At 45.9% G+C, this 57671-nt stretch carries 47 protein-coding genes (1 of these 47 running past the window's edge); 24 read left to right on the forward strand and 23 right to left on the reverse strand.

The features are described 5' to 3' along the window. Positions 1–198 precede the first annotated feature (198 nt). The gene (locus ACFS25_RS06220; RefSeq protein ID WP_381497659.1) at positions 199–2169 is read left to right on the forward strand and encodes a CotH kinase family protein; all 1971 of its coding nucleotides are present in this window, start codon (positions 199–201) and stop codon (positions 2167–2169) included. A gap of 238 nt (positions 2170–2407) precedes the next feature. Here the strand turns inward: ACFS25_RS06220 and ACFS25_RS06225 are convergent, their stop codons facing one another. The 3 genes from ACFS25_RS06225 to ACFS25_RS06235 form a co-directional block, all read right to left on the reverse strand. Then, the gene (locus ACFS25_RS06225) at positions 2408–2956 is read right to left on the reverse strand and encodes a DUF4468 domain-containing protein (protein WP_381497660.1); all 549 of its coding nucleotides are present in this window, start codon (positions 2954–2956) and stop codon (positions 2408–2410) included. Between the two features lie 179 nt (positions 2957–3135). After that, positions 3136–4458: a DEAD/DEAH box helicase gene (locus tag ACFS25_RS06230; protein ID WP_381497662.1), complete on the reverse strand. Its 1323-nt coding sequence runs from the start codon at positions 4456–4458 to the stop codon at positions 3136–3138. Positions 4459–4530: 72 nt separating this feature from the next. Beyond that, positions 4531–6318 (reverse strand): outer membrane protein assembly factor BamB family protein, encoded by a 1788-nt coding sequence (locus tag ACFS25_RS06235; RefSeq protein ID WP_381497664.1) that lies wholly within the window; start codon positions 6316–6318, stop codon positions 4531–4533. 334 nt (positions 6319–6652) lie between these two features. On the opposite strand from ACFS25_RS06235, the gene ACFS25_RS06240 reads away from it, so the two are divergent. Continuing rightward, a complete protein-coding gene (locus ACFS25_RS06240) occupies positions 6653–7993 on the forward strand; it encodes a DEAD/DEAH box helicase (RefSeq protein ID WP_381497666.1) in 1341 nt (446 codons plus the stop codon). A 438-nt stretch (positions 7994–8431) separates the two neighbouring features. Here the strand turns inward: ACFS25_RS06240 and ACFS25_RS06245 are convergent, their stop codons facing one another. From ACFS25_RS06245 to ACFS25_RS06255, 3 genes are all read right to left on the reverse strand, one after another. Continuing rightward, positions 8432–8872 carry a hypothetical protein gene (locus ACFS25_RS06245; protein ID WP_381497668.1) on the reverse strand — a complete coding sequence of 147 codons (441 nt, stop codon included), beginning with the start codon at positions 8870–8872 and terminating at the stop codon, positions 8432–8434. Positions 8873–9112: 240 nt separating this feature from the next. Further along, complete coding sequence (pth, locus tag ACFS25_RS06250; protein WP_381497670.1) at positions 9113–9673, reverse strand: aminoacyl-tRNA hydrolase; 561 nt, start codon at positions 9671–9673, stop codon at positions 9113–9115. A 6-nt stretch (positions 9674–9679) separates the two neighbouring features. Continuing rightward, on the reverse strand, positions 9680–11542 hold the full coding sequence (locus ACFS25_RS06255) for a T9SS type B sorting domain-containing protein (protein ID WP_381497672.1): 1863 nt from the start codon (positions 11540–11542) through the stop codon (positions 9680–9682). A gap of 105 nt (positions 11543–11647) precedes the next feature. On the opposite strand from ACFS25_RS06255, the gene pyrR reads away from it, so the two are divergent. The 3 genes from pyrR to fdhD all read left to right on the forward strand — a co-directional run bounded on the left by pyrR (position 11648) and on the right by fdhD (position 15907). Further along, a complete protein-coding gene (gene pyrR / locus ACFS25_RS06260; RefSeq protein ID WP_381497675.1) occupies positions 11648–12187 on the forward strand; it encodes a bifunctional pyr operon transcriptional regulator/uracil phosphoribosyltransferase PyrR in 540 nt (179 codons plus the stop codon). A 221-nt stretch (positions 12188–12408) separates the two neighbouring features. Continuing rightward, positions 12409–14982: a DUF5686 and carboxypeptidase-like regulatory domain-containing protein gene (locus ACFS25_RS06265; protein ID WP_381497677.1), complete on the forward strand. Its 2574-nt coding sequence runs from the start codon at positions 12409–12411 to the stop codon at positions 14980–14982. A gap of 67 nt (positions 14983–15049) precedes the next feature. Then, complete coding sequence (fdhD, locus tag ACFS25_RS06270; RefSeq protein WP_381497679.1) at positions 15050–15907, forward strand: formate dehydrogenase accessory sulfurtransferase FdhD; 858 nt, start codon at positions 15050–15052, stop codon at positions 15905–15907. Positions 15908–15941: 34 nt separating this feature from the next. Here fdhD and ACFS25_RS06275 read toward each other — a convergent pair whose 3' ends face one another. Next, entirely contained in the window at positions 15942–16811 is an 870-nt protein-coding gene (locus ACFS25_RS06275) for a diacylglycerol/lipid kinase family protein (protein ID WP_381497681.1), read from the reverse strand. 48 nt (positions 16812–16859) lie between these two features. On the opposite strand from ACFS25_RS06275, the gene ACFS25_RS06280 reads away from it, so the two are divergent. Next, the gene (locus tag ACFS25_RS06280; protein WP_381497683.1) at positions 16860–17933 is read left to right on the forward strand and encodes an App1 family protein; all 1074 of its coding nucleotides are present in this window, start codon (positions 16860–16862) and stop codon (positions 17931–17933) included. A gap of 60 nt (positions 17934–17993) precedes the next feature. On the opposite strand, the gene ACFS25_RS06285 is transcribed toward ACFS25_RS06280, so the two are convergent. Beyond that, on the reverse strand, positions 17994–18761 hold the full coding sequence (locus tag ACFS25_RS06285; protein WP_381497685.1) for a class I SAM-dependent methyltransferase: 768 nt from the start codon (positions 18759–18761) through the stop codon (positions 17994–17996). A gap of 182 nt (positions 18762–18943) precedes the next feature. Between ACFS25_RS06285 and ACFS25_RS06290 the strand changes: the two genes are divergently transcribed. Both ACFS25_RS06290 and rlmB read left to right on the forward strand, forming a co-directional pair. Beyond that, positions 18944–20410, forward strand: coding sequence for a GWxTD domain-containing protein (locus ACFS25_RS06290; RefSeq protein ID WP_381497687.1), 1467 nt, complete (start codon positions 18944–18946; stop codon positions 20408–20410). Next, the gene (gene rlmB / locus ACFS25_RS06295; protein ID WP_381497689.1) at positions 20383–21207 is read left to right on the forward strand and encodes a 23S rRNA (guanosine(2251)-2'-O)-methyltransferase RlmB; all 825 of its coding nucleotides are present in this window, start codon (positions 20383–20385) and stop codon (positions 21205–21207) included. Before ACFS25_RS06290 ends, rlmB begins: the two co-directional genes overlap by 28 nt. A gap of 93 nt (positions 21208–21300) precedes the next feature. Here rlmB and ACFS25_RS06300 read toward each other — a convergent pair whose 3' ends face one another. Further along, positions 21301–22083, reverse strand: a complete 783-nt coding sequence (locus tag ACFS25_RS06300) for a class I SAM-dependent methyltransferase (RefSeq protein ID WP_381497691.1) — start codon at positions 22081–22083, stop codon at positions 21301–21303. A gap of 225 nt (positions 22084–22308) precedes the next feature. Here ACFS25_RS06300 and ACFS25_RS06305 point away from each other — a divergent pair, with 225 nt between their 5' ends. Next, the gene (locus ACFS25_RS06305) at positions 22309–23322 is read left to right on the forward strand and encodes a sterol desaturase family protein (RefSeq protein ID WP_381497694.1); all 1014 of its coding nucleotides are present in this window, start codon (positions 22309–22311) and stop codon (positions 23320–23322) included. Positions 23323–23391: 69 nt separating this feature from the next. Here ACFS25_RS06305 and ACFS25_RS06310 read toward each other — a convergent pair whose 3' ends face one another. Beyond that, a complete protein-coding gene (locus ACFS25_RS06310) occupies positions 23392–23802 on the reverse strand; it encodes a c-type cytochrome (RefSeq protein ID WP_381497696.1) in 411 nt (136 codons plus the stop codon). A 174-nt stretch (positions 23803–23976) separates the two neighbouring features. Here ACFS25_RS06310 and ACFS25_RS06315 point away from each other — a divergent pair, with 174 nt between their 5' ends. Beyond that, positions 23977–24729 carry a class I SAM-dependent methyltransferase gene (locus ACFS25_RS06315; protein WP_381497698.1) on the forward strand — a complete coding sequence of 251 codons (753 nt, stop codon included), beginning with the start codon at positions 23977–23979 and terminating at the stop codon, positions 24727–24729. A 122-nt stretch (positions 24730–24851) separates the two neighbouring features. Here the strand turns inward: ACFS25_RS06315 and ACFS25_RS06320 are convergent, their stop codons facing one another. The 3 genes from ACFS25_RS06320 to ACFS25_RS06330 form a co-directional block, all read right to left on the reverse strand. Beyond that, positions 24852–25448: a hypothetical protein gene (locus ACFS25_RS06320; RefSeq protein WP_381497699.1), complete on the reverse strand. Its 597-nt coding sequence runs from the start codon at positions 25446–25448 to the stop codon at positions 24852–24854. Further along, complete coding sequence (locus ACFS25_RS06325) at positions 25435–25950, reverse strand: RNA polymerase sigma factor (RefSeq protein WP_381497702.1); 516 nt, start codon at positions 25948–25950, stop codon at positions 25435–25437. The genes ACFS25_RS06320 and ACFS25_RS06325 overlap by 14 nt, the downstream gene beginning before the upstream one ends. A gap of 213 nt (positions 25951–26163) precedes the next feature. Beyond that, positions 26164–27852, reverse strand: a complete 1689-nt coding sequence (locus ACFS25_RS06330; protein WP_381497704.1) for a VRR-NUC domain-containing protein — start codon at positions 27850–27852, stop codon at positions 26164–26166. Between the two features lie 31 nt (positions 27853–27883). Between ACFS25_RS06330 and ACFS25_RS06335 the strand changes: the two genes are divergently transcribed. The 5 genes from ACFS25_RS06335 (at position 27884) to ACFS25_RS06355 (ending at position 31753) form a co-directional block, all read left to right on the forward strand. Further along, on the forward strand, positions 27884–28900 hold the full coding sequence (locus tag ACFS25_RS06335) for a DUF2157 domain-containing protein (protein ID WP_381497707.1): 1017 nt from the start codon (positions 27884–27886) through the stop codon (positions 28898–28900). Next, entirely contained in the window at positions 28887–30080 is a 1194-nt protein-coding gene (locus ACFS25_RS06340; RefSeq protein ID WP_381497709.1) for a DUF1129 domain-containing protein, read from the forward strand. Before ACFS25_RS06335 ends, ACFS25_RS06340 begins: the two co-directional genes overlap by 14 nt. 44 nt (positions 30081–30124) lie before the next feature. Continuing rightward, a complete protein-coding gene (locus ACFS25_RS06345) occupies positions 30125–30235 on the forward strand; it encodes a type II toxin-antitoxin system VapB family antitoxin (RefSeq protein ID WP_381497711.1) in 111 nt (36 codons plus the stop codon). 93 nt (positions 30236–30328) lie between these two features. Then, a complete protein-coding gene (locus ACFS25_RS06350) occupies positions 30329–30484 on the forward strand; it encodes a PIN domain-containing protein (RefSeq protein ID WP_381497713.1) in 156 nt (51 codons plus the stop codon). 81 nt (positions 30485–30565) lie between these two features. Further along, positions 30566–31753 (forward strand): phosphoglycerate kinase, encoded by a 1188-nt coding sequence (locus tag ACFS25_RS06355; protein WP_381497715.1) that lies wholly within the window; start codon positions 30566–30568, stop codon positions 31751–31753. A 57-nt stretch (positions 31754–31810) separates the two neighbouring features. Here the strand turns inward: ACFS25_RS06355 and ACFS25_RS06360 are convergent, their stop codons facing one another. The 3 genes from ACFS25_RS06360 to ACFS25_RS06370 all read right to left on the reverse strand — a co-directional run bounded on the left by ACFS25_RS06360 (position 31811) and on the right by ACFS25_RS06370 (position 35291). Then, a complete protein-coding gene (locus tag ACFS25_RS06360; protein WP_381497717.1) occupies positions 31811–33304 on the reverse strand; it encodes a tetratricopeptide repeat protein in 1494 nt (497 codons plus the stop codon). Positions 33305–33414: 110 nt separating this feature from the next. After that, a complete protein-coding gene (locus tag ACFS25_RS06365; RefSeq protein WP_381497719.1) occupies positions 33415–34173 on the reverse strand; it encodes a zinc ribbon domain-containing protein in 759 nt (252 codons plus the stop codon). A gap of 17 nt (positions 34174–34190) precedes the next feature. Beyond that, a complete protein-coding gene (locus tag ACFS25_RS06370; RefSeq protein WP_381497721.1) occupies positions 34191–35291 on the reverse strand; it encodes a Nif3-like dinuclear metal center hexameric protein in 1101 nt (366 codons plus the stop codon). A 340-nt stretch (positions 35292–35631) separates the two neighbouring features. Here ACFS25_RS06370 and ACFS25_RS06375 point away from each other — a divergent pair, with 340 nt between their 5' ends. Beyond that, complete coding sequence (locus tag ACFS25_RS06375) at positions 35632–36552, forward strand: RluA family pseudouridine synthase (RefSeq protein ID WP_381497723.1); 921 nt, start codon at positions 35632–35634, stop codon at positions 36550–36552. A gap of 67 nt (positions 36553–36619) precedes the next feature. Here ACFS25_RS06375 and ACFS25_RS06380 read toward each other — a convergent pair whose 3' ends face one another. Continuing rightward, complete coding sequence (locus ACFS25_RS06380) at positions 36620–37303, reverse strand: glycosyltransferase family 2 protein (RefSeq protein WP_381497726.1); 684 nt, start codon at positions 37301–37303, stop codon at positions 36620–36622. Positions 37304–37344: 41 nt separating this feature from the next. Next, positions 37345–38808, reverse strand: a complete 1464-nt coding sequence (locus ACFS25_RS06385; protein WP_381497728.1) for a hypothetical protein — start codon at positions 38806–38808, stop codon at positions 37345–37347. Between the two features lie 274 nt (positions 38809–39082). On the opposite strand from ACFS25_RS06385, the gene ACFS25_RS06390 reads away from it, so the two are divergent. From ACFS25_RS06390 to ACFS25_RS06400, 3 genes are all read left to right on the forward strand, one after another. Next, positions 39083–41887: a TonB-dependent receptor domain-containing protein gene (locus tag ACFS25_RS06390; RefSeq protein ID WP_381497731.1), complete on the forward strand. Its 2805-nt coding sequence runs from the start codon at positions 39083–39085 to the stop codon at positions 41885–41887. Positions 41888–42167: 280 nt separating this feature from the next. Beyond that, positions 42168–42884: a DUF4405 domain-containing protein gene (locus ACFS25_RS06395; RefSeq protein ID WP_381497734.1), complete on the forward strand. Its 717-nt coding sequence runs from the start codon at positions 42168–42170 to the stop codon at positions 42882–42884. Positions 42885–43234: 350 nt separating this feature from the next. Further along, positions 43235–45766, forward strand: coding sequence for a DUF5686 family protein (locus tag ACFS25_RS06400; protein ID WP_381497736.1), 2532 nt, complete (start codon positions 43235–43237; stop codon positions 45764–45766). A gap of 22 nt (positions 45767–45788) precedes the next feature. On the opposite strand, the gene ACFS25_RS06405 is transcribed toward ACFS25_RS06400, so the two are convergent. The 4 genes from ACFS25_RS06405 to ACFS25_RS06420 all read right to left on the reverse strand — a co-directional run bounded on the left by ACFS25_RS06405 (position 45789) and on the right by ACFS25_RS06420 (position 50845). Continuing rightward, positions 45789–46442 (reverse strand): carbonic anhydrase, encoded by a 654-nt coding sequence (locus ACFS25_RS06405; RefSeq protein WP_381497738.1) that lies wholly within the window; start codon positions 46440–46442, stop codon positions 45789–45791. Continuing rightward, positions 46429–48021, reverse strand: a complete 1593-nt coding sequence (locus ACFS25_RS06410) for a SulP family inorganic anion transporter (RefSeq protein WP_381497740.1) — start codon at positions 48019–48021, stop codon at positions 46429–46431. The genes ACFS25_RS06405 and ACFS25_RS06410 overlap by 14 nt, the downstream gene beginning before the upstream one ends. A 162-nt stretch (positions 48022–48183) precedes the next feature. After that, positions 48184–48837, reverse strand: a complete 654-nt coding sequence (gene pgmB / locus ACFS25_RS06415; protein ID WP_381497742.1) for a beta-phosphoglucomutase — start codon at positions 48835–48837, stop codon at positions 48184–48186. A gap of 139 nt (positions 48838–48976) precedes the next feature. Further along, positions 48977–50845 carry an alpha-amylase family glycosyl hydrolase gene (locus tag ACFS25_RS06420; protein WP_381497744.1) on the reverse strand — a complete coding sequence of 623 codons (1869 nt, stop codon included), beginning with the start codon at positions 50843–50845 and terminating at the stop codon, positions 48977–48979. A gap of 151 nt (positions 50846–50996) precedes the next feature. Between ACFS25_RS06420 and ACFS25_RS06425 the strand changes: the two genes are divergently transcribed. The 3 genes from ACFS25_RS06425 (at position 50997) to ACFS25_RS06435 (ending at position 55609) form a co-directional block, all read left to right on the forward strand. Then, positions 50997–52712 (forward strand): alpha-amylase family protein, encoded by a 1716-nt coding sequence (locus tag ACFS25_RS06425; protein ID WP_381497746.1) that lies wholly within the window; start codon positions 50997–50999, stop codon positions 52710–52712. A gap of 63 nt (positions 52713–52775) precedes the next feature. Then, entirely contained in the window at positions 52776–53651 is an 876-nt protein-coding gene (locus tag ACFS25_RS06430) for an N-acetylmuramoyl-L-alanine amidase-like domain-containing protein (RefSeq protein WP_381497748.1), read from the forward strand. Positions 53652–54466: 815 nt separating this feature from the next. Beyond that, positions 54467–55609: a DEAD/DEAH box helicase gene (locus ACFS25_RS06435; protein WP_381497750.1), complete on the forward strand. Its 1143-nt coding sequence runs from the start codon at positions 54467–54469 to the stop codon at positions 55607–55609. A 201-nt stretch (positions 55610–55810) separates the two neighbouring features. Here ACFS25_RS06435 and ACFS25_RS06440 read toward each other — a convergent pair whose 3' ends face one another. Then, positions 55811–56308 carry a DinB family protein gene (locus ACFS25_RS06440; protein ID WP_381497752.1) on the reverse strand — a complete coding sequence of 166 codons (498 nt, stop codon included), beginning with the start codon at positions 56306–56308 and terminating at the stop codon, positions 55811–55813. Positions 56309–56671: 363 nt separating this feature from the next. Between ACFS25_RS06440 and ACFS25_RS06445 the strand changes: the two genes are divergently transcribed. Together ACFS25_RS06445 and ACFS25_RS06450 are read left to right on the forward strand one after the other, a co-directional pair. Then, on the forward strand, positions 56672–57355 hold the full coding sequence (locus ACFS25_RS06445) for a YMGG-like glycine zipper-containing protein (RefSeq protein WP_381497754.1): 684 nt from the start codon (positions 56672–56674) through the stop codon (positions 57353–57355). 100 nt (positions 57356–57455) lie between these two features. Further along, positions 57456–57671, forward strand: the start of a protein-coding gene (locus tag ACFS25_RS06450; protein ID WP_381497756.1) for a YybH family protein. Its footprint extends 240 nt past the window's final position; the window shows 216 of its 456 coding nt (coding positions 1–216); its start codon is at positions 57456–57458; its stop codon lies beyond the right edge, outside the window.

Genomic DNA, 57671 nt, shown 5'->3' on the forward strand with positions numbered 1-57671 from the left:
ATGTTGGTAGAGCACAAACTATTAACCGTATTAGATCGGTGTTTATATACGCTGAATTTACTGTTTCATCTAAATAAGTGGTTGACATTCAGATAGTTACTTTAGGGGCCAATAATTGCTGTCGTAAATGCAACAATTAACTCGCACAAAGCGTATCTGCTTAGTAAAAACGTAAATACCTCTTGGATAAACTAGACTATGCTGCTTATCACTTGTAATTTACGCAAAGCAATATTACTTATTGTTACTATTTTTGTAGAATTATTAACAGCAAGAGCTCAGTTAGTTTTTGAGGCTGGCCAATATCATGTTGATGAAAAGCTTCATTTAATTATTTGCAATAGAATTCCGGCTACTATAGAGTCTGGAACTTCATCTGTCTTTTTCGATAAAAGCTATGTTTTTTCTTCTCCTATAAATACGATTCAAGTTGGTTTGCCTTATAGTGTTTCTTTCAATGAGGATACATACAAACTCTATTTTACTCGTCTGCCGATAGTAACGCTTAATGAGAAAGACAGCATACAGCAGGACATTTATGCCAGTGGTTTGCTTAATATAGATGATACAACAGGAGCGGTATATAAATCAAGTATAGGAATTAAAATTAGAGGGGCTTACTCAAGCACGTTTCCTAAAAAATCGTATCACCTTCAACTCTGGACGGACAGTACCGGCAACACTACTCAGGATGAATCGATCTTCGGAATGCGTAGTGATAAAACATGGTTATTATTGGCAATGTATAATGAAAAATTACGCCTTAATAATAAATTATCACACGATCTATGGTTGAAAATACATAAGCTTTATTACGCTGATTTAGAGTCGGATGCTCATTCTACAATTCGCTCACGATACGTTGAAGTAATTTTAAATGGCGACTATCAGGGAGTCTATCTGTTTACAGAGGATATGGATCGAAAACAGTTGAAATTGAAGAAGCAGACAAATGCAGATAACGGAGGTGAATTATATAAAGGAGACTCATGGGATATTGGCACTTTATTTACCGGTGTGCCAACTCTTCCCAGTGTATCGACAGAGTTATGGGGAGGTTGGGAATTGAGCTACCCAGATACAACTAACTGGAAAAATCTTTACGATTTTACCAACTTTGCTGTAACCTCCTCCGACAGTACGTTTAAACAAAAAATTTCGACGAAAATTAGACAAGATAATTTTGCTGATTATTTTATTTTCTTGAATCTATTACGAGCTGAGGATAATACGGGTAAAAATCTATTCCTGGCTCGAGATAATGTTAATGAGCCTTACTTTATAGCCCCATGGGATTTAGATGGGACATGGGGGTATTATTGGGATGGAAGCCAAAAAAATACTACAAACGATGTGCTATCCAATAGTTTATTTAACCGGCTCCTCACTACTCAATCATTTAAAAATCAACTCACTACACGTTGGTTTTCGCTACGAAAGACGACTTTGTCGATAGATAGTTTATATGGGTCAATTAATGCTAATTATGAATTTTTATCCAAAAATGGTGTCTATGAAAGAGAAAATATGAAGTGGGCTGGAGATTTACTTTCGTATGGAAATGATGAACATGCATATATTCAAAATTGGGTGAGCGAGCGGGTAAATTGGTTAGATACTTACTTCAAAAGCATAAATAATGAGCCTACTGTTTATGCTTTCGATGCAACTATTGCTGGAACATCTGTATTGCTGGAATGGAGCGCAAACTGTTCAGACATTTATTCGTTTGATATAGAGCGTAGTACCGATAGTTTAAACTGGAATTTACTTAATACCTATCCTATTATTTCCAACGACTCTACTACCTGCCAATATACGTTTACAGATATTAATCCCAGCGTAGGGAAAGCATACTACCGTTTAAAAGTTGCCGACAAGGAAAGCGCTATTTCTTACAGTTCCGTTCAACAAGTAAAAATTGACTTAACAGCCTTAAAATCCAATGCTGTTCAGGTATTTCCAAATCCAGTTTCAACTACATTGCAGGTGTTGGGAAGTGTAGAAAAAATAAATGTTTATTCCGCTCTGGGAATGGCAATCTATGAATCAGATAGTTTGACGCCTAATACGGTAGACGTAAAGAAATTTCCAACTGGCCTATATCTGGTGCGAGTTACTCAGAAAAATGGTGTTATAAATACGTATAAAGTGTTGGTAAATAGATGATAATAATAATTTTGTTGCGCCTTAATTTAACGTAGTGAGAGGCCAATTCTGGTTAACCACCAGCTCTGACTTCCTGGTGCCCAAAATAAGGGGACAAAAGCGAACATGACCCCAATGGCGGGCAGATATAGATTTAGAAAGATAAGTTTCCCGTGACCCAACCCTATAAGCGGTTGGTTGAGAGCAACGATAAAGCTCGCCACTGAGAGCAGTAGTATCCAAGCCAATTCAGGCCCCATCAAAAAGGTTTGTAATTTTTTACATTTTCCTGAAGCGAAGCCAGCTTACTCTTAAGTTGTAAATCAAGTTCTGAATAGACAGCCTGAAGATCGGTTGGGTTTTTCTGGCAGTATAGTTCGATTGGTATAGATTTGGTGCCGTTATCCTGCACGTCGATCTGTGTAATAGTCGCCCGGTATTTACGGTTGGTGCATTCAATGACAAAACTGTAATGAAATGTATAAACGCCACCGGCTGAACTCTCCGAGCGCGGTACCGTAATCTCCTGCGAAACTCGCCCGACTAAGTCACCGGTTTCTTTGTCACTTAGCGAGAATGTATCGTTAGCTGAATGACACGACTGGACTACCGATAGCCGAGCTCTTCTGAACAGATCAGCCTGCGAAACACTACCACAGTCGGCTATGTCTGTGTAGGTCACTTTTTGGAAAACTACAGGTAGAATACCGTGTAGTTTTCCGTTCGTAATAACTGGTGGGCAACCAGCCAACTCGTAGCTTACGCTTGATAGACAGGTCATTAATAGGCCAAGAGCAACAGTGTACATGATTTATGAAGTTGAATAAGGTGGGAAAAAGCGGAAAGCAATTGTGTAAACCTGCTCAAATGTAGATAAGAGGGTAAGGTCATGTCCAGCCAGACTTGATAACCAGTTGACCTGGGTAAACAACTGGCAGAAAAAGCACTGTAGTTCGCTTTAAATCACTCTAATCAGCTTATCACTCCTCAACGAGCCACCTCAATCTTATACTTCTTCCCTTTCATTTTCTCCTGACTGATCTCTGCCAAAAGATCCTTAACCTTCTCCTGTTTAACAGCGGCAAATGAGATAAAATCCTTAACTTCAATAAGACCTAAATCACCTTTGTCGAGTTTCCCTTTTTGGGAGAAAAAACCAACGATGTCGACTTTGTTGAGTTTGTTTTTTTTGCCACCACTCACATATAGCGTCACAAAATCGGGTGGCTTGGGCAATTGGTTTTTAGTTGAGAGAAACAACTCATCAAGCGATTTATCGAGGTAGGCCGGAGGAGATTCATCATTAGACAAAATTACGTACGCTGTTCCCGCTGTGTGCATCCGGGCTGTCCGACCGTTGCGATGCGTAAACTCGTGTTCCTGCAACGGCAAATGATAATGGATAACGTGTTTCATTTCGGGAATGTCCAATCCCCTAGCCGCTAAGTCAGTCGTTACCAGATACCTGGTACTACCATTTCTGAATTGAATTAATGCTCGTTCGCGGTCGGCCTGTTCCATCCCGCCATGATATACGAGCGAATGAATACCGCGTTCTTCCAGTAATTCGCTGGTACGTTCGGCAGCTTCCCGATGGTTACAGAAGATCAATGCAGATTCCGAATTCAGGGAGCAAAGCAGCAGAAATAACGTGTCAATTTTATCCTTCGACTCCGAGTAGACCACTTTTGTTGTTAACCCCGCCTGTTCATTGGCTTCAGCAGTAAACGTTAGAGTCGTTGGTGATTTGAGCCGGATAAAATCAGGAATAGTGATTCCCGAGGTAGCTGAAACCAGAACGCGTTTTCGGAGATTTCGCAAACCATTGATAATAAAGTCCATTTCATCGTGAAATCCCAACGCCAGCGACTTGTCGAATTCGTCTAGTACCAGTGTATGGATGCCTTCCAGCGAGAAAGATCGGCGGGTAATATGGTCAGAAATTCGGCCGGGTGTGCCAATCAGAACGGCTGGTGGATTGCTCAGATTCTTGATTTCGGTCTCGACTGAATGACCACCGTAGCACACATTTACTTTGTAGCCCGTCGCCATCTTTTTCCACACTTGCTCAATTTGCATCGCTAACTCGCGCGAAGGAGATAGAATAAGGCATTGTACGCTTGTCTGGTCAGGCTTGAGCAAATTGAGAATGGGCAACAGAAAGCCTACGGTCTTTCCGGAACCAGTGGGCGCAATTAAAAACGTATCGTTATCTTGTCGGATCGCTTTTTGAGCAGCTTCCTGCATTGGGTTTAAGGCCGCAATACCCAGGTTTTCCAAGATTTGTGCTTGTTGCTGAGGGGTTATCATACTGTAAAAGTAACCCAAAATACCGGGCTCTCGCTGTGGAGTCTATCAATGATCTGCCACAGTGAGCCTACTTTATTTGTCAATCTCAAATGCAAGCAACACGTTTCCAGGGAGTTCGCCAAATAACCCGTAGCCAGAATTGACAAACACCATACCATCGGCTACCACCGGCGATGGACCATCCAGCGAGCCACCTTGCCCCTTAATACCGTTAACCGTTTCGAACTCCCGCAGCGTATCGTAATCCCAGAGAATTTTTCCGTCTACCGTTGAATAAGCCCGAATATGACCGTCTAATGCTCCGGCGAATACAACACCCGGTATTACTGTCGGCGCGGCTGAGTTGGCTTCGATGCACTGTTTCCGTTCGCCACAGGACGGTGAAGCAGCTTTCCAGATTATCTTACCCGTAGCGACTTCCAGCGCATAAAGTCCTGGGGCCGGTCGATGTAGCGAGTCTGTCTTTCCGAACAGCGCATACTTATTATCAGCATTGGCCGCGTACACGTATTGGCCATCGGTTGCCATACCCCAGTGAATGCCACCCAGCGCGCTGCCTAGGCCAATGGATGTTTTCCAGAGGAGTTTTCCATCATCGGGCGCTAATCCGTAGACCATCGCAGATTTTTGACCGACAACCAGTATGTCTTTGCCGGAAGGCTGTTTCACTAAAATAGGGGCCATGCCAAAATCAAAGTCACTTCCTGGTTTTTCGGGACAGTTTGGACCACCGGGACAGCCCATGTTCCAGGCATCATTCTGGGTTGCCTGAAATGTCCAGGCTAATTTGCCTGTTTTTAGATTCAAGGCCTGAATGGCATCGCTGGTATTGGTCGGTGGGTTGGTATAGTTTTCGCCGGTACCAATGTAAAGTAATCCCCGTTTCGTATCGACGGTTGGACTGCACCAGACGATGGCACCCGCCGGTCCGTAAGATGGCTCTCCATCTTTCTTCTTTCCGGTAATTTTAGCCTCTTCCGCGATAACCCGATGACGCCATACTTCCTCGCCTGAACGAGCCTTCAGCGCGACCACTTCGCCCGACGATGAACAGCAGGGATAGGAGGGGAGCAGGACAGAGACTACTTCCAGTGAAGTAAGGGGTACATAAACGATGTCGTCAAATACCACCACCGAACCCGTGTTAGCGGATTGCGCATGTTGACCAATTCGTTTTTCCCACAAAAGCTTTCCTGTCTTTACATCAAGCGCATAAACATTAGTGCTGTTATCGGCAAAAAATGCCTGTAATCCATTCGCGTTCTGAACGACGCTGATGGCTCCCCGAATGGCTGATTTGGCTGCAAAGTGCCAGCCTATCTTCCCGGTTTGTTTATTCAGACAGTACACATCGCCAAATTGGGTACCTATAATCAGCCAGTCGCCAACGATAGCTGGTTTACTCCTGACCTGATTAACATCTGGAAAAGCAAACGCCCATTTAAGCTTAAGGGAGCCTACTGTAGCCGCAGATATACCCGCCTGCTTAGCTGTGCGATAGCCGGTCCCTTCGAGATCACCACCCCAGCCGGAGTGGAGTACGGCTACTTTTTTCTGAGTCGGTAGAGAAAATTCGGTGTATGCTTCCTTCGGTATAGGTGTTTCTGTCAGCGCTTTATTCGTTAACCACTGCGCAACGGATTTTCGTTGTTCAGGTGTAAGGTCCTGGGCTTGCACGCGCATTTTTCCCGATTCCAAAGCCGCCAGAATCGCTCGGGGTGGCATCTGGCTAAGAATAAAATGGCCTGGTGCTTTCAAGGATGCTTCGGCTTTATGACAGCTGTTGCAGGTCGTCATGTAAACCTGCTGGCCTACTTTCATTACTGCCTGATCTAGTGCCTGTCCTAGACAGGTCGCCATCCAAACAAAGGAAATAACTATAAACAGCCAAAAACGCCTTCTGACAGATTGTTTCGTAGTGTCCATAGCAGGTAAGAAGTTCAGTATCAGCAATCCTGTACACTCGCAAAGAACAACCGATGATACATAAAAGTAGGAGACACCGACAAAGGGGAAAGTCTTTTATGACGAATGGTTATTTAGTTTGGATAAACCTGGGTTAATGTGGAGTGGATTAACCGCTGATAAAAAGAAAGCCTCACTTTTTACAGCGGTTACCGTGTCATAAGTCAGACCAGACTAACAGGCGTGTCAGGGATAAAGCTTACCTTCGTTATCTGTAGATGACACAACTATGACTTTCGACGAACTGAATCTGAATAAACCCCTTCTGAATGCTTTAGATGATTTGGGTTACACAACGCCCACCACTATTCAACAAAAGGTATTCTCGGTCGTGATGTCCGGTCAGGATGTGTGTGGAATAGCGCAAACAGGAACGGGCAAGACATTTGCTTATCTGTTGCCCTGTCTTCGGCAATTTCAATTTTCAAAAGAGAAACTCCCCCAATTATTAATCATCGTTCCTACGCGTGAACTGGTCGTACAGGTAGCCGAAGCGGCTAGAAAGCTAACCACCTACATGAACCTGACGGTGGTAGGCGTATATGGTGGCGTTAATATGAAGGCGCAGCTGGCGGAGGTACAACAAGGGCTGGACATATTGGTCGCTACTCCAGGCCGACTGGCTGACTTGCTGTTGAATGGGGCGTTAAAGACGAAAGCTATCAAAAAACTTGTCATTGATGAATTCGACGAAATGCTGAATCTTGGGTTTCGTACCCAGCTGAAAATAATTCTGGATTTGTTGCCTCATAAACGGCAAAATCTCTTGTTCTCAGCTACACTCACAGACGATGTAGAACAACTAATCAATGCGTATTTCAATAAGCCGGTTCGCGTAGAAGCGGCACCTACGGGCACGCCTTTAGAAAACATTGAACAGACGGCTTATCTGGTTCCTAACTTTTATACGAAGATAAATTTGCTGACGCTTTTGCTGAACCGAAATTCAGTAATGACCAAAGTGCTGGTGTTTGTTGCGACTAAGCAACTGGCAGACCAATTGTATGATCACCTGGAAACGGAGTTCCCCGATCAGCTAAGTGTTATTCACTCAAATAAAGCGCAGAATCAGCGATTTGAGGCTGTCAATAAATTTAAGGATGGCACTTACCGTATCCTGATCGCTACTGATATTATAGCCAGAGGTATTGACGTAGCCGACGTATCGCACGTGGTTAATTTCGATTTGCCGGATGTACCCGAAAACTATATTCACCGAATTGGGCGAACCGGACGAGCTGATAAAACAGGAATAGCCATCTCGTTCATTACGGAGAGCGCAAAAGAACAGCAGGCGGCCATCGAGAAATTGATGAATCAACCGATTCCCCTGCTTCCTTTACCGGAAAGCCTTGTTATTTCAGACGAACTAACCGACGATGAGAAGCCTAAGGTATACATGAAAACCGTTGAGGTCAAAATACCAAAACGGGAAGAAGTGGGTCCGGCTTTTCATGAGAAAAGTGACAAGAATAAAAAGGTAAATGTCCGGCGCGATATTGCCGCTGAAAAAATGCTGAAATACGGCAGACCAATTAAGCGGGTTGGTGGGAAGAAAAAGAGAGAGTAGGTGATTTAATCAATGCCATTTTAGGCCGGTAAATCCGCAACGGATTTTTCCGTTCGATAGACAATCGTCGGGGTATAGTCGGGGTATAATGGGGTTCCAGAATGTTCGTCCGGCTGGTCCTCGCCATTATCTTGGGAAATTACAACGACAAAGACGGCGCAGTTTTTCGTAAACTGCGCCGTCTTTGTCGTTGTTCATTTGCTACGTTTGTAAAAATTAGTCTTTGGCAGGATAAACGCGCCCTGAATCTCAGTATCAAATGTGAGTCAATCGGCTCATTACTGAACCCTAAATACCCCTAAAAAAAGATAAGGTTCCCCGATCTATGCGGAGAACCTTATACTGACTATTCCTAAACCCTTAACCTTTTCTACATGAAAAACTAACTTTTAGTCTTTTCTGTTCCAAATTCCAAATTAAATCGGTACTTGGTTTATCTTACTGAATGTCAGTTGCTTCGGCAACGGGCTGATTGGCATTCCAGAGGAAATTAATCATCCGGGTTGTGTGGTCAGCCTGGTTCATCCAGCGAATGGCGTTTGCATCTTTTTGCTTGGCCAATTTATTTGTTAGTTGAGTAGCTGCTTCGTTGAATTTAGCACGATCGTCGGTGCTGAGAGTCACCACGGCGGATGGACTCTGGTTGTACAACGAGACAACACTCATAAAGTTTTGCCAGTTGGTAGTCTGCGCAAACTTGGCAATGTTTTGTCCGATATATGCAGCAAACTGCATTTGTGAACCATTGACAAGCATAGCACTTGCCGGCTTGTTGGCTGCCGGGCTATCATCAGTGTTGGTGGTGGTAGCCGCGTCTGCCTGAGTAGTAGCTAATCCTAATCCAAGAATTAACGATGCAAAGATAATACGCGATTTCATTGTTTTGTTCTATTTCGTTTTCAATTAGATAACACACAAAGGTCTATTGAAAGTTTGAAAGTGCAAGAGCACTATGTGTCCTGTTCGGAATTTTATTCCGATTTTTATCTTGAATGACCTCGATAATTATTTATAATAATGCGATATATTCAATAAAACGGAATAAAATTTTGCTTAACATGTATATAACTATACTAATATATGCTTCTTGAAAAATGAAAACTTCTTTAAAAAGTTATATCATTGGTTGTAATTATTCATAGCTATTTGTATGCCCATAGTACAAAACGTGAGCGCAGCATTGCTTACCCGGTCTAAATAGTCCGGTAATTGGATCAATTCATCTTCTGGAAATTGCCCCAGCACGAAATCAATTTGTCGGCCTTTCGAGAAATTGTTGCCTATTCCCACCCGAAGCCGCGCATATTCCTGCGTATTTAATACCTCATCAATACTTTTTAAGCCATTATGACCACCCGGTGAGCCTTTAGGTTTCAGACGCAGCTTGCCAAATGGCAAATCCTTGTCGTCCGTAATAATGAGTATGTTTTCGACCGGTATATTCTCTTGCTTCATATAATAAAATACGGCCCGGCCACTAAGGTTCATATAGGTTGTGGGCTTTACAAAGAATAATTGCTTGCCTTTGTGCTGCCACTTGGCTGTGTAAGCCAGACGAGTCATCGAGAAATCAAAAGCATACTGGGCAGCCATTCGGTCGAGGACCATAAAACCAGCATTGTGGCGGGTAAGCGCATATTCGGGGCCGATATTGCCCAGACCAACGATCAGAAATTTCATAAACAATCAATATAGAAGGGCTACCGACTGGCGATAAGTCAGTTGAGTTCCGTCAGGAAATTGACAGTCCAATCGGTAGGCATACATACCTGCCGGTACTGACTGACCATTAATCTGACCATCCCAGAGCGGTTCGCCACTTGAGATGGCAAAATTAGCACGATTATACAGGACTGCACCCCAGCGATCATAAACAATGAATGTAACAACCTTGATGGATGGAAACGCAAAATGAACAGTAAGCGCATCGTTCCGCATGTCTTGGTTAGGCGAGAAAGCCGTCGGTAAATGAATGCGATCAGCACAGTCTAAGGGAATACTAACCGATTGGGTGGTAACGCAGTTCTTGTCGTCTTTTAGGGTCAGGGTATAGGTGCCTGCTTTTAGTCCTGAAAAATTACTGCTTCGTTGAAACGACTGGCCGTCAATGGAGAAATCTACATTCGTTGCAACTGCGCTGGTTGGAATGACAATTGCCCCATTTTCTTCGCCACAGCTTGATGCTATTGTCTGAATGTTAGCCGCTTGCGGTCCGCTGCTGGCTGCTATACTTACCGACTGACTAATTGTACAACCAGTACTATCTTTTGCCAGTAGAGTGTACACACCGGCCTGTAAGCCAGTAAACAGAGTATTAGCCTGAAATTGGCGGTTGTCAAGGCTATAGCGTACGGGGTTTTGGCCACCGGCCACTGTCATGGTAATCTGCCCGTTACTTTGTCCGCAGGTGGTGGGCACGGTAGTTGCGCTTATAATCTCCATTGGCTTGAAGGAAGGCAGACTAATGACTTTGTTAACCTCGCACCCGTTGGCATCGCGTACGCGAAGGGTGTAAGCTCCACCGGGTAGCCGCCCAAAAATCGGGCTGGATTGGAAGCTTACACCATAATCAATTGAGTAGGTTAGTGGTGCCTTACCGCCCGCGGCTATTACGGTCACTTCGCCATTGGCGGTTGCACACATCGGCGGAGTACTTTGCAGGCTACTGATTGTTGGAGCGGCATCAGTTGTAATTGTAACTGGTTGTTCGGCCTGACAGCCAGCAGCATCTTTAGCCACAACTGTGTAGGAGCCAGGGCTAAGACTGGTGAATAAAGGGCTTTTCTGAAACGCCCCGCCATTTAATTTATATTGCCAGCCGGTTGTATCCGAAGCGGCTATCTCAATCGAGCCATTGGCTTTATCACAACCTGTGTTGGTAGATGTTGCTTTGAACGTTGGTGAGGTAACCTCAATCGTAATGGGAACTGCCGGACTTTCGTTTTTATAAAGCGTTTGCGTGATGTAGAAGGTAGTCGTCTGGGTGATTTTGGGACTATACGTATTTCCTATTGCTAGCCTGCTGGTTTTTGCCGCCGATGAATACCAACGGACATTTTTTCCTGTAACAACCAGATTAATTGGCTTGCCTGCGCAGTAAGTTGCACCAGACTTAAGAACAATCCGGTATAACTCAACTTTTCCGCCCGATGCGTCGGTGCAAGTGGTGCCATTTGTGATGCTTTCATAGGTGCCAATCAAGCTTTCGTCAACGGGATTATAGGTCATTGTTCCGCGCCAGAAACAAATATCTTTGACAGTTGTATTACCATTTTTGTCTGATTCATTAAACGTCACCGTCGATGAGTTAACCTGCCCCGAAATATAAGCTAACCCACCAAATGGCACATCCGGGTTGGCCGTCTGCGCTGTACCGGCTAGCGCATTGCCAGTCTGCGTAAGTGTCATTGTATAATTGAAAACGTCTTGTGTCGGCTTGGATGGGTAGGTAACGCCTAACCATAACCCGGCTACGTTCTGCGCCTTGCTTATTGTGGTGGAACTGATGCTAAGTAATAAGAGTAGTCCAATGAAAATGCGGATGACCATGCCCGATAGATTTTATATTCTTACATAAAGCTATAAAGAATGACAGTACTACATTTGTTTGACTTATAAACCGGTGACTGACTGACTTACTCCTATTTTTACCCTATGAATCAACAACGCCTGATCCTATCCAGCCCTTTACTGGAAATTGTTGTGAGCCGACTTGCACAACAACTAATTGAAAATTACCAAAATTTTGCTGACACTGTTATACTGGGTATGCAGCCACGAGGAATTTATTTTGCTGAACGCGTCGCACACGAATTAAAACGTGCGCTGGGCCATGAAGTACCGCTTGGCTATCTGGATGCAACCTTCTATCGTGACGATTTCCGACGGCGCGATACGCCCCTACGTCCTAATACGACTCATGTGCCGTTTATTATTGAAAATAAGCGCGTGATTCTTGTTGACGATGTGCTGGCAACGGGCCGGATGGTACGGGCGGCCCTTGATGCAATGACGGCTTTCGGACGTCCCCGGAAAGTGGAGTTGCTGGTGCTGATTGATCGCCGTTACAACCGCGACCTACCTATCAAACCTGATTATACCGGTAAGCGGGTGAACACACTTGAATCGCAGCAGGTGCTGGTAGAATGGACCGAACAGGGGGCTGAGGCCGACCGGATTTGGTTAGTTGGCTAACGATGGTGGTAGTTGGCAAGGGGTATGTGATAGTGAAAAATACTCAATTGATAACCCAATAGTTACGTATAATAAATAATGGGTGTGTGATAACGGTTGAATCAGGAGTTTTGACAGTTGTATGTCTTATACTGTTATTTGGTGGCATCTAATTGACCATAACCGCCTGCATTAGTGTTATATTCGCCGTGCGTAACAGAATAACAAGTACCATAGAACAGTTGAAGACACAGATACCTTCCCTATTATTTTTTCTGTGGTTATTACTTATTGGGTCGGCAACTGCTGCTCGGGGACAAACTACTTATACGGTGACCGGCCTGGTTACGGATGCAAACACAGGAGAACCCATACCCTTTGCCAGTATTGCGCTGGTGGGTCGCCGAAGTGGAACCGTAACGGACGAAAAAGGTCGTTATACGTTGGTTGTTAAAATTTTAACGGACTCTATAGCCGTTAGTTCACTAAGCTACAAACCTTTACGTCGGGCTGTCGATCCCGAAAGAAGCACACAAGCTATTGATTTTAAGCTCGAATCAGCAGGAAATGCCTTGCAGGAAGTAACTGTCAAAGCGGGTGAAAACCCAGCTTGGCGTGTGCTGCGGCAAGTACGTAAAAATCGCTCGATCAATGATCGCAGACGGCTGTCAGCCTATGAATACGATAGTTATGTAAAGACGGATATTGCCCTTAGCCACGTCTCAGATCGTATGCGGAAGAATCCGCTTATCAAGCGTATCAACGAGGCTATGAGCAAGCATGACTCGATTATTGACAAAGAAGGCCACCGGCTGCTGCCGCTTTTAGCCTCGGAGTCGGTGTCGCGGTATTACTTTAAAGCCAATCCCGAACGTAAACGGGAAGACATCCGCAAAATGCGCATTAAGGGCGTGGCGGTTGACGATGCTGGTCTGAGTTCGCAGTTGCTGGGTGGGACTAATCTGGTGAGCCAGAATTTTTATGATAACTACATTCCTATTCTGGGAAAAGATTTTGCCTCACCTGTTGGCGATAACTGGAAAAACTGGTATGAGTTTTTTCTGGCTGATACCATTCAACTTGGTGACCACATTTGTTATGAAATCCAGTTCGAACCCAAGCGGACCGAAGATCTTGCTTTTATGGGCAAAGCCTGGATTGATACGACATCATTTGCGCTCTGTCAGATTGAAGCCCGGATTGGTAACGGAGCTAACCTGAACTATGTGCATGAATTAACCATTGAGCAGGAATTAGAAGCAACTATCGACTCAACGTCCAGCACATCAGTTACGGCTGGTTGGCTGCCCGTGAGTATTCATCTCAAAGCCGACCTGACCGGTGTTGGCAAACAATCGCTCGGATTGCGGGCGCAGGTTACCCTTCGCAACAGTAACATTGTGGTGAACCGCCCGCGTCCGGCTTCCTTTTATGAACAACCTATTGAACCAAGCGATACGGTGGCAACCAACAACGAGGCCTTTTGGCATACCGTACAAGGTACGCTTGCCGGAGCCGATTCGCTGAATAAAGATGATCAGAAAACCCGCCAGGTAATTGAAAAATTACGGACAGTTCCGGCGGTGAAAATGGCCGAAGCCGTAGGGCAGGTTGCCGTTACGGGGTTTTACAAGCTCGGTGGTTTTGACCTCGGACCTTATCCATACTTGTTGGCTGTCAACAGTGTAGAAGGGTTACGGGTACGGGTTGGTTTCCGTACCAACGAGCAATTCAGCCGAAACTGGATTCTACGTGGCTACATGGCTTATGGTACTTTAGATAAGCAAGTGAAATACGGGGGAGAAATAAATTACCTGTTCTCGCGGCAGCATTGGACCATATTGGGGGTTCGGATAGCTAATGATCTGGATCGGCTTGGACTGACGCCCGAACTAATTGGGGGGAACCGAATCTTTTACGCCCTAAGTCGATTTGGGCGCTATCGGGGTGGCTACCAGAGTTACCAGAAAGAAGCTTTTTTTAAGACGGAGCCGGTTAAAGGAGTTCTTCTAACAGCTACGTTGGGTAGTCGTACATTCGATCCGCTTTTTCCCTTCCATTATCGAACAGAACCCGAACTGGGTGATCAGTCAGCGTTGAAGTCCGATATCTTTGATGCCTACTGGTCGATAGAAGCACGGCTGGCCCGGAAAGAAAAATATATAATGGATGGTAATGACCGTGTTACCCTCGGTACTAAACGGGCCCCCGTCCTGACCATTCGGTATACGCATGGGTCTAAGTCGTTAGGTGGACAGTATGACTATGACCGTTTTACACTGCGGGCACAGCAATCGTTTCGGCTTGGTCCGCTTGGCCGGATGACCTATTTGCTGTCAGCAGGTTACACACCCTCAACATTGCCTGCCCCTTTGCTATTTCCGCACATTGGCAATCCAACTCCGCTGTTGACGGTCAATACCTTCAACCGAATGCAATTTTATGAGTTTGTTAGTGACCGCTTCGTTGCTGTTCACGTTCAGCACCGGTTTGAAGGACTGCTGTTCAATCGAATACCAGGCATTCGGAAATTAAACTGGCGGTTAGTGGCCAATATAGACGCTCTTTGGGGTGCTCAGACCAAAGCCAATGAAGCTGTTCAGTCTATTAAGCCTTTGCCAGGTGGAACGAGGCCTATTTATTTTGGGTCACTCAACGGCGATAAACCGTACATGGAAGTAGGATATGGCATTGACAACATCTTCAAAATAATCCGTATTCAGGCCATTCACCGACTGAACTATCTGGAAGGTGGCCCTAATGGTATCGCGCTTGACTCGTTTGCACTCAAGGCATCGGCATCGTTCAGCTTTTAACCACATTTGTTAATCATTTAAGGGCACAAGTAGTTATTGGTTTGACTAAATAGCCAGTTGATTGCCCATGCCACTTGTCGCCCCTGTTACCGTTCATAAAATTTCTGGTGAAACCCTCACGGAGGTACCTGATTTGCTAGCCGTTGAAGAGCCGCTAGAAATTCGATTGGGTTTTGGTCCTATAACAGACCGGCAGCAGCGGTCAGTATCGGTTACCATGCGGACGCCCGGCCATGATGAAGAACTGGCAATCGGTTTTTTATTTAGTGAAAGCATCGTGCAAAAGCCAACCGATATTATTTCGTGTCGCCATTGTGTACAGGATTCACAAAAAGAAGGTAATGTACTGCGCGTAGAACTGCACCCTGATGTAGTGATGGATTGGTCGCGGTTGGAACGAAATACATTTACATCATCAAGCTGTGGACTATGCGGCAAAACAACAATAGATGCTGTTATGGCGCTTACCCCCGGCCCACTCTCAGCCGACTTCTCTATAGAACCAGCCGTATTGCATGCCCTGCCAGAGCGGGTTCGGCAAACCCAACGGGCATTTGCTTACACGGGAGGTATCCACGCAGCTGCTTTGTTCGACGTCGATGGGAAACTGTTACTGGTTCGGGAAGACATTGGCCGACATAATGCCCTGGATAAACTCATCGGGGCTGCTTTCTGGCAAAACTGGTTACCACTGAGCCAGTTCGGAGTCTTTCTGAGTGGTCGGATTGGTGTTGAACTTGTTCAAAAAAGCTGGCGGGCGGGCGTTCCAATGCTGGCGGCTGTAGGCGCACCATCGAGCCTTGCTGTTCAGATGGCAAAAGAAGCCCAGATGACGTTAGCGGGTTTTGTGCGCGATAATCGATTTAATCTGTACAGCGAACCAGATCGGGTAATTATTGGTCAGGTAATGGCGTTTAAAGCCTGACAACGCTCATCCACTATTCCCTGACGCAACCCAACTAAGCAGCCGGAACCAGCATGAGTAAAGCGCCCGGCTTAATAACAGCTTTTAAGGTTGTAATACGCCCCCGGTATTCGCCATCTACCTGGAAATAGGCTCGCCGGTGCGTTTCAATGGTAACCGATGTTGCCGGAAAAATCTCGATTTTCTTTGGGTCGAATGGTTTATATAGCCAGAAGAGTTTCAGAATTTCCCAAAATGATAATCGGCGGAAGATAACAACTTCAAAATGCCCGTCGCAGGGGTCGCCATCGGGATTAATAACTGCCCCAGTTCCATACATTCGGGCGTTAGCTAGTACAATCATAAAGGCGGCCCGCTGTACACATTCGTCGCCAACCGTGATTGACACGCGCAATAACCGCCTTTTTTGAAGTACATTAATTACACCCCGGAGGTAGCCAAATTTGCCCCGTAGATTATTCTGCTCATAATGTTTGACCAATTGCGCGTTCAGGCCAATATCACTCAGGTGCAGGCAAACGTCGCCATCATTAACTGATAGGATGTCGGTTGCTTTGGGAACACCATTAACCAGCAGAGCTAAACTGCCGTCAACATCGGGTGGGATTCCCAATTCGCGGGCCATTCCGTTAGCCGAACCGGCAGGCAATACCCCCAATGGAATGCCGGTATTGAGGAGTGCCGTCGCCACAATCTTAATAGTGCCGTCGCCCCCAACGGCCACTACACGGTCGGGTTTGTGTTGAGCAATTTGCTGGCGGAGCGTTTCATCGTCGGTTTTACCATCGAAGTAGAACTGATGAACAGTATGAGGTAAATTGGCGAAGTAATTATGGATACCTTCTTCCCAAACAGCTTTGTCGCTTCCACCCGAAACCGGGTTAATTGCAAATAAAAAGATCAACTTCTGAGCAGATTATAAGTTATAAAAGGCAAGTATTGACGTAACGTTATGGAAACTGTGCAACGCCCGCTCATTAATAAACAAAAAATAAGCCTGAAGGGTAAGATAAAACGCTATTTCTTAACATTGCTGCGGCTGACTGACCAGCCCATGGTGAAAGTTTATCGCGGTTTTGGCAATGATAAACGACTAACAATTTATGGCCATGTATTTCGGCAGAGCGCTTTGCCCCGGAAGAAATACCGCGATATTAATTTAGTTAACCTCCTGGCTGTGTTGCGGTTATTTTTGGTTCAGCCCTATCCACACGCTATGGTTCGGGTTCGTTTTGGGAAACAACTCGTTCAGGTTCAGACTGATGTTGATGGATATTTTCAACTCGATTTGCCCTTAACTCAGCCTTTGTCGCCCGGCTGGCATCCGGTGCAGGCGCAACTCGTATCTCAAACAATGACGCCTGAAACAGTACTCGCCGAGGGCGAGGGACAGGTATTAATACCACATCCGACTCGTTTTATTTGCCTTTCGGATATTGACGATACGTTCCTGGTTTCGCATTCGGCCACCATTGCAAAACGATTGTTGGTGCTGTTGACCGAAAACGCCCATAGCCGAAGGCCGTTTGATGGTGTAGTAGCCCATTATCAACTACTTGCCGAAGCTGATAGCGGCATTAGTGCCTCCAACCCGTTCTTCTATGTGTCGAGTAGTGAATGGAATTTGTACGACTATATTCTGGAATTCTCTCGAAAAAACGGCTTGCCCGACGGCATTTATCGCCTTAGTCCCCTTAAACGATTATCTCAATTGCTGAAAACGGGCAAGGGTAAACACCTTACTAAAGTTGATCGGATCGTTCAGATTATTAACATGTATCCGAACCAGCAGTTTATTTTGTTGGGCGACGATTCACAGCAAGACCCCATAATTTATGAGTCTATTGTTCAGCGGTTTCCAAACCAAATTCGGTGTGTTTATATCCGGCAAGTGCATGCTGAACATAAAGCTCGGACAGAAAGTCTGATGGCAAAAATAGAAGCAATCGGCGTAGCTAGCTGTTATTTCGCCCACAGTGCCGATGCCAGACAGCATTCCGTTGATATTGGTCTGGTAGCCACATAGCACACTTTCTAGTCTATAATGGCTCGAATGCAAAAGCAGGATTGACTGATAGACAAGCAATTACTTCGTAGCGATATAAAAGAAATCCAAACTTCCGGCGGGGTCTTTGCTGACAAGATAATCTGTATAATTAATTTCGGCGGCAAGACCGTCAGCTTGCAGGAGCCGGTTGCGGTTCAGGCGGTTCATCAGATCATAGGGAACCTGGAGCAATCGGCGGGGAAGTCGGTATTGCAGATTAAAAATATCGAAGCGGGTCAGTTTCTTGACCGATTCTTTATTCTGCTCGTAATACGTCATCACCTTGTTGTTTCCATGAATACCGCGCGTTTCAACGGCTGGGAAATACCTGGCCATCAGCGACTTTAGCCCATCGGCGTAGTACTCCCGAACGTGCCACGGATTGCGCGTAAGCGAGAATGTTTTATTAACGGTTGTCAGCAATAGTTTACCACCCGGCTTTAACACACGGTGAGCTTCCTTGATAAATAAATCGTCGTTTTCGATGTGTTCAATCACCTGAAACGTCACGATATAATCGAAAGAATTATCCGCTAAACCACTAAGTGGTGGGATATTAGCGGCAATGAATGTCGAGGTTGGATACTCAGCGCCAAGTCCTGTAATTAGCTCCTCATTCTTGTCGATACCCGTATAGTGATTGGCTGCTTTGGTCAGCAGTTCCAGCCCCCGTCCCCAGCCGCATCCAATCTCAAGTACCTGTCCACTTACTATAGCAGCAGCTTCGACATACGGGAACAGCAGTCGTTGGTGAACAGGGTTATCCGATGCGATTTCGGCGGAGGTAATTTCAGTGGTCTTATACATACGTTTGTAATTCAATGCACAAAATTACTCTTTTGCATAAGTAAAGAAAAATGAACGGCTCCGGTAACCGAAAAGAGATGTTTTTTTCGTTATAAATACACATTTCCAACCAGACCTATAAGGCAAGCGCATAGAAAGCCCCATGCGTCCCGGCTTATAGCTTTTATATTGCCTCATCATTTATGCGTACCCTATCTGCTTTACTCCTTATTTGTTTCGTCACGGCCTGTTCGACCGCTAAAAAAACGCAACAGGCCCGCGCTAATGAGGCCTATGATGCCCGCACAGAAGCGCAGCGAAATCAGGTTAGCCGCCCGACTGTGCGTCCTGCTGATGCGCAACGTGACGACGCCGGGCGTAGTGAGCGTCGGAGTGATTCACGTCCAGCCACAGCTCAGACGCCCGCTCCGGTTAAAGTTATGGCTGATGGGCCTGCTTTAGGAACTACCCCCTCAGTATCGACCAAAACGGCTGGTGAGTGGATGGTAACATCCATTAAAGGGAAATTTTTGGCAACCGATACATCCAGCGTCCGAGTGTATATGGACCTAACGGCTAAGTCGCCTACGGGTGAGACGGTGCTTAATCCAACTGATTTTACGGAGCATTTTCTGATTGCCTATGTCATGTATCCTGACTACAACAACCGCGAACGGTTGGGTTACGGAACGGTGCCGCTCAATGCCCAGAACGTACGTGTTCAGGGCGACCACTTAACACTGACATTTGATGTAAAACGTCCCCCGTCGACGGATAAAAAAGATGGCTCTACGGCTGTTCTTCTGACCGAAATAACTGAAGTTAACTCAGGCACGAAAGCACGTAATGACCTGACACTACGCTTTAAAGCCGCAAAATTGAGTGACCGATTTACGCTGTTCGATAAAAACGGAAAGCAACCGCAACTACGCAATTACGTGAACGTGGGCGATACGGTCGTCATACGGGATGTGAATGGGACAAGCAAGCAACTTTTTGGGGTTCGCTACCGCCACGATTTCGAAGCAGCTTCGTCACCGATGAATACCGCGCCCCGTCCGGCGTCCAAATCGTTAGCCCAGGATTCTACCCTAAGCATAACTACGAATCAGCCATTTGTCATTTCTCATGAGGGCCTATATTACTTTGTAGAAGATACGACTGATGCATCTGGTATTGGCCTGGTGGTGACTGATAAACGGTTTCCGAAATTAACTCGTCCTGAGAAACTTATCAAGCCCGTATTGTACATGAGTACCAGTACCGAAATCGGGGAGATGAATCAGGCGAAGGATACCAAGAAGGCATTTGACCGCTATTGGCTGAGTCTGATGTCTGGTAACGAGGAAGTAGCGCGAAAAACGTTGAAAGCTTATTTCGACCGTGTTGAAGAAGCCAACCGCTTATTTACGAGCTATAAAGAGGGTTGGAAAACCGATAAGGGCATGATTTACATCGTACTGGGTGCCCCCGACCGTGTACAACGGAACCGGGAACGCGAAGTGTGGGTTTATAATCGCCGGGCCAATGTCTCGGAGGTTAATTTTACGTTTACCAAAAAACCGAATCAATTTGTCGAGGATCATTACGAACTGGTACGCTATATTGAGTATCAGCCGATTTGGTACCCGATTGTCGAAGCATGGAGAACCGGCGCAATCCGCGAGTAAATCGCCCGAATACCAATAAAAGTTCAACGTCCCGCCCCCAATTTCGCCCCGAACCAGACGAGATGGTGTTTGGTATTCAGTCCGTTATCGAGACGCTTAAGTCCGACCAGCAGATTGATAAACTGTACATGGAGAAGGAGTTGAGTAACCCTGATATCCAGACGCTGGCCTTTCAGAAACGAGTCACGATTCAGCGTGTACCCGTCGAACGGCTTGATCGGTTCACCCGAAAAAATCATCAGGGGGTTGTCTGCCTGATCGCTCAGGTACAATACGTTAAGCTTTCTAACGTGATCGCCGATGTGTTTGAGCGGGGTGAAACGCCTTTTTTCCTTCTTCTGGACCGCATTACAGACGTACGTAACTTCGGTGCTATTGCCCGAACGGCTGAGTGTACGGGGGTGCAATGTATCGTTATTCCGGGTCGGGGTGCGGCTGCTATCAACTCCGACGCCATGAAAACTTCGTCGGGTGCCCTGAATCATATTTCGGTTTGCCGGGAACCTGACTTGACCGAAACTGTAAAATATTTGCAGGCGTCGGGTATCACGGTTGTTGCCTGTACCGAAAAATCGAGCCGTGACCTCTATGAGCGTACGACTGATCTGACTGGCCCGATGGCTATCATTGTCGGATCGGAAGAAGACGGCATCTCGCCCGAACTGCTCCGTATGGTCGATACACACGTTAAAATTCCGCTGCTCGGCGCAGTTGGCTCGCTGAATGTATCGGTGGCTACGGGCGTAGTGTTGTATGAAGCTGTACGCCAGCGTAGTTTGATCATTAATGTAGAGTAAATTTTATCTGAGTGGGGATTCGGCAACGGGTTCCCATCTTTAGGCAGACTTGTTTTCACAGCAGAAAATGGCGAACAGAGTGTTGTTCCGTTCTCATTTTTCGCAGACTAGATAATAAAACTCGTTCTCTAGTTTATAGCCCCCCAAATTGGTCCTGAATGGAGCTATAGCCGTTGTTACAGCCTCAGTAGCTTGCTCCAGCGATGAATTAAGGATGGCCTTTCGAGCCGGTCCCGCCGACAATAGACCCTTCAACGCCGACGATAAATCAGAATACACGAATGGGCTTGATACACTTGTTTTCTGGCCCACCTTGAATCCTGCCTGAGTGACCAAGTCTTCTAACGCGCCATCTTCCGATAACGCAAATGGACCGGGTGTTCCTGGGGGTGGGGGCGGCATCAGAGAACCCAAGGCTTTTAAGTAAACAGCCGCCTGACATTCCTGGGCTTTTCCCCAGATGGCTACCACTACTTTGCCGTCTGGTTTTAGAACCCGATACGCTTCTTTCAACGCCTGGACCGGACTGGCAGCATACTGAAATGAGTTGGTGCCGGTCACTAGGTCAAAAGTCTGGTCAGGATAGGGTAATTCTTCCATATCGCCCGTCTGAAAATGGCCGAGAGGAGTTTTGCTATGGGCAATCTCAATCAACTGTGGTGTTGCATCAAGTCCCGAAACGTCAAATCCCTGTTGGGAAGCCAACCGACAAAACAGGCCTGACCCACAACCAATATCGAGCAAAACGCGGCCTGATGTTTGTTTGAAATCACTAATGATTTGTTCGAACACAGGTTGTAAGGTTGATTCCTGAAAGTCAGCCCAATCCTGAGCAGATGCCCCCCATAGTTCAGCCTGATTTTTTTGCGTTCCCATAATCGTTCCTTACTTTTTCGTACAAAAATATTGTCTTTTTTGCTGGATAATCTATTCAGAGTCAAGCTTATCGACAAATACTCAGTTTTCACTCACGAACGCCTTTTATCGCCGACTAACGGTATAATATTACACAAAACATGTTTATATTACATAGATACTGTTTATCAGGCTGATTGAGTAAATATAGACAGCAATAGCATAAAACCAAGCCCACCGTACATCATGGAAATTTTTGAAACACTTTACAAAGAGTTCACCGGTTTTTTTGGGTACAAGCAACTTTTAGAAATCGTTAAAACGCAGAATTACGAAGCACTGCTGACTCAAAAAGGAATTCAGGCTTTTTTGGGACCCCTAATTCCGCTATTACTTATTATTGAGGTTATCCGGGGATTGTTTTACCGCCGATACTCTTTCCCGCAGTACAAAATCTCCCTGTTTACGTACATCCTGAACCGTTTTGTTTCCAGTTTTCTCTCCATTGCCATGGTCGCGTTCTGCATCGGTTTTTTTGAGCCTTATGCACTTTTCAAGACCACATTTACCTGGTACTGGTTTGTCTATGGCTATGTAGTTTGGGAACTAAGCCATTTTGTCTATCACTATTTTGGGCATAAAGTCAGGCTTTTCTGGTGTCTTCATTCCACTCACCATGCGCCAGAGTACATGAACCTGTCAGTAACGTACGCGCACTTTTTTCTGGAAGCTCCTTATGCCGATATAATCCGTACTACTATCTGTATACTGCTTGGCGTGAATCCTCCGTTGCTTTTCCTGATCATGTTCATTGACGGAACTTGGGGAGCTTTTATCCACGTGGGAGAAAATTTGTTAAAAGATGGTCGCCTGGGGTTCATGAATAAAATTATCCTTACGCCATCGCATCATCGCGTACACCACGCACGCAATCCGTTATATATGGATACGAATTTTTGTAATCTGCTCAATATCTGGGATAAAGTATTTGGCACACTACAGGATGAAAAGAGAAATGTAGAAATTGAATATGGCATTAGTAGACCCATGAAAAAAGGCGATTTCCTGGATGCTTACTTTGGGGAAATTGTCTCGTTAGGGAAAGATGTGTACCATGCTCCTGGACTTAAAAGTAAAATCCTTTATATATTAATGCCTCCCGGCTGGAGCCATACCGGCGACCACAAAACCGCTACCATTGTGAAGGCTGACTATATTAAAGTACATCAGCAGGAGCTTAGTGTGGAGACAAGGCACTGATGCTTATTTGACTAGTATAGACAGTCACATTAAAAAAGCACTGGATTATGGTCCAGTGCTTTTTTTGATTTAAGCCTTACTGCTTTTACTCTTGCTCTTTCCTTTTCCTTTGCTACTTCCCGCTTTCTTACCTGGGGCTGGAGTGCTATCTAGAGAATTAATCCAGACAGCCAGTTTTACCGCGTCTTCCTTTGGCACCTGTTTCATTGGCGCCATTGGCGGGTAGCCCGGCCAGTGAGCTGGAATTGGGTTATAAATCAGGTTGACGATTTCCTCGGTAGAATATTTCTTTTTGGCTACATCGGAATAAGCCGGACCCACTAATCGTTGATTGGGACGGTGACAGGCGATACAGGTGTATTTACTCATCAGAGCATTCATATCTGCCGGAATGTCGGACGTTGGTGCCTGTGCGTTAGCGTCGAATGAGGCTACAGCCAGCGCAGCCGAAGCGAAGAAAATGCCAACTATTTTTTTCATGAGAATCGGGTAAACGGTAAATGAACGAACAGATTGATAAAGGGCAACAAGTCAACCACGCAAAAGTAGAGGGTTTATTACGATAACCCAATTTTGACTTCTGTTTTTCCTATTAAACTAAACGTTGGACAGTTGTTCTCGAAAAACGTTTAAAATTGTCAAAAATAAAAAAATATGCAACCACTCGACCGCTTTTCAGGACATGCCGATCTGTATGCCCAACACCGAATCGACTACCCTTCTGAATTATACGACTTCATACTATCACTTGGTGTTAACCGACAAACGGCATGGGATTGCGCCACCGGAAACGGACAGGTAGCAGGTGCGTTGGCCGAGTTTTTCGACCGAGTTGATGCGACGGACCTTAGTGAGACGCAACTTATTCTCGCCGTTAAAAAACCAGCTATTCATTATCAGGTCAGTTTGGCTGAACGAACACCGTTTGCCGACAATACTTTCGATTTGATTACGGTGGCGCAGGCATTGCATTGGTTCGACGTAAACGCTTTTCATCAGGAAGTTCGGCGAGTAGCAAAACCCGGTGCGGTCATTGCTGAGTGGGGCTATAGTCTGGTGCAGCTTGGGCCGTCAAAACCGGGTCCTGAACTTGACTCGATTATGCTTGATTTTTATCGTAACCGTGTTGGGCCATACTGGGATCCGCAACGGACGTATATCGACAATGCCTATGCCACGATACCATTTCCATTTGCCGACGCGCAACGGGCATCATTCACCGCCCGGCGAACCTGGTCGCTGGAGCAATTTTTGAACTACCTGCGAACCTGGTCGGCAGTGAGGCAATATATTCACGAAAATGAAGAAGATCCGGTCATTGGGCTGCGGGAAGAACTAAAGCCGTTCTGGGGCGACAGTGAACGAGAGGTGCACTTCCCAATATTTCTGCGCGTAGGCCGAATTTGATTTGTACTTTCTGGGTAACAGTTTGGGCTTTGTAAAATTTGGGAATTTTAGGTTCTGCCAACTACTCAAGGCTACCTCTCCAGGTTAGAGTAAACCTGGAGAGGTAGCCTTGTTTTGATTCACTAACGGGACGATTGATCGCTACTAATCTCTTCGTGCAGCAGTTTTTTTTGAAGCGTTGCCAGCTCTCGTTTTTTTGCTACATAAACTCGATGTTCCCATCCTCCGGCAAAATAAGATAGTGCAGCAAATGCCAGGATACCCACTGCTATCCCAATCGATTTTCCACTCTCCCAAATACCCAGTAGACTAAGGGTTCCAATTGGCACTATATTCCAGCGCATTAATCCTGAAAGGCGGACCTGATAGGTTGCCATCTCGAGCGCATGATTCAGTTCGCCAAGCATAGACCGATCGAACTTATTTTCACTTTTTAGCCTGCGAATTCGACTTGCCAAAACATACAAGGCAGTCGCAAACATCCATGCAGCCATCAGATACATAACCAGGCTCTCGGGGCGCTTGAAAAAATTGAGTCCAAGTACAAAAATTCCAGTACCAGCATTCACAAAAATTAAGAGCAACTCACTGAAATTAGCGATATGGCGAGCCTGCTCTTTTTTTGCTAGAATGCGATTGTGCAATGCGTTTTCATTGATAACCCAGAGTGGCTCATTCGTCTGGGAATTCCATATTTTTTGCAGTTCATCGAATTCCATGGTAGTCCTGTTGTTTAGATTTAGTGATAAGCTGTTTTTTGATTCGACTGATTTTTACGCCAACATTTGATTCAGATATACCCAGTATAGTAGCCATCTCTTTATAGCTGAACCCATCTAGAAGCAATAAAGTAATGGAGCGGTCGATTCCGTCAAATTTGTGGATTTCCTCGTAGAGCCAGGTTAAGCGTTCATCAACCTGAATTAATGTTTCCTGTAAAATAGCTTGTACGTTATCGAGTGTTTCCTGAGATTCAGTATGTTTTCGCTCTTTGCCAACCCATTTAATAGCCGTGTTCAGCGCTATGCGATACATCCATGTGGTATTGGACGACTGTTGCCTGAAGGTTGGAATGGAATGCCATACTTGAATTATGATCTCCTGGAAAAGATCATCCTGATCCATAACTGTCACTGCATACGCCCGAACTACTTTAAAGAGTAGGGCCTTGTGCTGGCTTAGCCACTTTTCAAAAATATTATTTTGTTCGCTTTTAGTCATGCCCCCACTTATTTACTCAATTAGTACTAATCTCGGACTGGATTATTACAAGAGAGAAAAAATAATCGGGTCGATTTTATGATTTCACTTCACTCTTTCAGATTCAGGTCAGGTCTTTCCTGTAAAAACGATCGCTGTAGTGTCGATTATTAGTACCGCGCGGTCGGTCCCGCCGACATCATAGTAATCGTTTTTTAGGAAAGCCTTGATCGTTTATACTTCCCAGATCACCCGCATAACTTTGCCATGAACGCCTATCGTCTGGAAAAATTCTAACCAGTGCAACTGCTGGGGACCAAGATGGTCGGTTGGCGATTTTACCTCCACAAACTCATAGTGCCCCTGCTCATTCCAGATAAGTAAGTCCGGGAAGCCGCGCGTGTGTTCGCGGACGTTGTGTGCCATTTCGAGTAAAATCAGGCGTAATTGGTCAACGTCCAGTAACTCAATCATACGCTGAACAAGCGTCAATAACTCGTCCGACCAGTCGACCAACACGTTTGTGATGCCGTATTTGGCGTTGAACATCCGGCCCGTGTGCCGTCGCCAGTCGTCTTTGGTGTTGAGTTCGACAAGTCGCTTTTTTAATAGTTCTTCGCGTTTTAAATAAAAATCGGGCAGGTAAAAATCTGATGGGGCACGTTGCAACGGGTGGTGAATGGCCGATACATTAGCATCATAAATAATGTCCCAGAAAACCAGACCGAATAAGCCACGCCAGGGATAATTTTCCGTAAAGGCTGCGTCGTAATCCTGCTCCAAATAATAATTCATTACACCCGCTTCCACGTGGTGACGGTAGGCTACCGGTATATTTATACTTTCGGCATCAGACAAAAAACGCGTGGTGGCTTTGCGGCTACGTTTTTTCGCACCCGCGCTTAAAATTTTCTCCCGAAAGTCATTGGCAAAATACCGCTCTTCGGCGTTTAGCGGATTTACCGAAATTTCGTCACAGAGGGCGAGGGCTTCGTCCACCGAACCGTTTCTGAATAGCAGACGAACGCGCCGTTCCCGCGCCGGAACCCGGTCTGAGAGCTCATAAACGGCCAATGCCTGGTCAGGTAGTTTTTGCCGCTCTAGAAAAGCTCCCACGCGGCACACCAGTTTTTGATAGCCAGGAATGGCAATTTCGGTTAGTTCAGGACGGGTTTCATTCCAGTTCAGAAACCAGTTGTAAATATCATCGGCGGGTGTTTCGTCTTCTTTAAGATCGTAAAATTCCTCGTTCGTCAGTGAAATCAGTAGCTTATCTTCTACCTCTTTGCGGGTGCGAAAACGAGCTGTTAGTTTGCTTTCGTCATACCGCTCGAAGTTGACCATGCCAAGGTCGCGCACGACGAATTCAGTCATGCTACTGCCCCGGTTACCGAAAAACAGGTATTTAACCATGACGCCTTCGGCCTCGAAGTTCATCTTTACCACTGTCTCATGCGTGGTCAGACTGGTAACGATTTCAGCAAAGTTGAGCTCATGAAGCGCGTAGCGGACAAGGCCTTCCTTCTTCTCTTTGGCTAATGGCCGAATTTCTTCTGGTTCCAAAGGGAGCAGATTAAGCAATTCGGGTTTTGTGAAAACACGCAGGGCCGCTTCACCCATGATTTCGTGGTGAGCTGATAGCCGTTCCACAAATCCGGCTATAATTAACTCGCCAACCGCTGCCGGTAAGTCAATAATTTCGGTGTACTGTAGTTTGTTGATTCGGAAAAAGAGTCCTTTGCGATTACTAAACCGTACATACAAACACTGAGCATCGAGACTCAACCCCTCGAATCGGTGAATAAAGTCCCGTTCGGCATCATTTAACAGATTGCCGTATAATCGTTTGACAAAGTCCAGCACATAGCGGAAATTGTCGAGGTAGTAACGGGGTGTAAGGATAATTTTCTGTCGTCCGACCATGCTATATAAAGAACAAAAAAAACAACCATTTATGTCCCCAGCCGATGTCCTGAATGAGTTAAGTAAACACGAGATTCTACCGCCCGAACAACAAGCTAAAATCGTTGAAATAGAGCAAAATAAGCCTTTTTCGGTACACTGGGAATTACGGTCGATGCTCTACATCGGCATTCTGTTGGTAAGTTCGGGATTAGGGCTGTTGGTCTACGATAATTTTGATCAAATTGGTCACGGTGCATTGTTGGCTGCAATTGCCGTTGCGTGTGTTGGATGTTTTTATTTCGCGTGGCGGTTTCGACCCGAATGGATACCGGCACAGACAAAAAGCCGGTCTACGTTTGGTGATTATGCACTTATCCTGGCTTGTCTGTTATTTCTGACACTGGAAGGCTATGCTCAGTATGCCTACACCATTTTTGGTTCGCGGTATGGGTTGGTTACGCTGCTGCCAGCTGCTCTATTTTTGCCGCTGGCCTACCGATTCGACCATCGGGGCGTTTTGAGTATGGCGTTAACGGCTCTGATCTCGTGGGTCGGCGTCACTGTCCGTCCCCTTGAACTGTATTTTAAAACTAATTTTTTTGATCGGGAAACCGTTTTTTCGGCTATCGGGCTGGCCCTGTTACTTGTTGGTGTGGCACTGGGATTAAAGCGGCAAGGTATAAAACCTCACTTCACGTACACCTATCTGACTATTGCGGGTAACTTGCTGATGGTGGCTCTTTTAGGTGGTTTATTCAACTTCGAAGGGCTTCGCCTGTGGTTTGCACTAGGGCTGGCAGCGGCTTGTTTCGTATTTGATTACTACCACCGAAGCGTTGGATCAGCAGACCATCAGCGCCAGCTAACCAGTGGTACTGATGGTTCATTTCTGTTTCTGCTTATGAGCACCGTTTATGGCTACATTGGCGTTACATACCTGTTTTTTCATTATTTACGTCCCGGTAACGACATTTATTATTGGTACTTCATCGTGACGGGCATTGCGTTGGTTTATTACCTGATGAGCCAATTACCTAAAGGCAACCGAACGAATGAGAGCGTATAACGAAGAGTGGATTTATAACCGCGAAATTCTCGGTCAAACAGCGCGCTGGCATCGGCAGGGCCTCGTATCCGACAAGCAGATGGACACTGCCAGAAAGGTGTACCCAGTGGAATTTCGGCAGACAAATAGTTTTATTGAAATCGGGTTGTTTCTATTCACGACCGTTGCTATTCTGGCTTGCTATCTGCTGCCAGCCAGTGTTTTCTCCAGCCAACTAGACAATCAGACGACCTATGGTCTGTTTAATGTAGCGTTTGGTATTGGCGTTGGGGTAATTGGGCGGGTACTTATCAAGCAGCGACTTTTATACCGAAATGGTATTGATAATGCGTTTGTTATTACCCTGACAGGTTTTTTAGCCTTTGGCCTAAATCAGTTTCTGCCGAACGGTCTTTCCCTCGCTACACATTGTTTAGCTATGTTACCGCTTTTGTTACTGATACTCTGGTATTATGGCGACACACTTATTGCGTTCTTCTGCCTTGCCACCTTTTATACGTTCATTTTCGATACCTTGTTGAAGGTCAGTTGGGGGAAAGATGCCTTGCCATTTGTGATGATGGGTGTTTCGCTAGTGATGTACATACTTGTTAAACAGGTTGTTAATCGAAATACTAGGCAAGTGTACTACACCGATCCACTGAATCTTGTGCAATGGATATCGCTTATTGTACTGGCTGCAAGTGGTAATTATTACGTAGTGCGCGAGTTAAATGCGTTATTGTTACCACATACATCAACTTCGGCGATTGGCATTAAAGGATCGCCCAAAATTGTATTATCGGGCCTGTTTTGGCTACTGACATTTGCCATTCCGGTTATTTATTTGTGGCAGGGTCTAGCCAAGAAAAACCGAATGTTGATTATTCTTGGCGCGTTAGGTATCATGGCCGCTTTTGTAACGATACATGAATACGTTACGCTATTGCCGCTTAACGTAGCGCTTACCAGTGCGGGCCTGACTCTAATCGGGATAGCTGTGCTTGGAATCCGGTATTTGTCGCGGCCTAAATATGATTTTACGGATTCTCCAGACGACGATTCACCGAATGAACTGTTTGTAAACATAGCCAGCATTGCCGCTGTTCAGGCAACCAGCACAATACCTCATGCTCCGAAGGACAACCTGCGGTTTGGTGACGGTGATTTTGGTGGAGCCGGTAGTGAAGGAAAATATTAATGTGTATAAAAACGAATATGCTTGTGTGTAGAGTGGCGAAAGCTATGCGTACGAATATTGATATAAGTGATGAACTTCTCCAGATCGCCATGGAAATTAGTCACGCAAAGACCAAAAAAGCAGTCGTCGAACTGGCTTTACAGGAATATTATTAACATGATGCGTCGGAAGGATTTAGTATCACTATTTGGTCGAGTTGATTGGGAAGATGACTTAAATCAAATTCGAACAGAGACAACTCTCAATGAATGAGATCAATAATTGTCGATATATCCGTATGGATAGACTGTTTTCCCTATCTCATCGCCCATTACGCCATATTCTATAACATTCCAATGCTGCATAATGATATCGACTTCGACCAGATTGCTCGCTTTACGGCACTACGAGTTACTGTTCAGTAGCATCAACAACAAACTTCACGTTCGTGTCTGCCGAAAAACTGCTAAGTTTGGCTTTGTAAACTAACGACCATACGCAGTCGCATGAAAACCGTAGATTCCTACAATTTTGCCGGTAAGAAAGCCCTTGTTCGGGTAGACTTCAACGTGCCGCTCGACAAAGAGTACAACATTACTGACGATACCCGTATCAAGGCAACCATCCCGACGGTTCTGAAAATCGTGAATGACGGTGGTTCGGCCATTCTGATGTCTCATCTGGGACGTCCTAAGGGCGGTCCCGAAGAAAAATACTCACTCAAACACTTGTTACCCGCTTTGAAAAAAGCGTTTGGCCGAGAGGTGAAATTTGCTGATGACTCTATTGGTCAGTCGGCTATCGATCTGGCTGCCAGCCTGAAACCGGGTGAAATTCTGCTACTTGAAAACCTGCGTTTTTATAAAGAGGAAGAAAAAGGCGATGTTGCCTTTGCTGAGAAATTATCAAAACTTGGCGATGTTTGGGTTAACGACGCCTTCGGGACTGCTCACCGCGCCCACGCATCAACGGCTGTAATGGGCCAGTTTTTTCAGGACCGGGTCGCTGGATATGTAATGTTGGCTGAATTAGTCAATGCCAAGAAGATTCTGGAGGAAGCCGAACGGCCTTTTACGGCCATTATGGGTGGAGCTAAAATTTCTGACAAAATCCTGATTATTGAGAAACTGCTCGACAAGGTTGACAACCTTATTATTGGTGGAGGCATGACTTATACGTTTACCAAAGCATTGGGTGGACAAATTGGGAAGTCGCTGCTTGAAGCCGACAAACAGGAGTTGGCTCTTGAATTACTGAAAAAAGCAGAGGCTAAAGGCGTAAAAATTTACATGCCTCTTGATAACCTCTGTGCTGACGGATTTTCGAATGACGCGAATCGTCAGGTTATTGAAACCGGCCAAATTCCTGATGGCTGGCAGGGACTGGATATTGGACCTAAGACGATTGAGCTATTTAAAGATATCGTCTCGAAGTCGAGAACTATCCTCTGGAATGGTCCGATGGGCGTATTTGAATTTGAAAATTTCGCTCATGGTACTAACGCCATTGCTGAAGCGGTAGTAAAAGCAACAGAAGAAAACGGTGCTTTCTCGCTCATCGGTGGTGGGGACTCGGCTGCGGCCATTAATCAGGCTGGCTACGGCGACCGCGTTAGTTACGTCTCAACCGGGGGCGGTGCCTTGCTGGAATATATGGAAGGCAAAACCTTGCCGGGTGTAGCCGCATTGGAATAGTAAATTAATTAACGAACAAATAACCACACGCATTACTTAAAGCAATGCGTGTGGTTATTATAATTCGCTCAAAGCGGCCTTCGCTTTGTTATCGACACTGTTTTTATATTCGTGTCGTTTGAAACTAAGGGCTTTCTGGAAAAATGACCGTGCACGAGGACGGTCATTTTTTTGTTGGTAGACATAACCTAATTGTAAAGCCGCCGTTGCACCGAATGAAAGTTGGTCCGGTTCGCTGAGAGCCAAAGCGCGGCTTAAATAGGGGATGGCTGAATCGAGGTCGTTCCGGCGTTGAAAAATGCGTCCCATGCGATACGTATATTCTGCTTTTTCGGCTGTTACCGGGAACTTAGCTTCGCTATAGGGGCGCAGATAGGCCAACGCGCTATCCGTGAAACCCCCATCGGAGGCCAGACGTGCCCGCATTAGCACTTTCTGATTGGGTGAAACGCCTTTTTGTAAATAAGATTCGGCAAACTTTTGCGCGGCCTTGTCCGACTCGACCGTCGTTCGGCCAACCTTCGTAACATTTTGTAAAAAAAGCCTGGATGCTACCCCACCATCAGTCTGGTTATTGGCTAACCAGTGGCAGAGAAATAATTTGTAATAAGAGTCTTTTAAGAAATTTTGTCCCTTGTATGTGTTCAGAAACTGCTGAAAATGAGTCGTTGACGTTGCATACTCGCCTTTTTGCAGGTAAATGTCACCTAAAATATTTTCGATGATTGGCAGTGCCATATAGTTTTTGCCGCTGGGCCGGTCAGCTAGATAAGCAAGAGCCTGTTCACTATGTCCGTTTTTTTGTTCGATGGTGGCCCCAAAAAAGTGTAGCAGCAGGTTATCGGGATGATCGTCAACTAGATGTTGCAGGGCTTGCTCATCGGCATTGGTGAATTTCAGGACGTAAGCCTGCACCATTAAGTCAATCAATCGGGCTTCGAGTCCGAAGGTTGGGTCTTGCTGGGCGCGCTGTAATTCCTGCTGTCCTTGCCGAACATTGCCATGCAGACCCAGCAGGTTAGCAACCCAAACGTAATTCTCCGGCACAGAGCCAATCATTATGTGTAATGTTCCAAGCGATTTGTAGGTTGGCAGAAAATCAGGAAACCGTTTCTGATTCTCGGCTAATAACTTATACGCTCGGATCACATCCCAACTTGCACTTACTTCCTTACCAAATTTTAACTTGGCAAACGCCCAGTGAAGTCGCACTTCGGCCAGCAATACACGTTGCCAGGGTGAGTTGACATCCAGCTTTTTAAGTGCGTCGAGACGGTCTTCCTCCCGGTCACTCATAGCCGAAAACAGTCGGTCATCGTCGGAGGTGACAAGCATGAGCATGTCAGCATAATCGTCCAGGAAGATACGGACGCCGTTTTTTGTCGATTCGTGCGTCAATGATTGTTGGGCAGGCTGACTGGTTAGTTTTTGCAGGTCAGCATACCTACGTTGAAAGTCCGGGGTCCAGACGAAGTCCTGCGCCTGAACAATCAGCCCACATAACAGCAAGAGAGCTGTGACTGCAATAACGCGGCTGATGGATATATACATGGGTAAATTAACGCTAAATAGGGGAGACAAAGTAACGGCAAGCTGTTCGTATAGACATAAAAAAAGGTCGCCAAGTAGACGACCTTTTTTTATGTTCTGATTGGTAGTGACTACCGGCCACGGCCCGTTAAAGCTGGTTCGGGAACCCCTTCGACATCGGCGAAAATCCGGCCGCAATGTTCGCAGACGATAATTTTCTTTTTGTCTTTGATATCTGCCTGACGTTGGGGTGGCACTACGTTGAAGCAACCTCCGCAGGCTCCGCGTTTCACCATTACAACGGCTAGACCGTTCAGGGCGTTAGCACGAATTTTTTTGTACGAGTTCAACAAACGAGGCTCAATGATGGTCAATGCCTGTTGGTCGCGTTGCTTGATAATTTCCTTTTCTTCTTCCTGGCTTTCCGACGTAATCTGATCCAGTTCCTGCTTTTTGGCTTTCAGATCTTCTTTACGTTCGTTGAGGGCAGCCTGCGTCGTTTTAATTTCTTCTTCCTTGCCCCGAACCCGAAATTGAGATTCATTGGCACGCTTTTCGACCAGCTCAATCTCAAGTGACTGTAACTCTATTTCTTTCGAAATGGCGTCAAACTCGCGGTTATTACGGACGTTCATTTGCTGATCTTTATATTTAATAATCAGCTTTTCAGCGTCTTTCTTAGCCACGCGATTGCGTTCAATTTCTTCGTCAAGCGTCTTAATCTCGGCCTGAAACTTGCCAATCCGGGTTTCAAAGCCAGCTATATCGTCTTCAAGGTCACGGACTTCTTCGGGCAAGCCACCGCGAATTTTAATGAGTTCGTCCAGTTGAGAATCAAGGGATTGCAGTTTCAGAAGAGCGTCTAGTTTTTGCGCAATCGTCAGTTCCATTCGGAATGTAGTTAGTGCTATATGAAGTATCGAACAGGATTCGTGTCCGTTACTGATAAAATTACCGCAAAAGTAGTGAATTTTTTTGCCAAATGCCCGAAAATCAAGTCTTTCGTAAAGACTTCACTTTCATAGTGTCCAATATCGCAGATACTAATACGACCTTCGGCATCGAAAAACTCATGATATTTGTAATCGGCGGTTACAAAAACGTCGGCTCCGGCACGTAGGGCGTCGGGCAATAGAAAACTGCCTACGCCCCCGCACACGGCTATACGCTTGATAGGTCGGTCGGGGAGGGGCGTATACCGAATCAGTTTCAGGTTCATGTGTTCTTTCAAATAGGACAACCACGCCTTGCCCGTCAATGATTCCGGCAACTCTCCTACCGCTCCTGAACCGACCTCCTGATGCTGGTTGTCTAAAGGCGTGAGGTAATAGGCCACTTCTTCATACGGGTGCGCCTGACGAAGGGCTGTCAGTAGTTGGCCCTGCTGATGTGTTGGAAAAATAACCTCAATACGATTTTCGGCTTCTTCGTGGTACTGACCTACCTCACCAACGGTTGGCTGAGCATTCTCGGCGGCCTGAAATGTTCCGGTGCCCTCAACCCGAAAGCTGCAATTTTTGTACTCGCCAATTTGTCCCGCCCCGGCTGCATAAAGCGCATCCAATACAGATTGTGTATGGGCGATGGGTACAAATGTCACTAACTTGGTCAACACCTGCGCTTTAGGCGCTAATATTTTGACATTTTGCAGATTTAATTTCTCCGCAATTTTAAAATTGACGCCCCCTGCCACATTATCTAGGTTAGTATGAGCCGCGTAGAGCGCTACATCATTTTTGATGGCCTTAATGACTGTACGCTCCACATAGGTTTTACCAGTCAGTTTTTTTAGGCCCTTGAATACAATCGGGTGGTGCGCTACAATTACGTTGCACCCGTTGGCAATGGCTTCGTCAACAACCGCTTCGGTAACGTCGAGCGTAACCAATACACCCATAATATCAGTTTTTGGGTCGCCCACCAGTAAGCCAACGTTGTCGTAAGATTCCTGATACGCGAGGGGAGCCAGGGCTTCTATGTGGGCAGCTAGATGGCGAATTTGGGGCATACTAATGGGGAAGACTGAATAAACTGGTGAAGGTTGCCCCGCAAATTACGAAATCTGTCTATTTGAGAAGATTATAGATTTGTATTAAACTAACACAATCTGTCGGTTTATAGTGACTTTCTTCGTTAAAACATATTGGTTCATGTTGGAAATAAGCAGTTACCAAGACTACTAAAACGATAGAAGATGCGACTAAAACCTTTAATGACATCTTTTCTCGCTGTGAAATAACTGAGGTGTTGACAGGAAGCGGTGTAGTGGGAGTGAGTTTAGTAGATACGAATTGATAAGAAAGGGGTGCAGACAAGTAAGATCCGTAATGAAGATGTACCTTTGCCCTATGGAGAACACCGACCAGCCCCGCCGACAACGCGGCCAACGAACCGACACCAAACTGACCGTTTCGGAGCCTACCGAACTAATGACATTTTTGGTTGCCCAATTGCCGCACAAAAACCGGAACAACATAAAGTCGTTACTTAGCAACAAGCAAATTCTGGTTGATGCAAAAGTTTATACGCAGTTTAATCACCCCCTACGACCGGGGCAAGTCGTTACCGTTGCCGGGAACCGTGCTCCCGAAACAACTCAATATCGAGGCTTGACTATTTTGTATGAAGACTCGCACCTCATTGTTATTAACAAGCAGGCCGGGCTGCTTTCTATGGCAACCAACAAGGAACGGGACCGCACGGCTTACAGCATTCTGAGCGATTATATCAAGAAAGAAAATGCCAAGAACCGGCTGTTCATCATTCACCGTCTCGATCGCGAGACATCGGGAGTGATGATGTTTGCCAAGAGCGAAAAAGTGCAACGCCTAATGCAGGAATCCTGGAATGCCACAACCAAAGAGCGAACATATGTAGCCCTGGTAGAAGGTGTATTAGACGCCGAACAAGGCACCATTACATCTTACTTGCGCGAAAGCAAAGCCCTGATTGTGTACTCGAGCCAAAACCCTGACAACGGACAATTGTCAATCACGAATTACCGTGTTCTAAAGGCCACCGCAGATTATACTCTGTTGGAGCTGGAACTGGAAACGGGCCGAAAAAATCAGATTCGTGTACACATGCAGGATATTGGCCATCCCGTTGTGGGCGATGCCAAGTACGGAGCCACAAGTGACCCAATTGGACGACTGGGTCTGCACGCTGAGGTATTGGCGTTCGAGCATCCTATAACGGGTGATCCCATGCGTTTTAACGCACCCGTGCCTAAATCGTTTATAAGTGCCGTTAAAGAAAGGGCTGAATAAGTTGCCGAAAGTGGCCAAGTATTACTAACAACTACCGGTCCATGCGTCACGGCAACTACCTTTGTAGCTACTGCACAAGCCGATATTTGAGAAGCACCCAAATAGCTTCGATGCCATCTAACCACGAAATCTTTTTGCCTTCGGCAATAGAGCGGGGATAGTAACTTATAGGTAGTTCTTTAATGCGAATGCCCCGCTTGGCTACTTTAGCTGTCACTTCAGGGCAAAACTCAAAGCGGGTGCATTCCAGCGGAATAGATCGTAAGAAGTTGGCTTCAAATACTTTATAACAGGTGGGCTCATCAGTAAGACGCTGGTTAAAAAGTATGTTTGTCAACAACGTAACAACTTGACCGCCAATATAAAAGCTATAGTATGAATGGCGATTTTCAGGTTTTAGAAACCGAGACCCATAAATTACTTTTTCCTGTCCCTCGGCAATCGGTTTCACGAGGGCCAGATAATCCTGGGGTTCATATTCTAAATCGGCATCCTGTACAATAGCAATGTCGCCCGTCATGTGCTGAATAGCCGTACGAATAGCGGCTCCTTTGCCCTGATTTTGCTCGTGAAAAATAACTCGAACGTTGGGTATAGACTGAAATGTTGCAAGTCGTTCGCGGGTGCCATCTGTTGAGCCGTCGTCAACAATAATAATTTCTTTCGTTAGTGGAACAGCCTGGATTTTTTCAAGTAGAACATCAATAGATTTAATCTCGTTGTAGGCAGGGATAAGAACAGATAGTAACATAATAACAAATATAAGCGAAAACGGGTAAACAAAATTTTAGGTTACTTACGGACCCAGTAAACCAACGGAAAGCGGGGATTCTTGATCTGTATGAAATTCTTTTGTAGACCGGTCCGCAGTTGCTGGATAGCATATGCATTGGTCGGCTTAGTGAGGGCAGTGCTGTCGTCAATAATACTCGACTGATTCCCAAATACAACCAGCTTCAGGCTAGTGTCTGCCAGCGCACGGCTGTAGGCATCTGGGTGTGAATCAACATAATGCGTGGTTTGCATTTCCGTGTTAATAAAAGGAACGTTCGGCTCACGGTCCGATAGGTAATATAGACTCATTGCGTTATCAAATAGCAGCACCTTTCCGATTGGTCCGGCCTGCTCGCGAATAAACTCCCCAGCCTGTTCCTCGCCGGTATAATCCGCAATACTTACGAATCGCTTGAGGGCAGTGGGGCGATAGAGTAAGCTACTAACCAGCAACAATACACCTACGAGGCCGCCCCCGGTCAGCCATAAACGGTACGGCACATGGGGATGATGGGCCTCATACTGACTGAACCATCGGTCGGCAATAAACCCGAGATGTATCGCAAAGAAAACCGCAGCCGGAAAGAAATAATGACTGGCCTGTGTTTTCAGCATGGCAGTACAGGAAAAACCTGCCAACAGCAACGCCAGCCACAGAGCTGGTGTCTGCTGATACATACTTCGGTAGGGTTGCTTCAACAGGAGCACGAATGATACCGCCAGCAATAAGAGCAACCAACTCAGTTTAACCAGAAATTTAGTTAGAAAAATCGTGTGGGAGGGGTATCCACTGAAGGGATAAATATAAGTCCACTCAAGATGGGCCTCTAACCGATTCGTAGAATAGAAATAAAAGGCTGACAGTAATAACGGCAGCGCAAAGCCCAGTAACACCAGCATTCCCCGGCCTACCATCGGCCAAAACGTGAGCCTGCCTGTGAGCCACAAAACAAAAATAAAGGCCCCAAATCCCACCATATAAAAAGCAGCGACGCTTTTAAAACACATAGCTACTCCCAACAAAACACCCGCACCCAGCCAGCGCCAATCCGACCGACCTTTGTTGCCAACAACCAGAGCGAAGGCGTTCAGGCCACAGATCGCAATCCAACTTTCTGGCTCCAGAAAATTCATTTCCATGAAAAAGCAGCAGGCCGCTGTTACCACGATGGTAATCAACGCGGCCCGTTCGCTAAATATCCGTGCCGCCCGCCAGGCCGACAGTACGCTACCCGTAGCCAGAAGCGTAATCAGTGCCGAAACGCTACTATGATTATACCCGCCCAGTAAACTCAGCAAAACATTGGTCGTTGAATAGAGCAGATATGATTTCGACGGAATAAGGTCGTATAACGCATATCCCTTATTGAGCGTACGTGCAATAACTAAATATTCATACGCATCGTAGCCATAGCCAGAGTTATAGGTAAACAGAAAAAAAACAGGGCAGAACAGGGCCAGAAACAAAAAAAGTCGCGTCATAGAACTCTAACTATCTCGCTTGGCGAGCTACTAAGTAACCAACAAATTTACTGGTTTATGAATAAGTCACCACGCTCCCCAAAACCTTTTTATCAATCGTTCGCTTATTGAGTACAGCTCTATACTACGTTGATTCAGCCTAAAAATCTCTCAGTCAGTTTATTCTTCACCGGGCTTTTTTTTGCTTTCGACACCTAAAAAACGGCATTCAGCCAGAATGTTTTTCGGCTAAACATATATGGTATCACCTTTGAATTATTAATCCAAAAATGTCATGAAAGCCCTGCTACTAGTTCTACTCATCGTTAGTGCGACTACATCGTTTGCCCAAAACCCTACTGTACCGAGTACGCCTACCAGCGGAACATTAACGACACCGTCGAGTAATGTTACTGCTCCGGCGGACTCAGTGCCCGATCCTTTTGGAAAAACTCCAACGAATACTCCTCCCGACAATTTTACGGCACCTGCCGGTTCTACACCGACCAGTATTGGCGGTCCTACTGGCGTACAGCCACAGACAGCACCCACAACGTCTGAAGCTGAACCAATTGCCCGCGGAAATGGCAAGATTAGTGGTTCCTTAATTGACTCTACAAACAATAAACCCGTTGAGTTTGCTACTATCGCCTTGCTCAATACGGCTACCAACAAACCAATTGACGGGACAACGGCTGATGCCAAAGGCAAGTTTACACTTGGCAAACTGGCACCGGGTAAATACCGGCTTCAGTATTCATTTATTGGATATAAAGACAAACGAACCAATATAATTACTATCGATCGTGGAAGCGATATAAACCTCGGAACGATCAAACTTGCAGCCGATGTTCGAACACTCAAGGAAGTAAATGTGGTAGGCCAAGCCGCCATGATTGAAGAAAAAGTAGATCGGCTGGTTTATAACGCTGACAGAGATATTGCTGCAAAAGGGGGCGATGCAGGTGATATTCTTCGCAAGGTACCGATGCTGTCTGTTGATTTGGATGGTAACGTTAGTTTACGCGGAAGTGCCAATGTTACGGTATTGATAAATAATAAGCCCTCGACAATTGTTGCCAGTAGTGTTGCTGATGCCTTAAAGCAGATTCCAGCCGACATGATTAAGACTGTAGAGGTAATTACCTCGCCATCAGCTAAGTACGATGCAGAGGGCTCGGCTGGTATTATCAATATCGTTACCAAGAAAACTACGTTGCAAGGTACCACGTTCGATATTAATGGGGGCGCAGGCAACCGGGGCAGTAACCTGGGCCTGAACGGTAATTACCGCACCGGCAAAATGGGCTTTTCGCTTAGTGGCTTCGGACGCGCTGAATACAATGTGAAAGGAGCATTTGCCAACGACCAGACCACCCGCAATTACGATCAGGCAACCAATACCTACTCGGCCAGTACCCGAACCATCCAAACAGCCAATACACTAAGCCAACGCTTGTTTGGGAACTATCAGTTAGGATGGGATTATGACATCGACAAAAGAACCTCACTCACAGCGAGCATTCGCTATGGTGCCCGCAACGGTACGGCGAATCAATATAACTTGCTAACCCAGACGACCGCGCCTACCAGCTATTTCCCAACCATCAGCGACCGTAATGTGAAGACCAGTGATCTGTCGGGAACGGTGGATGCGAACGTAACATATACCAAAATCTATAAACCTCAGCAGGAGTTTAGTATACTGGCCCTGTTTAGCCGGAATAACCGCACGAATAACTTTGTATCTGACATCCTGGGCGGAACTGACTTCCAGACCATTACGTCCAAAATTAGAAATGACAACCTCAGTTATAACCAGGAGTCTACTCTGCAGATCGACTATCAGACCCCTATTAAAACTAATCAAATACTTGAGTTTGGCGTAAAAGGTATTTTCCGAAAAGCTAACAGTGACTATCAATACTACCTTGCGAACGGAGATACGGGTGATTTCGTAAATGATAATAGCCGCCCAGCCAACACACTGTTTTATAACCAAAACATAGGTGCTTCCTACCTGTCATATACTCTGACAACCAAGAATAAGTATACCGTTAAAGCCGGAGCGCGCTACGAATACACATTTATTGATGCCCGGTTTAGCAATGAATCGGCGGGAACAGCGACAAACATTCCTGACTATGGTACGCTTGTGCCAAGCATCAATGTGTCGAAGAGCCTGAAGGGCGGTAAGATTATTAAACTAGCCTACAATCGTCGTATTCAACGGCCTGGTATTCAGTTTCTTAATCCGAACGTTAACTCATCTAACCCAACCAACATTACACGGGGTAATCCATTGCTGTCACCTGAGTTCACCGACAATATTGAATTCAGCACCAGCGCGAACATCAAAGGATTATATCTGAACGCATCCCTATTTGGTCGGCGAACGAATGGCGAAATTACGGCTGTTCGCGACGTAACAAGCCAGTCGGTTGGTGATCCGATCAATCAGGTATTTCAGCAGGTAATCCAGACCACCTATCAGAACGTAGGTCATGAAGATGCCTACGGATTGAACTTATTTGGTAACGGAACTCTGTTTGGCAAGCTACAACTCGGTGGCGGGCTCGACCTCTACCACGTTAGTCTGACCAACAACAATGCTAACCCAATTTATTCGGCTTCAAATTCAGGATTGGTTATTGGTGGTCGTATTATGAGCAGCATGTCGCTTGCTAATGGATGGGGTTTTCAACTCTTCGGTGGAGGACGGGGAAAACAAGTACAATTGCAGGGCTATCAGAGCGCAATGTATTTCTACAGTCTTGGGGTACGGAAAGAGTTCAATAACAAGAAATCAAGCTTAGGACTTGCTGCCGAGAACATCTTTAACCACCCGTTCACACAACATGCTGAACTGTCCTCGCCCATCCTGACACAAACGAGTAAAACGAGCTATTATAACGCAGGTCTTCGGTTGACATTCACCTACAAAATTGGCAAAATGAGTTTCGACGCTCCACAAAAACGCCGGAAGTCTATTGAAAATGATGACCAGAAAGGTGAAGGCGGTGGTGATCAGCAACAACAGCCAGCAACAACAACTCCAGCTGGTGGTGGGCGAACTGGTGGCGGTGGACGACCCCGGTAATCGTAATAGAATCCTGATAGATGTTAGAATCAATTAGGTATCGAAGTCAATAATAATTAGATTAGGTTGGTGATCAATCCCTCTTGCTTTGCAGGAGGGATTTCTTTTTCAGGGCAGTCAGATTTTATTTTAATCGAAAACCAACTTCTTTAAATTAAACCAGATTAATTTTTACCGTACTTTGCTACGTATGGGTAACGAGATTTACTATCTCAAAAAGCCCAACTGTTCAGAAGAATAAATCGAAAAGAATACCCCATCATTACGTCTTACTTGTATTATGAAATCAAAAAATTTAGTTAGCCTTTCTATTGCAGTCGTGTTTCTTGTGTTGGCTACTACGGGTCTCTTAATTTACTTCGGACAAGGTTCGCACATAATTGACCATACCCACGCTTGGTTTGGTGTCATGTTTGTGGCAGCGGCTGTGTTTCACATTGTTAATAACTGGTCGTCAATAACAGGTTATACCAAAGATCGCCGTACGGGTGGTGTTCGAAAAGAATTTATTATTCCGGCTATCATAGTCATCATTTTTGCCGCCGGTATTGGGTTCGACTTACCTGTCTTTAGCAAATTAGCCAATGCTGGCAAGAACCTGGTGCGAGGAGACAAACCTCGTGGTGGGCCAATGTCGCAAACCACCGTCGATTCGATTGCTCACGCTGTTGAAACTGCCTATGCCAGTGCCTATAGTAAAGGAGATACCGCAGCGTTGGCAACTGTAATGCCAATTAAAACGGCACTACTAACCGAAGCTGGAACAATTTTGAGCGGTTCAGATATGCAGAAGAACATTTTGAAACGGTCGGTTAGTGAAGTCGTTACTGCTAAAGTTGACCGTGCTGAAGCAATTGACGACCACCTGATTGTGGTTCATGGCACCTCCACAAATTCAACATCAGCCACGCCGTCGGTTTATATGCATTTGCTAAAAGAGCAGGATAAGAAGTGGCTAATTGTCGCGGCTCAGCGAGCGTATCCGGCAGTTCAGTAACTAGTAACGATAATCAATTTGAACACCAGCTTACCAATTGAGCTACCTCCATACAAGTCAGTAAAGCAAGTTCGTCAACCATCTGGCGAACTTGCTTTGGTATAGAGCTCGTCCGTTACACTGCAACGAAATGGATGTAGCCAACGTATTAGCTGACATAATACATACCTATCCGCTGTTTGCTGGTTGATATTGTTTTCCCTTTCATTCCGCTTTCCTTATACAATCACTTACACTTATTTCTAGCTACCTGACGCCTGATTAGCGTAGTTTTCGATTTTACGCTAACTAGTAAACTCAATTGACTATCTTTGGATTGATTGAATCAATGCCTACTACCTGATGATTGAATGAAGCAATTAGTACAAATTACGATTGTCTATAGCTTACTACTGATTGGCTTGTCGTTTCCGGCAGCAGGCCAGCTAATGTATACCGTTTCGGGTCGAGTAACAGACGCAGCTACGGGCGAAGGCATACCGTTTGCAAGTATTGCTGTAAAAGGCAAAATAGCGGGTACTACCTCTGATGTGGATGGCCGGTATTCGCTTCGTATAACTCAGCTATCTGATTCGTTACTGGTCCTTAGTTTAGGCTATCGCACAGGATCTTATACCATCTTGCCAAAAACTACCCAAACCATAAACGTTCAGCTGACGGCTACAGCCACGAAATTGAAAGAGGTAAAAGTCTATGCCAAAGGGGGCGACCCGGCCTATCGCATTATGCGTGAAGCGGTTCGTCGGAGCGATCAATTCAACCCGGCACGGTTATCAGCTTACCAGTACGAGAGTTATACCAAGATTGAAGGCTACATCAATAACTTCGCTCAGAAGCGAAAAAACAACAAACGACCGGGGCCGATCAGTCGGCTGTTGGGCAGGCTTCCGGCCATCACAGATGAGAACGGACAAGCCGCCGTACCCGTATTTATCTCCGAAACGGTTTCTACTTTTTACGCCCGCATTAACCCCGACAAAGTTAAAGAACACGTTCTAAAGTCGCACGTAACGGGCGTGGGTGTCAGCGACGGTGGGCTAATTGCCCAACTGACGGGCGCGTCGTTTCAACAGTACAATTTTTACCGCAATTCCCTCAGTATTCTGCAAAAAGACATTCCCTCGCCACTGGGTAAACAATGGGAGACCGTTTATAGATTCAGACTAAAAGATACGGTTATCCTCAATAATGCGGTTTGTTACGCTATCGAATTTACGCCAAAGCGAGCCAGCGATCTGGCCTTTGCCGGAACAGTTTTGGTCGATACGCTTCGAATGGCGTTGGCGCAAATAGACGCCCGAGTCGATAAGCGGGCCAATATTAACTTTGTAGATGAGCTGCATATCGAACAGGATTGGGAAACAACGGTGTCGGGTGTCCGTTTTCCAACCCAAACGCAGGTGACCATTGATACTGATGAACCAACGCCCCGCGCACCAGGGGCTTTGATCCGCTTTTTTACGGCATCCACTAATATTATCGAAAATAAGCCTAAAGACGTTGGTTTTTATGATCCTTCGATTGAACTGGCCGACGATTATCGGGAAGCAGATGCTGCCTTCTGGCAACGTGTACGGCCAACTTCTCTCTCGCCCAGCGAGTGGCGGGCTATGCAGGTGGTCGATTCGGTGCGAAATGTGCCTTTTATAAAAGTAGCCGGTGAAATTATAAAACTTGGTGTATTGGGCTACAAACCGCTGGGAAAATGGAACGTTGACTTGGGTCCGCTCTTGTACTCATATGCCAGCAACACCGTTGAAGGCCATCGGTTTCGACTTGGTTTACGTACAAACACAGGTTTCAGTCGTAAATGGCTCTTGAGCGGCTACCTGGCCTACGGCACTCTGGACCAGAAGTTTAAATACAGTGCTAATATTGAATATATCCTCAGCCGTAAGCCCTGGACAGTCATTGGTGTTCGGCAAACGTATGATTTAGAGCGTGTTGGGGTATCGGCTGATAACATCGGAAATAATTCTCTGTTTGCCGCTTACTCGCGTTTCGGTACCATCCGACGACCTTATTTTCAGGAAGAAAAGCTAGCTTATTTCCGACGCGAAATGGGCCGGGGTTTTACGCAGACAGTGGCCCTGCGTAACCGTAGTTTCGAGCCGTTATTCCCCTTTGCGTTCCAGCCGCAAACAAAAGACCCTGACCAGACGCTTCGGAGCAAATACCAGATAACGGAGCTAATTTCAGAAACACGGTTTGCGCCTGATGAAGTCATGCTGCAAAACGACAATGTGCGGGTTAGTGCCGGCGCCATTCGTAAACCGATTTATACACTACGTTATACACTTGGCCTACGCAATGTGCTTGGTAGTGATTTCACTTACCAGCGGATCGCCCTGACCATGAAGCATTCCTTCCGGATGGGCGTTCTGGGCAGAACCTATTACAGCGTTGGCGCGGGTATAATTCCATCTACGGTTCCCTATCCGTTGTTATACAGCCCGTTGGGTAACGAATCGTCTTTTTATGTTGGCAATGCCTATAACCTGATGAATTATTTCGAGTTTATCTGCGACCGTTGGGCTACAGTACAATTCGAACACAATTTTGGTGGATTGCTATTCAACCGGATTCCTGGCCTTCAGCGGCTTAAATGGCACGAGTTAATTACGGCAAAAGTGCTTGCGGGTAGTGTCTCGTCAGATAATTTAGCTGTTATTCCAGCGGTTAATGATGCGGGGCAAACGGTTGAAGGGTTTAGTTCATTAACCCGAACGCCCTATATTGAAGTCGGTTATGGAATCGACAATATCTTCAAAGTGCTTCGTGTTGATGCCATTCATCGGCTCACCTACCGCGATAACATCGGGCGAACGGGTATTCCCGTTACACCCTTTGCCATCAAACTATCGGGATGGGTATCGTTCTGAAATGAGTCTATCTCAATAACTACTAATGGCTGGATTTTACCGGAATGGTAGCCTTTATCCCCGTCGAAGTCACAACACTGACAGGTGGCTCTAACTTCACAACTTCATTGATTAAGCCTGTGCGAAGGTTAAAGACCCAACCGTGCAAACTCGGGATCTGGTGATTGGCCCACATGGTACGTACGCTGGCCGTTTCGGCTAGGTTATGAATCTGCTCTTGCACATTTAGCTCAACCAGTCGATCGAAACGGTTGTGATCATTCGGAATCTGGTCCAATTCGGCTTGGTATTTAGCTTGAACCTGGCTGATGTTAACGAGCCACTGATCAATAAGGCCCAGTTTTTTACCCGCCATTGCCGCTTTTACGCCCCCGCATTCATAATGTCCACAAACGATAACGTGCTGAACTTTAAGCACTTCAACTGCATACTGCACAACGCTCAAAACGTTCAGATCACCGGGAACGACCATATTGGCAATGTTGCGGTGTACAAACATTTCGCCGGGATCAGCCCCGGTAATCTGTTCGGCTGAAACCCGACTGTCGGAACAGCCGATCCATAAAAAATCTGGCTTCTGATCGGTTGATAACGTATCGAAATAGTCATCGCTGAATTCGATCCGATCCTGAACCCAGGCTTTGTTCATTAACAATAATCGTTCAAATGGGAGCATAGGTTGGAGCAATGCGTTTACGTTGGGCTACCTGACGGAGTTCGTAACTGACACCCATCGTTTTGGCGGTTTGTTCGAAGTCGATCAGAAAAGTATAAATGTCGTTGTCAATAAAGGTGGCATACCGGCCATCAATCAACACAGAATCACCCCGTTTGAGGGATAATAATGTTTCTTTGAGTTGAGGCTTGCTCAAAAAATACATGTCCCGCTGAAACTTCACCAGCACGTTATGCCCCTCACGAATGACGCGAAATGACGACTGCGAATTCGTATACAGAACAAATAGTAGTCCAACCGCGGCCCCAATAGCAATGCCAATGAGCAGGTTGGTGAAAATAATGCTTAACACGGTAACGATAAAGGGGATAAACTGGTTGGCTCCTTCCTGATAAATGCCCCTGATAATACGCGGCTGGGTCAGTTTATAGCCTATCACAATTAATAAAGCAGCCAGACATGATAAGGGTATGTGGTTGAGTACCGATCCGGCCAGAAACAAGGACAGAAACAACAATACCCCGTTAATTATGGTAGACAGCCGCGATTTGGCACCACTCATTACATTAGCGGATGTGCGGACCACAACCGATGTAACAGGCAAACCACCAATCATACCCGATAGGATATTGCCTACGCCCTGCGCCAGTAACTCCTGGTTGGACGATGGGATACGCCGAAGCGGGTCGATGCGCTCGGAGGCTTCAATGTTGAGCAGCGATTCCAGGCTGGCTACCAGCGCAATGGTAATGGCAATAACATAGATTCGAGGGTTGGCCAGAACCGAGAAATCGGGCAGGTTGATGATCGACAGAAACCCTTTATCGGCTGAGACAAGGGGAATTCGAACCATATGGCCACTGGAGTCTCCCAAATACCAGTCCGGCATGTATTGTTTGAATAGATAATTTAGCCCAACACCAACCAGTACCACAGCTAGGGCGGCAGGCAGGAATTTGTAAAACCGACGTTTTTTTGCGGCTACCCGGTCCCAGTAAATCAGAATGCAGAGTGAAACCAAGCTGATAATTACCGCACCGATATTAGGCGTTACAAAAGATTGGTAAATTTCGGTAAGCGTATTCTCCCGATCCGCAAACTGCCCGAATTCGAACTCACCTTCGAAATCGTTGTCCCGACCCAAGGCGTGCGGAATTTGCTTCAGAATAATAACAAGTCCAATACCAACCAGCATACCCCGAATGACCGAATTCGGAAAAAAACTGCTGAGTCGCCCGGCTTTCAGCAACCCCATAACGACCTGAATGAGTCCAGCCAGAATAACAGCCACCAGAAAAGCCTCATAAGACCCTATCGTTCGGATTGAGTCGAGCACGATGACGGCCAGTCCAGCCGCAGGGCCACTTACGCTGACTTCTGAACCAGACAACGCACCAACAATAATACCACCGATAATACCCGCTATCAAGCCGGATATTGAAGGTGCACCCGACGCCAGCGCAATTCCCAGACATAGGGGCAGCGACGCCAGATAGACGGATAAACCAGCGGTTAAATCGCTTGACAAATAAGCCTTACGGTAGTGAGTCAGTGGTTGAAGAGGATTACTGGATAGCATTTGCTGAGTGAATTTGCGTCGTTAACCTATTTATATACTGACACCGGTAAAACGGTAATCAGTTATAACATACACCAGCTCAACAACGTAACGTTTAAAACACACTCACGTAAGCTACAAAGTTAAGTCAGATTAAAAAAAGATTAAAACCCTTATGTGAACTTATTCGCTCTTTTTCAGTACTTCTTCCACGGTTAGGGCCGCCAGTGAAGGGGCCACCAAATCGGCTTGTATGAGCATATCGGGTGAACCAAGACCAACCACAAACATACCGCCCCGTTTTCCTGCTTCAACGCCTGCTACAGCATCTTCAAATACAACGCATTCTGCCGGACTAACCTCCAGTTCGGCGGCTCCTTTGAGAAACACCTCTGGGTCGGGTTTGCCTTTGCTGATTTTTGTGCCATCGATGATTGCATCAAAAGCGTTAGTCATACCGATACGCTCCAGAATAAGAGGGGCGTTTTTGCTGACTGAGCCGAGTGCTGTTTTCAGTCCGGCTTTGCGGACCTGCGAGAAAAAGGTTGCTACACCCGGCAGAATATCATCTGAAGTCATGCGGCTGACGAGTTCCAGATACCAGCCATTTTTCTGGGCGGCTAAGTCGTTTTTTTTGTCATCAGGCAGCGTTATGCCACCCTGGGCCAGAATAATATCTAAAGATTCCATCCGGCTAACGCCTTTAAGACGCTCATTAAATTGCTCCGAAATGTCGAAGCCAAGTTCATTGGCGAGCCGTCGCCAGGCTTGATAATGGTAAATAGCCGTGTCTACAATAACACCGTCGAGATCGAAAAGAAAGGCTTTAATAGGCATATTAATTCAGGTTGTCGAATGGTAAAAGTACAGGTTTTGGATTAGGTTTCAGGATAAAAAAAGAGGTCTGTAGAGTACAGACCTCAGAACCAGAGCGGGAGTTTCCTACCAACAATATATTTCCTATGCGTACTATAGATTATTTCCCTAACTCCAGTACCAGGGCTGTTTTAGCTGGTAGTTTCACTAGTTTTAAATCGGTCAATGTTGCGTCGGTTAATACATTTCTGGCTGATGTGAAGCCTTTCATTCGTTCGGCAAAGCGGGTTGTATCACATGAAACTTCTTTATCGCTGGTGTTGGTCGCAATCATTACTGTTTTGCTGCCATCGTAGCGAAAATACACGTATATACCTTCTTGCGGCAGATATTGCATGAGTTTTCCTGAATGCATCACGGGGTTGTCGCGCCGGTAGGTAGCCAACTTGCGCACAAACTGAAAGGCTTCGTTTTCGCGGTCGTTGCGCCCGGCGGCTTCAAATTTATTTTCTTTGTCGCCGGGGAAACCACCCGGAAAATCACGACGGACTTCGGCATCGGATGGATCTTTAAAATTCTTCATCAAAATCTCTGTTCCGTAGTACATTGACGGAATACCCCGAGTTGTCAACAGCCACGTGAGTCCGATTTTATATTTCTCGAAATCGTCACCAATTACAGACAAATAGCGGTCGGTATCGTGGTTATCCAGGAACGTAACCAACTTGGTTGGGTCTTGGTAAACAACATCCTGCGCCAGCGTTTCGTAGAGTGGAAATGCGTCGTTGTTCTTTTGTTTAAGTGCGTTGTTGGTAATGGCATTATAAACGACAAAGTCAAGGCCACCCGGCTGGTTCGATTTAAACGGAAAATCAATTTTATTCCGGACGTAGTAAGACTGATCCACAACGTTATTTACCGACGATTCGCCGAAGATGTGAATCTTCGGATATTCATCCATCAATGCCTGATTACAGCGATTCATAAACGGCATGTCATTGTATAGATACGTATCTACACGCCAGGCATCAATGCCAAAATTTTCGACCGTCCAGATGGCATGCTGGATCAGAAAATTGGCCAGGTAGGGATTATTCTGATTCAGGTCGGGCAGGAACGGTACAAACCAGCCATTGACCGTAACATTACGGTCAATTTCGGACGCATGCGGGTCTGTAATGGGTTGCTGTTTGTAAGACGTATTGGTATATGTTGGCCATTGGTGCACCCAATCTTTGCTAGGCATGTCCTTAATAAACCAGTGGTTAATACCGACGTGATTATAGACCGCGTCCTGCACGACTTTCAAGCCAGTGGCATGGGCTTTTTTGACGAACGATTTATAAGCCTCATTACCACCAAACCGCTTATCCACAGCGTATTGGTCCGTAAATCCGTAGCCGTGATAGGCCGAGCGCATCACCCCACCCTCATTCGTAAGCGGTTGATTATTCTCCAATACGGGTGTAAACCAAATGGCTGTTGCACCAAGATCTTTTAGGTAATCAAGGTGTTGTGCGCCCCCCATTAAATCCCCTCCATGCCGGTAAAACGGATTGGTCCGGTCGGCGTTAGGATCGGCCATATCTGCGAATTTATCGTTCGTTGGGTCGCCGTTGGCAAAGCGGTCGGGCATGGCCAGATAAATAAAGTCAGCCGACGTAACACCCTGTCCCTTTGGCAACCCATCGCGGGCTTTTAAGTCATAGGGCTGGGTGATTGTCTGATTCCCGCGCTTACCCACAAGTTGAATAGTGCCGGGTTTTGCAGTCGGTGAAATGGTTAAATCCAGAAAGGCGTAGTTCGGGTTTTCGACGGTATGGGCCTTTACCAACTTCACCCCTGCATAGCTGATTGTATACGTTAGCGTTCCGGCATTGGGACCATAGACTAACAATTGGATATTCGGGTTTTTCATGCCGATCCACCAATTTGTGGGATTGACTCGCTGAATCTGGACCGTCTGTGCAAAGGTTGGAAGAACAACCGTTGATAGTAAGGTCACTAAAAAAAAAATGATTCGTTTCATAGATTACTCAGATACAAACGTAATAAGTTCTGGTTTAGACCCAGAATAATGCAACAATAACGCAAAAATAATCCAGCATTTTCGCCAAAAAAGGCCATAGTTTTGCGTCAGTTACTTAACAGGCTGCCATACCCCGAATCGATCTACCCATATGCATATTACATCCGTTGTGCCGGTGATGGATAAACTGATTATCTATCAGATTTTTACACGTCTTTTTGGCAACCAGATAACGACAAATCGTCAGAACGGTAGCCGCGACGAAAACGGGGTTGGTAAATTCAACGACATCAACAATGCGGCTCTGCAAGCCATTCGACAGTTTGGAGCCTCGCATATTTGGTTTACGGGTATTATAGAACACGCTACTCAAACGGATTATTCGGCCAACGGTATCCGCCCCGACGATCCCGCAGTGGTGAAAGGTCGTGCTGGTTCGCCCTATGCCGTTAAAGATTATTACGACGTTGACCCCGATCTGGCCGTAAATGTGTCTGACCGCATGGCCGAGTTCGATGCACTTTTACAGCGAACCCACGCCCAGGGCTTGAAAGTTATCATTGATTTTGTACCCAATCACGTTGCTCGGCAGTATCAGTCTGACGCCAAACCGAGTGGCGTTGCCGATCTGGGGCAGAATGACGACACGACGGTAGAGTTTTCGCCGAACAATAATTTTTATTATCTGCCGGGGCAAACCTTTGTCGCTCCCGATAACACGTTGCAATCGGGTACGCTGCATGAGTTTCCCGCTAAAGTAACCGGCAGCGGCTCAATTACGGCCACGCCCGACATTAACGACTGGTACGAAACGGTTAAGCTCAACTACGGTATAAATATTTTCGACGGGAGCCACCACTTCGATCCTACTCCTGCTACCTGGTATCGAATGCTGGATATCCTGTTGTTCTGGGCTGACAAAGGCGTAGATGGCTTTCGGTGCGACATGGCCCACCTGATACCAGTCGAGTTTTGGCAATGGGCCATTAGCCGGGTAAAGCAACGGTATCCCCGGCATATTTTCATTGCTGAAATTTACGACCCCGGTTTATATCGGTCGTTTATTTTTGAAGGTGGCTTTGATTACCTATACGATAAAGTAGGGTTATACGATTCGGTTCGGCGTTTGATGGAGGGACATGGCTCCTGTTACGATCTCACACGTGTCTGGCAGCAGGAGTCCGGCGATTTTGCGCAACACATGCTTCGGTTTCTGGAAACCCACGATGAACAGCGCATTGCATCGCGGTTTTTCGCTAATGACCCCTGGGCAGCCGTGCCAGCCATGACACTGGCGGCTACTATGCACACCGGACCGGTTCTCCTTTATTTTGGTCAGGAAATTGGTGTACGGGCCGAGGGTTCCGAAGGGTTCAGTGGCGATGATGGACGAACGACTATATTCGACTATTGGGGTTTGACTGAATGGCAGGGCTGGCTTAATAAGGGCTGGTGTGATGGAGCTGACCTAACCGACGATCAGCGCAATTTGCGGGCGTTCTATCAGCAGTTGAATTACCTGATTATCGGTTCCGACGCTATTCAAAACGGCTATTTTTATGACCTGCAATACGCCAATGACAATGGCCAAAGCGTGGGTTACGACGCTCATCAGCTATACAGTTACCTACGCTATACTGACCGTCAGAAACTGCTTATTGTCTGTAATTTTTCTCAGCAAACTACTTACGATACAACGATTAATATTCCTCCTTCGGCGTTCGATGCGATGGGATTTAATTATTCTCAAAGCTTCCAGTTAAACGATATTTTTCTAACCAACGCCCAAATAGATACGGCTGGCCAAGCCGGTGTACCCTTGTTGCTGCCCCCCCGGAGTGTACGGGTGCTGGAAATTAAATCATAAATTTGTGGGACTATTTGTGCCCTAATTCGTTTACAGACAAGGCGCGAAAATATCTATCCATCTATGGCGAAACTGTTTACTACTCTTTTTCTTCTGTTTTTATCACTGGGTACCCAGGCACAGGCTATTACGTCCAGCGAACTGCATTCGCTAACACTTGTGAGTGGTAAAGCACCCGCAGAGACGGCTGTCAGTATTGGCAAGCAGTTTATAGGTAAGCCTTATATTGCACACACTCTCGACCAAAATCCGACGGAACAGTTGGTTGTTAATCTTCGTGAGTTTGATTGCACGACTTACTTAGAAACGGTACTGGCCCTTACCCTTGCTTGGCACGACGTGGCTGACAAGCCGAATCCAGCGATTACTGAACAGACGTTTCGAAACTACCTGACAAAACTTCGCTACCGTACGGGCCGAATTGATGGCTACGCCAGTCGTTTACACTACTTCTCCGACTGGCTTCGCGACAATGAACGCAAAGGACTTCTTTTGGATGTTAGCCATGAACTACCCGGCAATCTCACTGTAGCCAAGCCAATTTCGTATATGACTACGGCGACGTACAAATATCCTCATCTACGCGACCCCGCTATATTCAATCAGGTTGCCCTAACTGAAGCTTCACTGAGTCAGCAGTCTTTTTCGTTTATCCCGGCAAAAAATATTCGGCAGGCGGAGGATCAACTGCACGAAGGTGACATTATAATGCTGATAACTGCCCGGCCTGGCTTAGATATGAAACATGTGGGGCTAGCCGTACGGCAACCTGATGGCCGGATGCACCTTCTTCACGCGTCGTCAGACATGGGTATGGTCGTTATAACGCCTTACCCGATCAGTGATTATGTGCTATGGCATAAACGCCTGTCAGGTATTCGCGTAGCACGTCTACGGCAGGGAGGAGTATTATCTACAGCCATAGTACAGGGAAACTAACCCCGATTTATTCTCCTTCTTCCCAACACATATGTCCAGAGACGCAGCTTTGCTGTTATCTATTCCGCGCTGATTGAAATAAAAGTGTTACATTGTTAACTAGTAAAACACCCCCTATTCGTTCAATGAGCTTTTTGTATATTTATTATGCTTACGTAATAATTTCATAACACCCGTCTTAGCACTCAATTGCCTATTTTCGCTTTATAACTAGCTATCACCTTATAGAATGATACGCAACTGGATAAACGAATTAATGAATTTGGTGGCAGGCAATAGCCGACACGTTACGTATGTAGGGACCTGGCAATTTCTCTTTTTATTTATTTTACTCTTCTTTTTGTCCATTCCGGCCCTGTTATTTTATTTTGCCTAAAATCTTCGTTTTGACGGGCTATTGACGCTACTGAGTTTGATTGTAAGTATTTTAGATTTGTATCTAGCCTTGATTTAATACTGTTCTTAGGGCAAATAGCTATAAGGTTAATCCTATTTAAGTTGAATTATTTGAAAGATAGTTGATAGAAATACCTGATAAAATAGATTTAGCGTAGACCGGATGTACCTTTGACGTACAAAAATAAAGTATACCTTCTCCAACTATGAGAAGATAGGATACGGGGTCGCCACCACCTTCATAATTTACTGCTGCTTCGGCCATATAACTTCTTTGTTGAAGTCGGCATTGACTGAGGTTTTATTAAACCCCAATCAGTGCCTAAAGTCAGTAGTTTCATCGTGTTGACTACCACCATTTATCAACCCCTTCTTAGGTTGTAATTGAGCTTCGGCTATAATAGCAAATTATTCTTCGTATGCCATTTTCATCACTTGGGCTGTCTAAGCCGCTGGTAAAAGCCGTAGCGGCACAAAGTTATACAAAGCCGTATCCTATTCAGCAAGAGGCCATACCTGCCATTTTGCAAGGCAGAGATATTTTGGGTATTGCCCAAACAGGCTCTGGTAAAACTGCCAGCTTTGTGTTGCCAATTTTGGAATTGTTTCAACGGAAACCGGCGGCCAGAAATAGATTTGTGAAAGCCCTGGTGCTGGTGCCAACCCGCGAACTTGCTGTTCAGGTCGCCGATGTTTTTCAAGTTTTTAGCGCGAAACTTCCCCGGCCGGTAAAAACATTAGCGGTGTATGGCGGGGTATCCATCAATCCGCAAATGATGGGGTTACGGGATGTCGAAATCGTAGTAGCCACTCCGGGCCGATTGCTGGACCTGATGTCGGCCAATGCCTTGCAATTGTCGGATGTTGACATCCTCGTTCTGGACGAAGCCGATAAAATGCTTGATCTTGGTTTTGAGGAGGAAATGGAGCGGATTTTTGACCGGTTACCCCGAAACCGACAGACGATTCTGTTTTCAGCGACACTGGGCGATGCCATTCAGGACATTAACGCATCGTTGCTACGTAATCCAGTAAAAATTGAAGTTGTTGAGGAGGAACAAAATCTGGATTTGATTAAACAGATTGCCTACCGCGTTGATGCTGAACGAAAGGGTCCTTTACTGCGCTATTTGATCAAATCAGGTCAAATGAAACAGGTTTTAGTATTTGTATCCTCTACCCGGAGTGCGGATAATGTAGTTGTTAAGTTGACTAAAAATGGTATTCAGGCAGCCGCCATTCACAGCGGACGAACGCAGGGTGCCCGAACGGATGCCCTGACTAAATTCAAAGCAGGAAAGTTAGCTGTCCTGGTGGCTACTGATCTTATATCCAGGGGCATTGATATTCAACTGTTGCCTCACGTCATCAATTTTGAATTGCCTCGCTCGCCAAAAGATTACATTCACCGCATCGGTCGGACTGGGCGGGCAGAAGCAGAAGGTGAAGCGATTTCATTGATCTGTCCGGAAGATGAACATCACTTTAAAATCATTCAGAAAAAGATGGGCAAGCGCGTCGAGATTATCGAAACGGCAGAACTGGATTTAATGGGTTACTAGCTCGTCAATCGATCTGCTTGAAATCTGTCTGATTCTTTGGACGCTTATCGCGAGTTTTGTGTTATTATATTTAAAGTTAATTCATTATTACATACTGGGGCGAAAATCAAGCATTGAAAGTTCTCATCTAGTAACCCAAAGAAGGCTGACAACTTGTCGGCCTTCTTTGGGTTATAAACTAAAAGTAGAGGTCAATAGTCTTCAGAAACCGAGTTCGTCGGCACTGGGCCCGTAGCTGCCCGGAATTGGAATATTTAGTAACCGCAAGAATACGCCTAGCTGCGCCCGGTGGTGAACAATCTGCGAAAAAGTTATTCGAATGAATTCCCCTTTCGTTGATTTATTGTAAATCTGATCACCATTACGGAGAGTCCACATCGGTTCCAGTTGCTCATCTGTTGCCTGGCTGAGTGACGATTCTCCATTGGCTAGAGACCGCTCGAACAAATCCAATAATTCCGCTGTGCCATTGACGTTTATTGGCGTGTAGGGATTGTTCGCAAAATCAAGTTCATCAGTTGTCAGTACCATCGTAACCCAGGTCGGCAATTCAGAAATATGGGTTGTCAACTGGCGGATAGTCATACTTTTAGGGTGCGGCTGCCAGTCGTATTTGTCGTCTGGAACCCGTTCGAGCATTTTATGAGTGGTCTGGGCTTCCTGCTGCATTTCCTTCAATAACCTTTGAACTCGTGACATAATAATTGATTTTGGTTGATGCTACAAAGTAAACGCCACCCACTGACAGCCCTATGTCAGTAGTGTTTTACAGAAATTCAACGATTTTCGTGTGTTGTAGATACGGGTATAAATGCCGCGTTGATTACTAATCATATGCCCTATTTCAATTGATGGAACTCATCTATTGAATTAATTGGCTGGTATTAAACACGTGCTGAGGTACCTATGCTGTCAGTACCGTTTACACAATAACAGGCCGCATGTAATTGGCTAGTCAATTAAACCAAGTCGGTTTACATTAGTCTGATAGTGAACAATAGCTTGAAAAGCTAAGTTGATTACAGGGCGTACTTAGTATATTGCCCACTAAAAAATGACGCTATGAGAACGATTCGTAATACGACCACACTACTTGTAATGACTATTATACTTGGCCATTCGGCAGTGATTCATGCACAATCATGGGCTTCTCAAACCAAAGGAGCCGTTATCGGTGCTGGTACCGGTGCCGCTGTAGGAGCCATTATCAATAAGCGAAACCGCGCCGTAGGCGGTGTAGTCGGTGGCGTGTTGGGTGGAGCAGGCGGATATGCCATTGGTAAGCAAGGCAAAAAACGCTGGAGTCCTCAGGCTAAGGGTACGGCTATCGGGGCTGGCGTTGGCGGAGCTGCCGGGGCTATCATCAACGGACGGAACCGCGCCGTGGGCGGACTAATTGGTGGTGTAGCAGGTGGGGCGGCTGGGTATGCCATCGGTAAACACAAAGACAACAAAAACAAAGAAGCCGCACGAATAGCCGCAGCTAACCGAGCCATGGCCGAGCGTGAAGCTGAAGCCAGGGCTGCCGAACAGGCAAGAGAAGTTGCCAACAAACCCGTTATTGCATCGGCTCCGGATAAAGAAAGCAATGCTGTTCAGCCAAATGTTGTTCAGCCAGTAACTCTGGTTGGAGCCAAGCCCGCTACAGCCTCGTATATGATGAACGCAGGCTATCTGCAAAATGAAACCTACGGTAATCCATCCGCTCCGTATGGTATGTCTGAATACAGACGAAAAAGCTGGTAATCAAGTCGATTGTATTTTTGCTAATCAGTAAGCAACACTTATTAGAAGTGTTGCTTACTGATTAGTACATTATTTTCTCACCATTTTAAAACCTACATCTATGAAATATTTCCTCGGGATAGCACTCATTGCCGTGTCCTTTACGGCTTGCTCCCCATCGGGTGAGACCGTTAATATTCAGGACCTTAACCGGCAGTTTATTGATGCGTGGAATAACAAAAATGCTGATAAGATAACATCTCTGCTGGCTGAAGATATGGATTTTCTTCAGGGAAATGCCCATTATAAGGGCAAGGCAGATGTGACGAAGCAGTGG

It is taken from the genome of Spirosoma flavum, assembly GCF_042686045.1.
Taxonomy (GTDB): domain Bacteria; phylum Bacteroidota; class Bacteroidia; order Cytophagales; family Spirosomataceae; genus Spirosoma; species Spirosoma flavum.

Excerpts from the sequence above, each read along its gene's own strand:
- ACFS25_RS06425 (WP_381497746.1), top strand. The coding sequence starts at position 50,997 with ATGCATATTACATCCGTTGTGCCGGTGATGGATAAACTGATTATCTAT.
- ACFS25_RS06445 (WP_381497754.1), top strand. The coding sequence starts at position 56,672 with ATGAGAACGATTCGTAATACGACCACACTACTTGTAATGACTATTATA.
- ACFS25_RS06220 (WP_381497659.1), top strand. The coding sequence starts at position 199 with ATGCTGCTTATCACTTGTAATTTACGCAAAGCAATATTACTTATTGTT.
- ACFS25_RS06375 (WP_381497723.1), top strand. The coding sequence starts at position 35,632 with ATGGAGAACACCGACCAGCCCCGCCGACAACGCGGCCAACGAACCGAC.
- ACFS25_RS06420 (WP_381497744.1), bottom strand. The coding sequence starts at position 50,845 with ATGAAACGAATCATTTTTTTTTTAGTGACCTTACTATCAACGGTTGTT.
- ACFS25_RS06395 (WP_381497734.1), top strand. The coding sequence starts at position 42,168 with ATGAAATCAAAAAATTTAGTTAGCCTTTCTATTGCAGTCGTGTTTCTT.
- ACFS25_RS06435 (WP_381497750.1), top strand. The coding sequence starts at position 54,467 with ATGCCATTTTCATCACTTGGGCTGTCTAAGCCGCTGGTAAAAGCCGTA.
- ACFS25_RS06355 (WP_381497715.1), top strand. The coding sequence starts at position 30,566 with ATGAAAACCGTAGATTCCTACAATTTTGCCGGTAAGAAAGCCCTTGTT.
- ACFS25_RS06340 (WP_381497709.1), top strand. The coding sequence starts at position 28,887 with ATGAGAGCGTATAACGAAGAGTGGATTTATAACCGCGAAATTCTCGGT.
- ACFS25_RS06235 (WP_381497664.1), bottom strand. The coding sequence starts at position 6,318 with ATGGCGACCTGTCTAGGACAGGCACTAGATCAGGCAGTAATGAAAGTA.
- pth (WP_381497670.1), bottom strand. The coding sequence starts at position 9,673 with ATGAAATTTCTGATCGTTGGTCTGGGCAATATCGGCCCCGAATATGCG.
- ACFS25_RS06390 (WP_381497731.1), top strand. The coding sequence starts at position 39,083 with ATGAAAGCCCTGCTACTAGTTCTACTCATCGTTAGTGCGACTACATCG.
- fdhD (WP_381497679.1), top strand. The coding sequence starts at position 15,050 with ATGCCACTTGTCGCCCCTGTTACCGTTCATAAAATTTCTGGTGAAACC.
- ACFS25_RS06230 (WP_381497662.1), bottom strand. The coding sequence starts at position 4,458 with ATGATAACCCCTCAGCAACAAGCACAAATCTTGGAAAACCTGGGTATT.
- ACFS25_RS06240 (WP_381497666.1), top strand. The coding sequence starts at position 6,653 with ATGACTTTCGACGAACTGAATCTGAATAAACCCCTTCTGAATGCTTTA.
- ACFS25_RS06385 (WP_381497728.1), bottom strand. The coding sequence starts at position 38,808 with ATGACGCGACTTTTTTTGTTTCTGGCCCTGTTCTGCCCTGTTTTTTTT.
- ACFS25_RS06440 (WP_381497752.1), bottom strand. The coding sequence starts at position 56,308 with ATGTCACGAGTTCAAAGGTTATTGAAGGAAATGCAGCAGGAAGCCCAG.
- ACFS25_RS06370 (WP_381497721.1), bottom strand. The coding sequence starts at position 35,291 with ATGCCCCAAATTCGCCATCTAGCTGCCCACATAGAAGCCCTGGCTCCC.
- ACFS25_RS06335 (WP_381497707.1), top strand. The coding sequence starts at position 27,884 with ATGTCCCCAGCCGATGTCCTGAATGAGTTAAGTAAACACGAGATTCTA.
- ACFS25_RS06300 (WP_381497691.1), bottom strand. The coding sequence starts at position 22,083 with ATGGGAACGCAAAAAAATCAGGCTGAACTATGGGGGGCATCTGCTCAG.
- ACFS25_RS06350 (WP_381497713.1), top strand. The coding sequence starts at position 30,329 with ATGAGATCAATAATTGTCGATATATCCGTATGGATAGACTGTTTTCCC.
- ACFS25_RS06400 (WP_381497736.1), top strand. The coding sequence starts at position 43,235 with ATGAAGCAATTAGTACAAATTACGATTGTCTATAGCTTACTACTGATT.
- ACFS25_RS06320 (WP_381497699.1), bottom strand. The coding sequence starts at position 25,448 with ATGGAATTCGATGAACTGCAAAAAATATGGAATTCCCAGACGAATGAG.
- ACFS25_RS06305 (WP_381497694.1), top strand. The coding sequence starts at position 22,309 with ATGGAAATTTTTGAAACACTTTACAAAGAGTTCACCGGTTTTTTTGGG.
- ACFS25_RS06255 (WP_381497672.1), bottom strand. The coding sequence starts at position 11,542 with ATGGTCATCCGCATTTTCATTGGACTACTCTTATTACTTAGCATCAGT.
- ACFS25_RS06310 (WP_381497696.1), bottom strand. The coding sequence starts at position 23,802 with ATGAAAAAAATAGTTGGCATTTTCTTCGCTTCGGCTGCGCTGGCTGTA.
- pyrR (WP_381497675.1), top strand. The coding sequence starts at position 11,648 with ATGAATCAACAACGCCTGATCCTATCCAGCCCTTTACTGGAAATTGTT.
- ACFS25_RS06380 (WP_381497726.1), bottom strand. The coding sequence starts at position 37,303 with ATGTTACTATCTGTTCTTATCCCTGCCTACAACGAGATTAAATCTATT.
- ACFS25_RS06410 (WP_381497740.1), bottom strand. The coding sequence starts at position 48,021 with ATGCTATCCAGTAATCCTCTTCAACCACTGACTCACTACCGTAAGGCT.
- ACFS25_RS06225 (WP_381497660.1), bottom strand. The coding sequence starts at position 2,956 with ATGTACACTGTTGCTCTTGGCCTATTAATGACCTGTCTATCAAGCGTA.
- ACFS25_RS06280 (WP_381497683.1), top strand. The coding sequence starts at position 16,860 with ATGGAAACTGTGCAACGCCCGCTCATTAATAAACAAAAAATAAGCCTG.
- ACFS25_RS06360 (WP_381497717.1), bottom strand. The coding sequence starts at position 33,304 with ATGTATATATCCATCAGCCGCGTTATTGCAGTCACAGCTCTCTTGCTG.
- ACFS25_RS06330 (WP_381497704.1), bottom strand. The coding sequence starts at position 27,852 with ATGGTCGGACGACAGAAAATTATCCTTACACCCCGTTACTACCTCGAC.
- ACFS25_RS06365 (WP_381497719.1), bottom strand. The coding sequence starts at position 34,173 with ATGGAACTGACGATTGCGCAAAAACTAGACGCTCTTCTGAAACTGCAA.
- ACFS25_RS06245 (WP_381497668.1), bottom strand. The coding sequence starts at position 8,872 with ATGAAATCGCGTATTATCTTTGCATCGTTAATTCTTGGATTAGGATTA.
- ACFS25_RS06285 (WP_381497685.1), bottom strand. The coding sequence starts at position 18,761 with ATGTATAAGACCACTGAAATTACCTCCGCCGAAATCGCATCGGATAAC.
- ACFS25_RS06315 (WP_381497698.1), top strand. The coding sequence starts at position 23,977 with ATGCAACCACTCGACCGCTTTTCAGGACATGCCGATCTGTATGCCCAA.
- ACFS25_RS06325 (WP_381497702.1), bottom strand. The coding sequence starts at position 25,950 with ATGACTAAAAGCGAACAAAATAATATTTTTGAAAAGTGGCTAAGCCAG.
- ACFS25_RS06345 (WP_381497711.1), top strand. The coding sequence starts at position 30,125 with ATGCGTACGAATATTGATATAAGTGATGAACTTCTCCAGATCGCCATG.
- ACFS25_RS06290 (WP_381497687.1), top strand. The coding sequence starts at position 18,944 with ATGCGTACCCTATCTGCTTTACTCCTTATTTGTTTCGTCACGGCCTGT.
- rlmB (WP_381497689.1), top strand. The coding sequence starts at position 20,383 with ATGGAGAACCGGCGCAATCCGCGAGTAAATCGCCCGAATACCAATAAA.
- ACFS25_RS06405 (WP_381497738.1), bottom strand. The coding sequence starts at position 46,442 with ATGCTCCCATTTGAACGATTATTGTTAATGAACAAAGCCTGGGTTCAG.
- ACFS25_RS06430 (WP_381497748.1), top strand. The coding sequence starts at position 52,776 with ATGGCGAAACTGTTTACTACTCTTTTTCTTCTGTTTTTATCACTGGGT.
- pgmB (WP_381497742.1), bottom strand. The coding sequence starts at position 48,837 with ATGCCTATTAAAGCCTTTCTTTTCGATCTCGACGGTGTTATTGTAGAC.